This window comes from Streptomyces sp. NPDC037271 (assembly GCF_055603605.1).
Window position 1 is genome coordinate 104712 of sequence record NZ_JBVJVN010000010.1, and the last position, 55022, is coordinate 159733.

General features: G+C 73.6%; 57 protein-coding genes and 1 pseudogene (1 of these 58 only partly in view). 38 read left to right on the top strand and 20 right to left on the bottom strand.

Going from position 1 to position 55022, the window contains the following annotated elements; all coding sequences use genetic code 11:
* Positions 1–155: 155 nt before the first annotated feature.
* Complete coding sequence (locus ACZ7G3_RS19115) at positions 156–389, bottom strand: hypothetical protein (RefSeq protein ID WP_470927147.1); 234 nt, start codon at positions 387–389, stop codon at positions 156–158.
* On the opposite strand from ACZ7G3_RS19115, the pseudogene ACZ7G3_RS19120 reads away from it, so the two are divergent.
* The 20 genes and pseudogenes from ACZ7G3_RS19120 to catB all read left to right on the top strand — a co-directional run.
* Positions 325–582, top strand: a pseudogene (locus ACZ7G3_RS19120) (TetR/AcrR family transcriptional regulator C-terminal ligand-binding domain-containing protein); the annotation flags it as partial. The gene ACZ7G3_RS19115 and the pseudogene ACZ7G3_RS19120 overlap by 65 nt on opposite strands.
* A gap of 276 nt (positions 583–858) precedes the next feature.
* Positions 859–1515: a class I SAM-dependent methyltransferase gene (locus ACZ7G3_RS19125; RefSeq protein ID WP_470927135.1), complete on the top strand. Its 657-nt coding sequence runs from the start codon at positions 859–861 to the stop codon at positions 1513–1515.
* A gap of 82 nt (positions 1516–1597) precedes the next feature.
* On the top strand, positions 1598–1915 hold the full coding sequence (locus tag ACZ7G3_RS19130; RefSeq protein ID WP_426597660.1) for a gas vesicle protein GvpO: 318 nt from the start codon (positions 1598–1600) through the stop codon (positions 1913–1915).
* A 36-nt stretch (positions 1916–1951) separates the two neighbouring features.
* Entirely contained in the window at positions 1952–2470 is a 519-nt protein-coding gene (locus ACZ7G3_RS19135; protein ID WP_470926950.1) for a gas vesicle structural protein GvpA, read from the top strand.
* Entirely contained in the window at positions 2467–3231 is a 765-nt protein-coding gene (locus tag ACZ7G3_RS19140; protein WP_470926952.1) for a GvpL/GvpF family gas vesicle protein, read from the top strand. The genes ACZ7G3_RS19135 and ACZ7G3_RS19140 overlap by 4 nt, the downstream gene beginning before the upstream one ends.
* A gap of 4 nt (positions 3232–3235) precedes the next feature.
* The gene (locus ACZ7G3_RS19145; RefSeq protein ID WP_470926954.1) at positions 3236–3514 is read left to right on the top strand and encodes a gas vesicle protein GvpG; all 279 of its coding nucleotides are present in this window, start codon (positions 3236–3238) and stop codon (positions 3512–3514) included.
* Positions 3511–4038, top strand: a complete 528-nt coding sequence (locus ACZ7G3_RS19150) for a hypothetical protein (RefSeq protein ID WP_470926956.1) — start codon at positions 3511–3513, stop codon at positions 4036–4038. Before ACZ7G3_RS19145 ends, ACZ7G3_RS19150 begins: the two co-directional genes overlap by 4 nt.
* Positions 4035–4937, top strand: coding sequence for an SRPBCC family protein (locus ACZ7G3_RS19155; RefSeq protein WP_470926958.1), 903 nt, complete (start codon positions 4035–4037; stop codon positions 4935–4937). Before ACZ7G3_RS19150 ends, ACZ7G3_RS19155 begins: the two co-directional genes overlap by 4 nt.
* 18 nt (positions 4938–4955) lie before the next feature.
* Positions 4956–5300, top strand: coding sequence for a gas vesicle protein (locus ACZ7G3_RS19160; RefSeq protein ID WP_426597666.1), 345 nt, complete (start codon positions 4956–4958; stop codon positions 5298–5300).
* Positions 5297–6193, top strand: coding sequence for a GvpL/GvpF family gas vesicle protein (locus ACZ7G3_RS19165; protein ID WP_470926960.1), 897 nt, complete (start codon positions 5297–5299; stop codon positions 6191–6193). Before ACZ7G3_RS19160 ends, ACZ7G3_RS19165 begins: the two co-directional genes overlap by 4 nt.
* A 35-nt stretch (positions 6194–6228) precedes the next feature.
* Positions 6229–6438, top strand: coding sequence for a gas vesicle protein (locus ACZ7G3_RS19170; RefSeq protein ID WP_470927137.1), 210 nt, complete (start codon positions 6229–6231; stop codon positions 6436–6438).
* Positions 6435–6728, top strand: a complete 294-nt coding sequence (locus tag ACZ7G3_RS19175; RefSeq protein WP_426522593.1) for a gas vesicle protein K — start codon at positions 6435–6437, stop codon at positions 6726–6728. The genes ACZ7G3_RS19170 and ACZ7G3_RS19175 overlap by 4 nt, the downstream gene beginning before the upstream one ends.
* A 149-nt stretch (positions 6729–6877) precedes the next feature.
* A complete protein-coding gene (locus ACZ7G3_RS19180; RefSeq protein ID WP_470926962.1) occupies positions 6878–7975 on the top strand; it encodes a substrate-binding domain-containing protein in 1098 nt (365 codons plus the stop codon).
* Positions 7976–8109: 134 nt separating this feature from the next.
* Complete coding sequence (locus tag ACZ7G3_RS19185) at positions 8110–9441, top strand: ABC transporter substrate-binding protein (protein ID WP_470926964.1); 1332 nt, start codon at positions 8110–8112, stop codon at positions 9439–9441.
* A 26-nt stretch (positions 9442–9467) separates the two neighbouring features.
* A complete protein-coding gene (locus ACZ7G3_RS19190; protein ID WP_470926966.1) occupies positions 9468–10454 on the top strand; it encodes a carbohydrate ABC transporter permease in 987 nt (328 codons plus the stop codon).
* Positions 10451–11314, top strand: a complete 864-nt coding sequence (locus tag ACZ7G3_RS19195; RefSeq protein ID WP_426597671.1) for a carbohydrate ABC transporter permease — start codon at positions 10451–10453, stop codon at positions 11312–11314. Before ACZ7G3_RS19190 ends, ACZ7G3_RS19195 begins: the two co-directional genes overlap by 4 nt.
* Complete coding sequence (locus ACZ7G3_RS19200; protein WP_470926968.1) at positions 11311–12342, top strand: hydroxyacid dehydrogenase; 1032 nt, start codon at positions 11311–11313, stop codon at positions 12340–12342. The genes ACZ7G3_RS19195 and ACZ7G3_RS19200 overlap by 4 nt, the downstream gene beginning before the upstream one ends.
* Positions 12339–14252: a DUF2264 domain-containing protein gene (locus tag ACZ7G3_RS19205; RefSeq protein WP_470926970.1), complete on the top strand. Its 1914-nt coding sequence runs from the start codon at positions 12339–12341 to the stop codon at positions 14250–14252. Before ACZ7G3_RS19200 ends, ACZ7G3_RS19205 begins: the two co-directional genes overlap by 4 nt.
* A 546-nt stretch (positions 14253–14798) precedes the next feature.
* A complete protein-coding gene (locus ACZ7G3_RS19210) occupies positions 14799–15026 on the top strand; it encodes a hypothetical protein (RefSeq protein ID WP_470926972.1) in 228 nt (75 codons plus the stop codon).
* A gap of 138 nt (positions 15027–15164) precedes the next feature.
* The gene (gene catB, locus ACZ7G3_RS19215) at positions 15165–17444 is read left to right on the top strand and encodes a catalase CatB (protein WP_470926974.1); all 2280 of its coding nucleotides are present in this window, start codon (positions 15165–15167) and stop codon (positions 17442–17444) included.
* A 55-nt stretch (positions 17445–17499) separates the two neighbouring features.
* Here the strand turns inward: catB and ACZ7G3_RS19220 are convergent, their stop codons facing one another.
* Positions 17500–18381, bottom strand: coding sequence for a YegS/Rv2252/BmrU family lipid kinase (locus tag ACZ7G3_RS19220; RefSeq protein WP_470926976.1), 882 nt, complete (start codon positions 18379–18381; stop codon positions 17500–17502).
* A 73-nt stretch (positions 18382–18454) separates the two neighbouring features.
* The gene (locus tag ACZ7G3_RS19225; protein WP_470926978.1) at positions 18455–20053 is read right to left on the bottom strand and encodes an FAD-binding oxidoreductase; all 1599 of its coding nucleotides are present in this window, start codon (positions 20051–20053) and stop codon (positions 18455–18457) included.
* A 78-nt stretch (positions 20054–20131) separates the two neighbouring features.
* On the opposite strand from ACZ7G3_RS19225, the gene ACZ7G3_RS19230 reads away from it, so the two are divergent.
* Positions 20132–20749, top strand: a complete 618-nt coding sequence (locus tag ACZ7G3_RS19230) for a TetR/AcrR family transcriptional regulator (protein WP_470926980.1) — start codon at positions 20132–20134, stop codon at positions 20747–20749.
* Complete coding sequence (locus ACZ7G3_RS19235) at positions 20746–22332, top strand: glycerol-3-phosphate dehydrogenase/oxidase (protein WP_470926982.1); 1587 nt, start codon at positions 20746–20748, stop codon at positions 22330–22332. The genes ACZ7G3_RS19230 and ACZ7G3_RS19235 overlap by 4 nt, the downstream gene beginning before the upstream one ends.
* Positions 22333–22365: 33 nt before the next feature.
* Here ACZ7G3_RS19235 and ACZ7G3_RS19240 read toward each other — a convergent pair whose 3' ends face one another.
* The gene (locus ACZ7G3_RS19240; protein WP_426597680.1) at positions 22366–22644 is read right to left on the bottom strand and encodes a hypothetical protein; all 279 of its coding nucleotides are present in this window, start codon (positions 22642–22644) and stop codon (positions 22366–22368) included.
* 161 nt (positions 22645–22805) lie between these two features.
* Here ACZ7G3_RS19240 and ACZ7G3_RS19245 point away from each other — a divergent pair, with 161 nt between their 5' ends.
* Positions 22806–23171, top strand: a complete 366-nt coding sequence (locus ACZ7G3_RS19245) for an STAS domain-containing protein (RefSeq protein WP_470926984.1) — start codon at positions 22806–22808, stop codon at positions 23169–23171.
* A gap of 6 nt (positions 23172–23177) precedes the next feature.
* Here the strand turns inward: ACZ7G3_RS19245 and ACZ7G3_RS19250 are convergent, their stop codons facing one another.
* Positions 23178–23564 carry an ATP-binding protein gene (locus ACZ7G3_RS19250; protein ID WP_470926986.1) on the bottom strand — a complete coding sequence of 129 codons (387 nt, stop codon included), beginning with the start codon at positions 23562–23564 and terminating at the stop codon, positions 23178–23180.
* A 496-nt stretch (positions 23565–24060) separates the two neighbouring features.
* On the opposite strand from ACZ7G3_RS19250, the gene ACZ7G3_RS19255 reads away from it, so the two are divergent.
* Together ACZ7G3_RS19255 and ACZ7G3_RS19260 are read left to right on the top strand one after the other, a co-directional pair.
* Entirely contained in the window at positions 24061–26619 is a 2559-nt protein-coding gene (locus ACZ7G3_RS19255; protein ID WP_470926988.1) for a SpoIIE family protein phosphatase, read from the top strand.
* A gap of 265 nt (positions 26620–26884) precedes the next feature.
* Positions 26885–29458 carry a SpoIIE family protein phosphatase gene (locus ACZ7G3_RS19260; RefSeq protein WP_470926990.1) on the top strand — a complete coding sequence of 858 codons (2574 nt, stop codon included), beginning with the start codon at positions 26885–26887 and terminating at the stop codon, positions 29456–29458.
* Positions 29459–29661: 203 nt separating this feature from the next.
* Here the strand turns inward: ACZ7G3_RS19260 and ACZ7G3_RS19265 are convergent, their stop codons facing one another.
* The gene (locus ACZ7G3_RS19265; RefSeq protein WP_073728798.1) at positions 29662–29835 is read right to left on the bottom strand and encodes a CsbD family protein; all 174 of its coding nucleotides are present in this window, start codon (positions 29833–29835) and stop codon (positions 29662–29664) included.
* A 153-nt stretch (positions 29836–29988) separates the two neighbouring features.
* On the opposite strand from ACZ7G3_RS19265, the gene ACZ7G3_RS19270 reads away from it, so the two are divergent.
* Entirely contained in the window at positions 29989–30135 is a 147-nt protein-coding gene (locus ACZ7G3_RS19270) for a hypothetical protein (protein WP_426522575.1), read from the top strand.
* Between the two features lie 37 nt (positions 30136–30172).
* Here ACZ7G3_RS19270 and ACZ7G3_RS19275 read toward each other — a convergent pair whose 3' ends face one another.
* Complete coding sequence (locus tag ACZ7G3_RS19275; RefSeq protein ID WP_470926992.1) at positions 30173–31645, bottom strand: MFS transporter; 1473 nt, start codon at positions 31643–31645, stop codon at positions 30173–30175.
* 230 nt (positions 31646–31875) lie between these two features.
* Here ACZ7G3_RS19275 and ACZ7G3_RS19280 point away from each other — a divergent pair, with 230 nt between their 5' ends.
* Positions 31876–33240 (top strand): FAD-dependent oxidoreductase, encoded by a 1365-nt coding sequence (locus tag ACZ7G3_RS19280; RefSeq protein ID WP_470926994.1) that lies wholly within the window; start codon positions 31876–31878, stop codon positions 33238–33240.
* Positions 33241–33376: 136 nt separating this feature from the next.
* Here the strand turns inward: ACZ7G3_RS19280 and ACZ7G3_RS19285 are convergent, their stop codons facing one another.
* The 4 genes from ACZ7G3_RS19285 to ACZ7G3_RS19300 all read right to left on the bottom strand — a co-directional run bounded on the left by ACZ7G3_RS19285 (position 33377) and on the right by ACZ7G3_RS19300 (position 35601).
* Entirely contained in the window at positions 33377–33751 is a 375-nt protein-coding gene (locus ACZ7G3_RS19285; RefSeq protein ID WP_426597687.1) for a roadblock/LC7 domain-containing protein, read from the bottom strand.
* A gap of 97 nt (positions 33752–33848) precedes the next feature.
* Positions 33849–34373, bottom strand: a complete 525-nt coding sequence (locus ACZ7G3_RS19290) for a roadblock/LC7 domain-containing protein (protein ID WP_426597688.1) — start codon at positions 34371–34373, stop codon at positions 33849–33851.
* 38 nt (positions 34374–34411) lie between these two features.
* The gene (locus ACZ7G3_RS19295) at positions 34412–35197 is read right to left on the bottom strand and encodes a hypothetical protein (RefSeq protein ID WP_470926996.1); all 786 of its coding nucleotides are present in this window, start codon (positions 35195–35197) and stop codon (positions 34412–34414) included.
* Positions 35194–35601, bottom strand: a complete 408-nt coding sequence (locus tag ACZ7G3_RS19300) for a hypothetical protein (protein ID WP_426597690.1) — start codon at positions 35599–35601, stop codon at positions 35194–35196. The genes ACZ7G3_RS19295 and ACZ7G3_RS19300 overlap by 4 nt, the downstream gene beginning before the upstream one ends.
* Before the next feature lie 358 nt (positions 35602–35959).
* Here ACZ7G3_RS19300 and ACZ7G3_RS19305 point away from each other — a divergent pair, with 358 nt between their 5' ends.
* Positions 35960–37036 carry a YihY/virulence factor BrkB family protein gene (locus ACZ7G3_RS19305; RefSeq protein ID WP_426597691.1) on the top strand — a complete coding sequence of 359 codons (1077 nt, stop codon included), beginning with the start codon at positions 35960–35962 and terminating at the stop codon, positions 37034–37036.
* A gap of 50 nt (positions 37037–37086) precedes the next feature.
* On the opposite strand, the gene ACZ7G3_RS19310 is transcribed toward ACZ7G3_RS19305, so the two are convergent.
* The gene (locus ACZ7G3_RS19310) at positions 37087–37881 is read right to left on the bottom strand and encodes an SDR family NAD(P)-dependent oxidoreductase (RefSeq protein ID WP_470926998.1); all 795 of its coding nucleotides are present in this window, start codon (positions 37879–37881) and stop codon (positions 37087–37089) included.
* Positions 37882–38073: 192 nt separating this feature from the next.
* On the opposite strand from ACZ7G3_RS19310, the gene ACZ7G3_RS19315 reads away from it, so the two are divergent.
* From ACZ7G3_RS19315 to ACZ7G3_RS19330, 4 genes are all read left to right on the top strand, one after another.
* A complete protein-coding gene (locus ACZ7G3_RS19315; RefSeq protein WP_470927000.1) occupies positions 38074–39225 on the top strand; it encodes a hypothetical protein in 1152 nt (383 codons plus the stop codon).
* An 880-nt stretch (positions 39226–40105) separates the two neighbouring features.
* Complete coding sequence (locus ACZ7G3_RS19320) at positions 40106–40669, top strand: (2Fe-2S)-binding protein (RefSeq protein WP_470927139.1); 564 nt, start codon at positions 40106–40108, stop codon at positions 40667–40669.
* Complete coding sequence (locus ACZ7G3_RS19325; protein WP_470927002.1) at positions 40666–41658, top strand: FAD binding domain-containing protein; 993 nt, start codon at positions 40666–40668, stop codon at positions 41656–41658. Before ACZ7G3_RS19320 ends, ACZ7G3_RS19325 begins: the two co-directional genes overlap by 4 nt.
* A gap of 25 nt (positions 41659–41683) precedes the next feature.
* Positions 41684–43813, top strand: coding sequence for a xanthine dehydrogenase family protein molybdopterin-binding subunit (locus ACZ7G3_RS19330; RefSeq protein WP_470927004.1), 2130 nt, complete (start codon positions 41684–41686; stop codon positions 43811–43813).
* 66 nt (positions 43814–43879) lie between these two features.
* On the opposite strand, the gene ACZ7G3_RS19335 is transcribed toward ACZ7G3_RS19330, so the two are convergent.
* The gene (locus ACZ7G3_RS19335) at positions 43880–45025 is read right to left on the bottom strand and encodes a hypothetical protein (RefSeq protein WP_470927006.1); all 1146 of its coding nucleotides are present in this window, start codon (positions 45023–45025) and stop codon (positions 43880–43882) included.
* Positions 45026–45558: 533 nt separating this feature from the next.
* Here ACZ7G3_RS19335 and ACZ7G3_RS19340 point away from each other — a divergent pair.
* The 3 genes from ACZ7G3_RS19340 (at position 45559) to tgmB (ending at position 47196) form a co-directional block, all read left to right on the top strand.
* Positions 45559–45882 (top strand): YkvA family protein, encoded by a 324-nt coding sequence (locus ACZ7G3_RS19340; RefSeq protein ID WP_426597697.1) that lies wholly within the window; start codon positions 45559–45561, stop codon positions 45880–45882.
* Between the two features lie 119 nt (positions 45883–46001).
* The gene (gene tgmA / locus ACZ7G3_RS19345) at positions 46002–46193 is read left to right on the top strand and encodes a putative ATP-grasp-modified RiPP (RefSeq protein ID WP_426518949.1); all 192 of its coding nucleotides are present in this window, start codon (positions 46002–46004) and stop codon (positions 46191–46193) included.
* A 16-nt stretch (positions 46194–46209) separates the two neighbouring features.
* On the top strand, positions 46210–47196 hold the full coding sequence (gene tgmB / locus ACZ7G3_RS19350) for an ATP-grasp ribosomal peptide maturase (RefSeq protein WP_470927008.1): 987 nt from the start codon (positions 46210–46212) through the stop codon (positions 47194–47196).
* A gap of 27 nt (positions 47197–47223) precedes the next feature.
* On the opposite strand, the gene ACZ7G3_RS19355 is transcribed toward tgmB, so the two are convergent.
* Positions 47224–47439: a hypothetical protein gene (locus ACZ7G3_RS19355; RefSeq protein WP_210958264.1), complete on the bottom strand. Its 216-nt coding sequence runs from the start codon at positions 47437–47439 to the stop codon at positions 47224–47226.
* Positions 47440–47547: 108 nt separating this feature from the next.
* Entirely contained in the window at positions 47548–48033 is a 486-nt protein-coding gene (locus ACZ7G3_RS19360) for a hypothetical protein (RefSeq protein ID WP_470927010.1), read from the bottom strand.
* A 205-nt stretch (positions 48034–48238) separates the two neighbouring features.
* On the opposite strand from ACZ7G3_RS19360, the gene ACZ7G3_RS19365 reads away from it, so the two are divergent.
* Positions 48239–49207, top strand: coding sequence for a GlxA family transcriptional regulator (locus ACZ7G3_RS19365; protein WP_470927012.1), 969 nt, complete (start codon positions 48239–48241; stop codon positions 49205–49207).
* A gap of 66 nt (positions 49208–49273) precedes the next feature.
* Here ACZ7G3_RS19365 and ACZ7G3_RS19370 read toward each other — a convergent pair whose 3' ends face one another.
* The 4 genes from ACZ7G3_RS19370 to ACZ7G3_RS19385 all read right to left on the bottom strand — a co-directional run bounded on the left by ACZ7G3_RS19370 (position 49274) and on the right by ACZ7G3_RS19385 (position 52875).
* Positions 49274–49537 carry a DUF5133 domain-containing protein gene (locus ACZ7G3_RS19370; protein WP_426597701.1) on the bottom strand — a complete coding sequence of 88 codons (264 nt, stop codon included), beginning with the start codon at positions 49535–49537 and terminating at the stop codon, positions 49274–49276.
* Positions 49538–49853: 316 nt separating this feature from the next.
* The gene (locus tag ACZ7G3_RS19375) at positions 49854–51623 is read right to left on the bottom strand and encodes an ABC transporter ATP-binding protein (protein ID WP_470927014.1); all 1770 of its coding nucleotides are present in this window, start codon (positions 51621–51623) and stop codon (positions 49854–49856) included.
* 288 nt (positions 51624–51911) lie between these two features.
* Positions 51912–52460, bottom strand: a complete 549-nt coding sequence (locus ACZ7G3_RS19380; RefSeq protein ID WP_470927016.1) for a hypothetical protein — start codon at positions 52458–52460, stop codon at positions 51912–51914.
* Between the two features lie 28 nt (positions 52461–52488).
* Complete coding sequence (locus tag ACZ7G3_RS19385; RefSeq protein ID WP_470927018.1) at positions 52489–52875, bottom strand: ATP-binding protein; 387 nt, start codon at positions 52873–52875, stop codon at positions 52489–52491.
* A gap of 358 nt (positions 52876–53233) precedes the next feature.
* Here ACZ7G3_RS19385 and ACZ7G3_RS19390 point away from each other — a divergent pair, with 358 nt between their 5' ends.
* Positions 53234–53461, top strand: coding sequence for a DUF397 domain-containing protein (locus tag ACZ7G3_RS19390; RefSeq protein ID WP_426597705.1), 228 nt, complete (start codon positions 53234–53236; stop codon positions 53459–53461).
* A 136-nt stretch (positions 53462–53597) separates the two neighbouring features.
* A complete protein-coding gene (locus ACZ7G3_RS19395; protein WP_426597706.1) occupies positions 53598–54518 on the top strand; it encodes a helix-turn-helix domain-containing protein in 921 nt (306 codons plus the stop codon).
* Positions 54519–54589: 71 nt separating this feature from the next.
* On the opposite strand, the gene ACZ7G3_RS19400 is transcribed toward ACZ7G3_RS19395, so the two are convergent.
* A protein-coding gene (locus ACZ7G3_RS19400) for an SAM-dependent methyltransferase (protein ID WP_426597707.1) crosses the window boundary here: on the bottom strand, positions 54590–55022 show its 3' portion. It continues 386 nt past the right edge of the window; 433 of the gene's 819 nt are visible here — the last part of the coding sequence; its start codon lies beyond the right edge, outside the window; the stop codon is at positions 54590–54592.

The following is a 55022-nucleotide window of genomic DNA, read 5'->3' on the forward strand; positions in this document are numbered from 1 at the left end:
TTTGGGGGAACAGGTTTAACCGGGGAAAGGGGAAGGGGAAGTGTTAAAAACCACCGGCAGCCTCGGTGGGGGGGGGGTTTTGGGGGGGGTTGGGGGGGGGGGGGGGGGGCGTCCCCCCCCCCCCCCCCCGCCGTCACGACGACGTCATGCCGGGGTCACGGCGAACGCCGCCCGGAGCGGATCAGCAGCACGCAGCCGCCGGCGAAGAGGACGCCTCCGGCTGCCGCCGGCCAGAGACCGAGACCGGAGCCCGTCTCGGCGAGTCCGCCCCGCACCGCCTGCGGCTCGGCCGCCGGCCCGGCGTCGGCACCGTCACCGCCGTTCGTGCCCTGTGCCGCCCCGGGCGCGGCCGCGGCGGGACTCGCGTCCTTGGCCCGGCTGCTCGGCACCGCACAGGGCGAGGCGCTGCTGCGGCTGAGCGTCGAGCACGACGACACCCTGGAGGACCGGCGCGGCCCCCACTGGAGCGAACGCCTCGACCGCACCGTGCTGATGGTCCGGCGCGGTGTCGAGCGGCGGGAGCCGGCCGCCGGCACCGATCCCGGGCTGCTGATCGAGGCCGTCAGCGGCCCGCTGTTCGTCCGGGCGCTGCTCAGCCGGGCGCCGCTGGACGACGCGCTCGTGCGGGGGTTGGTGGATCTGGCCCTGGACGGCGCCCGGCCCCGCGGTGGGTGCGCGTCCGGCCCGTCCGGCCTCACGCCCTGCCAGGGCCGCCTGCCGCGCTTCCCGGCCCTCGCGGTGATGCGGCGGCCGGGAGCAGGCGGGTGCTCGTGGGTCGCCCGGAGGGCCCCTTGTCGGCGCCCGTTCCCGGTGGCACGATGCTCGCGGCTCCGGCCCGCCACCACCGAAGGGACCGACGTGACCGACGAGCAGCGACGGCCGCAGGCCGCGGCCGCGTTCGACGCGCTGGGCGCCGAGTACGAGAAGGCGTTCGCCGGATCGCACCCGCACCGGCGCTCGCTGGAATGGCTGCTCGGGCGACTCGCGCCGGGCAGCCGGGTGCTGGACGTGGGCAGCGGTACGGGCCGGCCCACCGCCGAGACCCTGGCGGGCGCCGGGCACGACGTGCTGGGCGTCGACATCTCCCCCGTCATGGTGGATCTGGCGACGCGGCAGGTGCCGGCGGCGACGTTCCGGTGCGCCGACATCCGTGACGTACCGCTCGCCGACGCCTCGTTCGACGCGGTCTGCGTGTACTTCTCACTGCTCCAGCTGGACCGGCGGGAGCAGGCGGACCTGGTCCGGCGCCTGGTGCGGGTGCTGAAGCCGGAGGGCTACCTGGTCCTCGCCACCGTGCCGCTGGACGTCGAGGGCGTCGACGCCACCTTCATGGGACAGCCGGTGCGCGTGACCAGCTTCAGCGCGCAGGACCTCACCACCGTGGCCGAGGAGGCCGGCCTGGAGGTACTGGCGCAGGAGGCGTCGCTGTTCACCCCGGCCCACCCGGACGCGCGGCCGGAGCCGCACCTCTTCCTGCACTGCCGCCGCCGGGCCGCCATCGCGCCGGGCGTCTGACCCACCGACGGGCGGGCTTCACAGCCCCCGGATGGGGTAACTGCGCACGCGCGGACCGGACCCCGCGGCCAGAGTGGGCAGCATGACAGAACCTGGCGGGCGACGGCGCGGCACGACGTCCACGACCACGCGCGAGCGTGCCGTGCGGGGCGCCCGGGACGCCGCCCAGCGCGCCGCGGACGCCCTGTCCGAGCTGATCCGGCATCGCCTGGAGGGGGTCTCCGCGGTGTGCCGCAGCGAGGACGACGGCTGGATCGTCAACGTGGACGTGCTGGAGGTGGCACGCATCCCCGACACCACCAGCCTGCTCGCCACCTACGAGGTCGAGCTGGACCCGGCGGGCGACCTGCTCCAGTACCGCAGGGTCGCCCGCTACCGGCGCGGTGCCCAGGACCAGTGACCGGGCCCCGCGACCCGCATCCGGAAGGACCCCCGCATGATCACCTACGACGACGAGGTCGTCTGCGCGCCCCGCGCCGGAACCCTCTACGACGTCCTGGAACTCATCCTCGACCGCGGCATGGTGATCGACGTCTTCGTGCGCGTCTCCCTGGTCGGCATCGAGATCCTCAAGGTGGACGCCCGCATCGTGGTCGCGAGCGTCGACACGTATCTGCGGTTCGCCGAGGCCTGCAACCGTCTGGACCTGGAGTACGACGCACGCTCCAAGACCGTTCCGGAACTGTTCGGCGGGCCGGTCGCCAAGGCCATGGGCAGGGCGGGTGCCAAGCGGACGGCTCGCTCCCTGACCGACAAGGTGCGGGACATCCTCACCCCCGAGGAGGAGGCGGAAGACGTGGCAGCCCTGCCCCGCGAGCGCGAGCACATCCGCGAGCGCGCGGAACGCGCCCGGGACCCGCAGCGGCCGCGCGGCAGACCGGCCGCACGCACCCGTGACGAGGACGACCGCCCGCGCAGCCGGCCCCGCCGGCGTGTGGAGACGGAGGACGAATGACCGCGCCGGCCACCACCACGACCACCACCGCACCGCTGAAGGCCCTGTACGTCTACGGCATCACCCCCGCCGGTGTCCGCGCCCCCCGCTCCCTGGGGGTCGACGGTGCCCCGGTACGGCTGCTGACCGGGTCCGGCCTGTGCGCGGCGGTGTCGGCCGCGCCCGCGCGGCTGCGGCCCCGGCGCCGCGACCTGCTGGCCCACCAGGCCGTACTGGACGAACTGGCCGCGCAGGGGCCGCTGCTGCCCATGCGGTTCGCGATCCTCAGTCCCCGACCGGACGTCCTGCTCTCCCAGCTGCGGGCCGATTCCGCCCACTTGTCACGGCAGCTCGACGACGTCCGGGGGTGCGTCGAGCTCAACGTCAAGGGAACGGTCGTGCCCGGCCACTTCGCCGAACTGGTACGCCGGGACGAGGGCCTGCGGAACCTGGCCCTGCGGACGCGACGCCGACCGGACTACAAGGCCAACGTCCGCCTCGGTGAGGCGCTCGCCCGCGGTGTCCGCCGCGAGGCACGGCGCGCGGCCCGGGACGTCCTCGACCACCTGACCCCGCTCGCGGTGCGCACGGTGCGGGGTCCGACCGACGACGAGCAGGTGCTGAGCGCTTCCTTTCTGCTGCGCTCCGCCGACGAGCCGCGGTTCCGGCAGGCGGTGGAGGCGCGGGCACGCGAGTGCGGGGACCGGCTGGCCCTCAGCGTGACCGGGCCCCTGCCCTGCTACAGCTTCGTCGACCCGTCTCCCGCACCGGCCGGGCGGTGACGCGGTGGGCATCCTGAGCGGTCTTCTGCTGCTGCCCCTCGCCCCGGTGCGCGGCACGGCGTGGATCGCCGACCACCTGCTCCGGGAGGCGCGGCGCCAGACCCGTGACCCGCGCGTCGTCCAGGCGCGTCTGGCCGCGCTCAACCGGGCCCTGGACGAGGGGGCCATCGACGAGGCCGCTTTCGAGCGGGAGGAGGAGCGTCTGCTCACCCTCCTCGAACGCCCGTCCCGGTCCGCCGGCCGCACGACCACCATGAATCCGGCGCAGAGAAGGCACGTATGAACGACAGCAAGGCGGCCATGGCGGCGGCCGTGGCGGGCGGATACCTCCTGGGCCGCACCAAGAAGGCCGGACTGGCGTTCGTGGTCGGCTCCTACCTCGTGGGCCGGCGCATCGGCCTGACCCCCGGCCGGGTGCTGTCCCAGGGCCTGGCCGGCCTCCAGCGGACCCCGCAGCTCCAGGAACTGACGGACCAGGTGCGCGACGAGCTGCTGACCGCCGGACGTGCGGCCGTCACCGCCGCGGCGAACCGCACGCTCACCGGCCTCGCGGACACGCTCCGCGACCGTACCGACGCGCTCACGGGCGCGGGCCGGTGGGCCGACGGGGCGACGGACGGGGACGGCGCGTACGAGCGCGACCACGACGACGACCACGACCGCGGCCACGGCGGCGTTCCGGACGAGGACGCCTACTTCGGCGACGAGGAACGGGAGGAGGACCGCGAACCCGCTCCCGCACCGCCCCGGCGTACCGTGCGGCGGACCACGGGTTCCGGCGGCAGGCGCGGAGGTGTACGCCGATGACCCCCACTCGGCAGGAGAACGGAACCCCCTCCCCCCTCGGCGATCTCAAGGACGCGCTCGGCGGATACCTCGCCGCCACGGGGCACAGCCTCGTGGGCAAGGCGGGGGAACGGATCGGCGGGCTGACGGAACGACTGACCGAGTCCGCCGGCGACCGCGGTTCCGGGGGCCGCCGCGGCGCGCGGGGCGGGGCGGGCGGCGGCAGTGTCAAGGCGACGCACATCATGGAGACCGTCGACATCGGGGTTCCCCTGCGCACCGTCTACGACCAGTGGACGCGGCTCCAGGACTTCAGCGGCTTCACCAAGGGCGTCCGCAGCGTCAGCGCCGACGACGAGGCGACGACGGACTGGAACGTCAAGGTCGGTCCGTCGAACCGCAGTTGGAGGGCGACCGTGCGGGAGCAGGTCCCCGAGGAACGGATCGTCTGGACCTCCGAGGGCGCCAAGGGCAGTACGAGCGGCGCGGTCACCTTCCACGAACTGGCGCCCCGGCTGACCCGGGTGGTCGTGGTGGTCGAGTACTACCCGGCGGGCTTCTTCGAGAAGACGGGCAACCTCTGGCGCGCCCAGGGGCGCCGGCTGCGGCTGGACCTGAAGCACTTCGCGCGGCACGTGACCTTGAGGGGCGACGAGGAAGTGGAGGGCTGGCGCGGGGAGATCCGCGACGGCGAGGTCGTCAAGAGCCACGAGGAGGCGCTGGAGGAGGAGGAAGCCGACGCCGCCGAGGACGACGGATACGAGTACGAGTACGGGGAGTACGGGGACGGCGAGGAGGAGGACGGCGAGGAGGAGGACGGTGAGGGCGAGGACGGTGAGGACGACGACGAGGGCCAGGAGGACGAGTACGAGTATGAGGACGAGGACGAGGACGATGAACGTGTCCGCCCGGATCGCTGATCCGGTGGGGAGCACGCGATGACGGACGTCGGACTCCGGTACGCGGGCCCGGACACGCAGCCTTGCGCGCCTGCCACCGGCAACCTCGCCGACCTGCTCGAACGGGTCCTCGACAAGGGCATCGTCATCGCCGGCGACATCAAGATCGACCTGCTCGACATCGAACTGCTCACCATCCGGTTGCGGCTGTTCATCGCCTCGGTGGACACCGCGAGGAAGGCGGGCATCGACTGGTGGGAGACGGACCCGGCGCTGTCGTCCCGGGCCGCACGGGACGCGCTCGCCGAGGAGAACGCGCAGCTGCGGGCCCGGCTCGACGCCCTGGAGGGGGCCGGCGAGGAGACGGCGGGAGCCGCCCGGTGAGCGCGGCCACGACCGGGCCGGCGTATGCCGGCATCGTCTGCGCGTTCGCCGTCACCCGCACCCCGCCGGACGCCGCCACGCTGGCCGCGGTGACCGGTCACGAGGAGGGCGGCCCGCTGCGCGTGCTGCGCGCGGGGGGACTGTGTCTGGTCGTGCAGGACGTCCCCGCGGCGTTGTTCGACGCGGAGGCCTTGGTGGAACGCCTCAACCGGCCCGACGACCTGGAACGCTGCGCCCGGGCCCATCACCGGGGCGTCGAGGCCGCGGCCGGGCAGGGGCCCGTCGTGCCGCTGCCGATGGCGACCCTGTACCGCGGCGACCGGAGCGCGGAGCAGGCCGTCGTCTCCCGGGAGGCGGTGCTGGTCGCGCAGCTCGACCGTCTCCGGGGACGTACGGAATGGGCGGTGAAGGTGCACGCCCGCGAGCACGCGAAGGACGCCGCCGCCGGTGCCGGTGCGCCCGCCGCATCCGCTTCCGGGGCCGCTTCCGGGGGGCGTGCCTACCTCAGCCGGGCCAGTGCACGGCGGCGCGACCGGCAGGACGCGCACGGGAGGGCGGCGGCCGAGGCGGAGGCCGTCGACGCGGAGCTGCGGGGGTACGCCGTCGCCGCGACACGGCACCGCCCGCAGAGCGAGCGGTTGACGGGCCGGCGCGCCCCGCAACTGCTCAATGCCGCCTACCTGGTGGAGGACGCGGAGTGCGCCGCCTTCACCCGCGCCCTGGCCGGGCTCACCGCCGGCGGCCGGCGTCCGGCCGTGGAGGTCAGCGCCTCGGGCCCGTGGATCCCGTACTCCTTCGCCCGCTGGGACGAGGATCCGGCCGCCACGGGGGCGGACCGCACCGGACCGGGCCACGCGGAAGAACACCGCACGGAGCAGGAGGTCCGCACGTGACCGTCCCGGACATCCGCACGCCGGGCCCGGCACCCGTGCCCTGGGGCGATCACGAGCCGTACGCGCCGGTCGGGGTGCCCCTGGTCGACCTCCTGGACCGGGTGCTGGCGACCGGCGTCGTCGTCAGCGGGGACCTGGTCCTGGCCATCGCCGACGTGCCGCTGGTGCGGATCTCGCTGCACGCCCTGCTGTCGTCCGTGAACGAGCGGGTGTCCGCCCCCTGGCCGGACAGCGGGCCGCTGTGACGGCGCCCCGGGCGCACGCCCTCGACCTGGACCCCGAGCGGGTCACGAACGATCTGGCCGCCCTGGTCCTGACCGTCGTGGAGCTGCTGCGGCAGCTCATGGAACGCCAGGCCGTGCGCCGCTTCGACGAGGGCACGCTGAGCACGGAGCAGGAGGAACGGCTCGGCACGGCGCTCATGCTGCTCGACGAACGCATGGACGACCTGTGCGCGCAGCACGGCCTGAGCCGCGGTGACCTGAACCTGGACCTGGGACCGCTGGGCCCGCTCCTCGCGGACCCGGAACCGTAGGGGCCCTCGCGCCAGAGCCGTGGGGGCCCTCGCGGACCCGGAAGCGCAGGGGCCGCACACCGGGCCGGAAGGCGGCGCACACTCGGGACGGGCGATCGCTATGATGACGGCGAAACGCTCAAACGAACATTCTCGGGTGGGGAGGCCTGATGCGGGAGCCGGTCGATCTCAGGCGTCAGCGGATTCTGGCGGCGGTCCAGGCGCGCGGTACCGCGCGGGTGCGCGATCTCGCCGACGAGTTGCAGGTCTCCGTGGTGACGGTGCGCCGTGACGTGGAGGAGCTGACGCGGGAGGGGCGGTTGCGGCGGGGCCACGGTGTCGTCCGGTCCACCCTGCCCGCCGAGGAGGCGCCCGCCGACGCGGCCGGGGCGGCCGGGGACCGGGTGGCCGTGGTGGTTCCCGTGCGGCACTCGTACCTCAACGAGGCCATGCACGGTGCCCGCACGGTCCTGGAGGAGGCCGGGCTGCGCATAGCCCTGCACCTCGCGCCGCAGGCGTCCGGCGCCGAACGCCCCCTGGTGGAACGGGCGCTGGCGGACGGGGCGCACGGTCTGCTGATCGCGCCCCGCTGGCGCGGCCGGGCCGACGAGGAGGCCGACCACGAGTGGCTCGCCGCGCTCGGGGTGCCGACGGTGCTGATGGAGCGCCGCCCGTGGCGCGGCAGCGCGCTGCACGCCCTGGACTCGGTCTGCTCGGACCACTGGTACGGCGCGCACCTGGCCGTGGAACACCTGGTGGGGCTCGGTCACCGGCGCATCGTGTTCGCCACGCGCCACGACAGCCCCACCGCGCGCTCATTGCGTGCCGCCTTCGCCGAGATCGCCGAGGCACACCCGATGGTGGAGCGGTGGGCATGGACGCTCGTCGCGCCGGAGGCCGGGGCCGACGGACCGTACGCGGCGGACGAGACGGCCGAGTTGCCCGCGCTGATGCGCAAGGTGGGTGCGACGGCCATGGTGCTGCACGGCGACGTGGACGCGCTGATGGTCGTCCAGCGGCTGGCGGAGGAAGCGGTACGCGTGCCGGAGGACTGCTCGATTGTGGCGTACGACGATGTCGTGGCCGGGCTGGGCTCGCCGCCGCTGACGGCCGTGTCGCCACCGAAGACCGAGGTCGGCCGCATGGCCGCGGAACTGCTGCTCCAGCGGCTGTCCGAGACGCCCGGCAGTCGGCCGGGCCGGCGCGTCGAGCTGCTGCCGCGGCTGATGGTGCGGGGATCGACACATCGCGTGAACGAGGACGAATGACGGTTTGATCGTTTGAGTGTTTCATTTTCTTCTGATCGATCTCTTGACCGTTTGTTTCAGGGCGTCCAGGATTCCCGTGTCCCGAACAGTCGGGTCCGCACCCACGCGGACCCGCAGGAGCCGCGGGAGGCGCCATGCCCGGACGACCCAGCCGTCGGTCCGTGCTCGCCGCGATGACCGCCGTACCCCTGACAGGAGCCGTGAGCGCCTGCAGCGGGGGGAACGGCGCATCGTCGGCCCGCACGGGCTCCACCACGCACATCACCTTCTGGTCCGCGCTGCGCGGCAGCCAGGAGGTGGTCGACGCGTTCAACCGCACCCACCGGAACATCCGGGTGGAGTTCCAGCAGATCCCCTCCGGCGGGCAGGGCGGCTACGCCAAGCTCAGCAACGCCGCCCGGGCCGGCAACGCGCCCGACGTCGCCACCATCGAGTATCCGCAGGTGCCCGGGTACGCCATCGACGGCGTCGCCCTCGACATCACCGACCTGGTCGGCGACGGCCTGCGCCGCAAGCTGCTGCCGCAGGCCCTCGGACTGACCACCTTCGAGGGCCGGGTGTTCAGCGTGCCGCTGGACGTCGAGCCCATGGTCATGCACTACCGCGCCGACCTGTTCGACCACTACGGACTGCGGGTCGCGGGCACCTGGGACGAGTTCGCCGAGCAGGCCGCGACCGTGCACCGCAAGGCGCCCGACCGGCGGCTGGCACTGTTCCCCACCGACGGGATGACGCAGTTCGCCGCGTACGCCTGGCAGGCGGGCGCCCGGTGGTTCGACACCTCGCGCGGCGCCTGGAACGTCTCCCTCGCCGACGCGCCGTCGCGGCGGGTCGCGGACTACTGGCAGCAGCTCATCGACCGGGACGACGTCTTCATGAACGCCGTCGAGAGCAGGCAGTCCGACGCGCAGATCGGCAACGGCCTGGTCCTCACCCGGCTCAGCGGCGCCTGGGACGCCGGCGCGCAGATGAACGCGCGGCCCGGGCAGAAGGGCCAGTGGCGGATCGCGCCGCTGCCGCAGTGGGACACCGGCAGCCCGTCCGCCGGCACCCACGGCGGGTCGACCTTCGCGGTGACCAAGGACAGCCGGCATCCCGAGGCCGCCATGGAGTTCATCGAGTGGCAGGTCTCCCACCCGGACGCCCTGCGCGCCCGCCTCTCCAGCGGCACCAGCAGCCAGTACCCGGCCGCCCCCGGCCTGGTCTCCGTGGGCCGCGACGCCTTCGACCGCTCGTACTACGGCGGGCAGGACGTCTACACCTTGTTCGAACAGGAGGCCGAGAAGATCGGCGAGCAGTGGCTGTGGGGCCCGCGGATGAGCGCGACCCAGAAGGTCATGCAGGACTCCTTCGCCCGCGTCAGCGGCGGCCAGGGCAGCCTCGTCGAGTCCCTGCGGGCCGCCCAGGAGGGCACCATGCCCGACCTCAGGGCCCTCGGCCTGTCCACCACCCAGCACAGCACCTGAGCCGACGAAAGGCAGGTGACACCCCCATGACCACGACCACCCACACCCGGGTGCCGGCCGGCTCCTCGCCCGCCGCCGACCCAGCGCCCTCCGCGTCGGGACTGCGTGCCCGCAGGGCGGCCAAGCGCCGCCAACTGACCGCCGCCGGCGTCCTGATGACGCCGTTCTTCGCCCTGCTGGTCACCGTCTTCCTGATCCCCGTCGGCACGGCCGTCTACCTGAGCTTCTTCAGCGACGACCAGCCCGGCCTCGGTTTCGGTCCCGAGCGCACCGTCTTCGTCGGGCTGCGCTCCTACGCGGCCGTGCTCACCGACCCGACCTTCCTCGGCGGGCTCGGCACGGTCGCGCTGTACTGCCTGATCTACATCCCCCTGATGGTGGCCGGCGCGCTCGCCCTCGCCCTGCTGCTGGACTCCGGCGCGGTCCGGCTGCGGGCCTTCGCCCAGCTCGGGCTGTTCCTGCCGCACGCGGTGCCCGGCATCATCGCGGCCCTGATCTGGCTGTACCTGTACACGCCCGGCATCAGCCCGGTCATCGAACTCTTCGCCCAGGGCGACATCACGATCGACTTCCTCGGCATCCACACGGTCGTCCCGTCCATCGTGAACATCGCGCTGTGGAGCAACCTCGGCTACAACATGGTGGTCTTCTACGCCGCCCTGCAGGCCGTGCCCCGCGAGGTGATCGAGGCGTCCGTCGTCGACGGCGCGGGTCCGGTGCGCACCGCGCTCCAGGTGAAGACGCCGCTGGTGCGCGCCTCGATCGTCATGGTCGCCATCTTCACCCTGATCTGGGCGCTCCAGCTCTTCACCGAGCCGATGCTGCTCAGCCAGTCCTCCCCGATGATCAACTCCCGCTTCTCGCCGAGCATGTACATCTACGACGCGGCATTCACCCGCAACAACTACAGCCTCGCGGCGGCCGCCTCGGTCGTCCTGCTCGTCTGCACCATCGCCCTGTCCTACGCCGTCACCCGCTTCACCAGCCGCGTCGACGCCGAGGAGGCCCGATGAGCGCCACCGACAGCTCCCTGCTCCGCCCGAAGCTGCTGGGCCGGGCGACGGTCAACGTGGTCGTCGCGATCTCCGTCCTGTACACACTGCTGCCGGTGCTGTGGCTGGTGCTCGCCTCCACGAAGACCCGGGACGCGCTCTTCAGCAGCGACCTGCTGTCCCTGAGCGACTTCTCCTTCGTGCAGAACCTCCAGGACCTGTTCGCCATGGACGGCGGGCTGTACGGCCGCTGGTACGTCAACAGCCTGCTGTACGCCGTGCTGGGCGCGGCCGTCGGCGCGCTGGTGAGCGTCGCCTGCGGCTACGCCTTCGACAAGTACCGCTTCCGGCACAAGGAGAAGCTGTTCGGCCTGGTCCTGGCGGCGGTCATGGTGCCGCAGACGGTCCTCGCGCTGCCGCTGTACCTGATGGCGTCCGAAGCCGGCCTGGTCAACACCTTCTGGGCGGTGTTCATCCCGGTGCTGTTCAACCCGTTCGGTGTCTACCTCGGCCGGATCTTCGCGCGGGGCTATGTGCCCGACGAGGTGCTGGAGGCGGCGCGCGTGGACGGGGCGGGCGAGCTGACCACGTACGCCCGGGTGGCGCTCAGGATGCTCGGTCCCGGTCTGGTCACCGTCTTCCTCTTCCAGCTGACCGCGATCTGGAACAACTTCTTCCTGCCCATGGTGATGCTGTCCGACCAGGACCTGTATCCCGTCAGTCTCGGGCTGTACCAGTGGAACAGCGCGGCGTCCGTCTCGCCGGAGTACTACCCCGTGGTGATCATGGGTTCGCTGCTCGCCGTACTGCCGCTCATCCTCGCCTTCGTCCTGCTCCAGCGCTTCTGGCGGAGCGGGCTGACCGCCGGAGCCGTCAAGTGACATCGCACTCCCCCGGTCCCGGTTTCCGGCCCCGTGCCGCCGTGGCCATGTCCCGGGACGCCGCCTCGGCCGTCCTCGACCCGCAGTCCCTCGACGCCTTCCGCCGGGTCTGCGACCTCGCGCCGTTCCCGGTGCTGGACGACCTGTCCACGCCGCGGGCCAGGTCCGCGCTGGCCGACGTCGACCTGCTGATCACCGGCTGGGGCTGCCCGCCGCTGGACGCCCGGGTCCTGCGGGCGGCGCCGCGGCTGCGGGCCGTGGTGCACACGGCGGGCAGCGTCCGCGGGCATGTCACCGACGCGTGCTGGGAGCGGGGGGTCGAGGTCTCCTCGGCCGCCGCGGCCAACGCGCTGCCGGTGGCGGAGTACACGCTCGGCATGATCCTGCTCACCGGCAAGCGGGTCCTGGAGCGGGCCCGCGACTACCGGGTGTCCCGGAAGCGCGGCAACTGGCTGCGCACCCCGCTCGGCATCGGCAACTACCGCCGCACCGTGGGCATCCTGTCCGCCTCGCTGATCGGCCGCCGGGTCGTCGAACTGCTGCGCCCGCACGACGTCGACGTCCTGCTGCACGATCCGTACGTGAGCGACGCGGACGCCGCCGGACTCGGCGTCGAACTCGTGGACCTGCCCGAGCTGTTCGCGCGCTGCGACACCGTCAGCGTGCACACCCCGCTGCTGCCCGCCACCCGCCACCTGGTCGGCCGTTCGCTGATCGACGCGATGCCGGCCGACGCGGTGCTCATCAACACCTCCCGGGGGGCGGTCGTCGAGCAGGAGGCGCTCACCGACGCGGTCCTGGCGGGCCGGATCCGGGCGGTGCTGGACGTCACCGACCCCGAGGTCCTGCCGCCGGACCACCCGCTGTGGGACTGCGACAACGCGCTGATCACCCCGCACCTCGCTGGCTCCGAGGGCAACGAGTGGCGCCGCCTGGCCGACCTCGCCCTCGCCGAGACGACCCGCTGGGCGTCCGGTGCCGGCTTCCTCCATCCCGTACGACGCGAAAGGCTGGCGTTCCTGGCATGAGCATCCCGTTCGAACTGCCCACCGAGGACCGTGCGCTCAGCCCGTACACCGGTTACACCCGGGCGCACTGGGAGGCCGTCGCGGACGGGCTGCTGTGGGCGGCGTGGCGCTGGAGCACACCCGGCTGCGCCCTGCTCGACCTGCCGGGGCGCCCCTCGCGCTCGGGCGTGCGCTCCGACGGACTGGAGGGCTTCGCCCGGACCTTCCTCGCGGCGGCCTTCCGGGTCGCCGGCGCGGACGGCGACGACCCGCACGGCTGGCTGGACCGCTATGCGCGCGGCCTCGACTCGGGCACCCGCACGCCCGGCCGCGAGGACACCGAGTCCTGGCCGCTGATCCTCGACCACGACGTGCAGGGCCAGCCGATGGTCGAGTCCGCGTCGGTGGCGCTCGGGCTGCGGCTGACCGCGCCCTGGCTGTGGAAGAACCTCGACGCCGGGGTGCAGGACCGGGTCGAGGCATGGCTGCGCGGGGCGCTCCGGCACGTGCCCGCGCCGAACAACTGGTACCTGTTCCCGTACACGGTCGCCGGGTTCCTGGAGTCGGTCGGCCGCGGGGACGCCGAGACGGCCGCGGCCCGCGGGCGGGCGCTGGAGCTGATGGAGGGCTGGTACCGGGGCGAGGGCTGGTACGCCGACGGTGACGGACGCGCCTTCGACCACTACAACGGCTGGGCGCTGCACCTGTACCCGGTGCTCGACGGCCACCTGGCCGGCGACACCGGACAGGCCGCCGCCCGGTACGGGGAGCGGCTGCGCACACACCTCGACGGTTTCGCGCTGATGTCCGGCGCGGACGGGGCTCCGCTGCACTACGGCCGCTCGTTGTCGTACCGGTTCGCCGCCTCCGCGGCCGTGGGCCTGGGCGCGGTCACCGGGCACACGCCGCTGACACCGGGCGCCTCGCGGCGGCTGGCGAGCGGCAGTCTGCGCTACTTCGTCGAGCGCGGCGCGGTGACCGACGACGGGCTGCTGAGCCTCGGCTGGCACGGCCCGCACGGGGCCACCCTGCAGTCGTACTCCGGCCCGGCCTCCCCCTACTGGGCTTCCAAGGCGTTCGTGTCGCTCCTCGCCCCCGCCGGCCACCCGCTGTGGACCGCCACGGAGGAGGCCGCGCCGGTGGAGGAGGCCGACCGGGTGCTGGCCCTTTCCGCGCCCGGACTGCTGGTGCAGGCGACGCGCGGCGACGGGATCGTACGGCTGCACAACCACGGCAGCGACCATGTCCGGCCGCACGAGGGCGAGTCGGCCGTCGAGGACGACCCGCACTACGGGCGGCAGGCCTACTCGACCCGGACCGGCCCCACGGCGCCCGGGAACGTCGCCGACAACCACCTGTCGGTGGAGGTGACCGGCCGGCGCAGTGTGCGGCGTCGCGTCCATCCGCTCGGCGCGGGGCAGGGCGACGGCTGGGGCTGGGCGGCGTCCTGGCACCGGCCCGTCTTCGCCGGCGGGCCACCGATGGTGCCGGGGCTGCGGGTGGAGAGCGTGACGGTGGCGCGGGGGCCGTACGAACTGCGGGTGCACCGGGTGCTCGGGGCGCCGGCCGGCGCCCGCCTCACGCACACCGGTTGGGCGACCGGCCCGGAGGAGCCGCTGGTCTCGGCGCTGCACGGCCTGCACGGCTGGCGCCCCGAGCCGGAGACCGTCCGCGCCCCGCAGGGCACCGCCTACGCGCCGTGGGCCGAGCTGCCCCGGCTGTCCGGCGACGCGGGCGGCACCTCCCTGCACGTCTGCCTGGCCGCGCTCACCGGTGAACCGGGCCCCGGCCCGCTCGCGGAGGCCGTCACGGAGGTCGTGGCCGGTGACACCGGTGTCGAGGTGGTCTGGGCGGACGGCGGTGGGCGGACGCGGGTCTCGTTCGAACCGGTGGGGGTGACGCACACGGTGAGCGGGCGCGGGTCTCTTTGACGGGGTGGCCGGTCGCGGTCCGCCGGGGCGACCGGACCGTACCGAGGTGAAGGGCCCCTGGTAACGGGCCCACTCGTCAGGCATGTCCACCGCTCCACCGCCGAGCAGCGCACCGTCGTGGCGGTCCCCGCCGGGTGCCGTCGGATGTCCAACCGAACCGCTTCTCCGCTCGGTTGGGCAGGGAGCGGGGGATGTGCGCCTCGGTGGCGTGAAGGCCGGGTGTGGTGTGACCGAGGGCTGTTCAGCGGGGCACGGGGGGGGCGCGCGTGCTGGTGTCCGGGGCGCCGCGGTAAGCAGCACGCCGTCTTGGCCTCGGGTAGGCACAGACGTGCGGGGACGTGCCCGGTGCGGGGACGTGCTCGTCGCGAGGTGCTCTTCCTACCCGCCGGGCCCGGCTCAAGGCGTACTGTCCCGGCGCGAGCCGTGGCCTCCGGGTGCCGGCCCCCGCACGCCCCGGCCGGGTCCTCCCCCGTGCGCACGTCTCCGGTGGCGCGCCGCCCCCGGCCCGGTGACGCTGGTACGGCACCGGTGAGAAGGAGTTCCCCCATGCGCAAGTCGTCGTGGGCCGTGACCGCGGCCCTGGCCGTGCCGGTACCGTGCGCCGCTTCGGCCGAGGCCGCCGTACCCCACGCCGGGCCTCTTCCGGGCGACGTGACGGCGACCGGGTGCGTCCAGGGCGGCGGAGCGACCGCCGCGTCGGCGGGCAGGGAGGAGACGGGCTCTTTCACGGCTGGTTGCCGGGGCGGCGCCCACGACGGGGAGAGCGTCACCTGAGCCGGCCCCTCCGTTCCCTCGCGCCCATGCCTTGAGTCCCGATCGCTGGGTACGCGGTCACGGCCCACCACCACGACAGTCGGTACTCGAACACGACCGGCCGCGTGCAGCGGCCCGCCCAGAACGGAGAGAAGGCTGATGAGCGAGGCCAACCCCCTCAAGCGGGTAGCCCACAAGGTCACCGAGAGCCTGCAGGGCGACGGTGGCGGACCGGCGGACGGGATTCCCGGCAAGCCCGGCCCCGAGTCGCCCTCCGTCGCGGAACCCACCGAGCCCCGGGAGCCGTTGCCGCCGAAGCCGGACCAGAGCGGTCCGGACACCGTGTCGCCGACCGGTCAGCCCACGGGAGCCGACCAGGCCCGGGTGGCGCAGTCCGGGAGCTACCTGACGAACGCCCAGGGCACCCGGCTGTACGACACGGACCACTCGCTGAAGGCCGGGCCGCGCGGACCCGTACTGCTGCAGGACCATCACCTGCGCGAGAAGGTCATGCACTTCGACCACGAGCGCATCCCGGAGCGCGTGGTGCACGCCCGGGGCGCGGGCGCGCACGGGGTCTTCCAGAGCTACGGCACGGCGGCCTCGGTGACGAAGGCCGGGTTCCTCGCGGCGGACGTGGAGACGCCGGTGTTCACGCGGTTCTCCACGGTGGTCGGCTCGCGGGGGTCGTCGGACACGGTGCGGGACACCCGCGGCTTCGCGACGAAGTTCTACACCAGCGAGGGCGTCTTCGACCTGGTCGGCAACAACATCCCGGTCTTCTTCATCCAGGACGCCATCAAGTTCCCGGACGTCGTGCACGCCGCGAAGCCGCATCCCGACCGGGAGATCCCGCAGGCGCAGAGCGCGCACGACACCTTCTGGGACTTCGTCTCGCTGCACACCGAGGCGACCCACCACACCATCTTCTTCATGGGCGACCGCGGCATCCCGCGCTCCTACCGGATGATGGAGGGCTTCGGTGTCCACACCTTCCGGCTGGTGAACGCCGAAGGCGCCACGACGCTGGTGAAGTTCCACTGGAAGCCCAAGCTGGGCGTGCACTCCCTGGTGTGGGACGAGGCACAGATGATCAACGGCATCGACCCGGACTTCCACCGCCGGGACCTCGCCGACGCCATCGAGGCGGGCGCGTACCCCCAGTGGGAGCTGGGCATCCAGACCTTCCCGGACAACCCGGAGCAGACCTTCGAGGGCATCGACCTGCTGGACCCGACGAACCTCGTGCCCGAGGAACTCGCCCCGGTGCAGCCGGTCGGCCTGCTGACCCTGAACCGGAACCCGTCGAACTTCTTCGCCGAGACCGAGCAGATCGCCTTCCACGTCGGCCACCTCGTCCCGGGCATCGACGTCACCGACGACCCGCTGCTCGCCGGGCGGCTGTTCTCCTACCTGGACACCCAGATCACGCGTCTCGGCGGCCCCAACTTCCCGCAGTTGCCGATCAACCGCCCCCAGGCGCCGGTCAACGACATGCTGCGCGACGGCATGCACCAGACCGCCGTGCACCGGGGCGTGGCCCCCTACCGGCCCAACTCCCTGGACGGCGGCTGCCCGTTCACGGCCGGGGCGGACATGAGTGCCTTCGTCGAGGCGCCGGTCCGGGTCCCGGAGGCGGTCAAGGTGCGGGAGGCTCCGGAGTCGTTCGCGGACCACTTCAGCCAGCCGCGGCGGTTCTGGCTGAGCATGAGTCCGGTGGAGCGCGAGCACATCATCGGCGCCTACACCTTCGAGCTCGGCAAGTGCTACGAACAGGCCGTCAGGGAACGGACGCTCCAGGTGCTGGCCAACATCGACCCGGAGCTGTGCGCGGGCGTCGCCGAGGGCCTCGGCCTGCCCGCACCGCGACCGACCGTGCCGCTGGCCGACGTCGAGCCCAGCCCGGCGCTGTCCCAGCTCGGCCGGACCTGGCCCCTCGACGGCCGGGTCGTCGGCATCGTCACCGGCGGGGCGGATCTGGAGGGTGTGACGGCCGTACGGGAGGCGGTGCTGAACGCCGGGATGGTGCCGCTGGTCGTGGCGCCGACCGGCGGCACCATCGGCTCGGGCGACGCGGCGCTGACCGTCCAGCGCAGCTACGTCACCGCGCGGTCCGTCGAGTTCGACGCCGTCCTGGTGGCGGGGACGCCCGACATGGGCGGCGACGCCTACACTCCGCGGGACTACAAGGCCACTCCCCCGCCCGCGCGGCCGGGGACGATCGACCCGCGGGTGAGCCTCATGGTGTCGGAGGCGTACCGGCACGGCAAGGCGATCGGTGTCTGGGCGGGCGGCGAGGCCGCGCTCGAGGCGTCGGGCGTGCCCACCGACGCTCCCGGTGTGGTCGTCGCGGCGTCCGGCACCGCGGCCCTGGAGCAGGTGACGGAGCTGATGGGCGCCCACCGGGTGTGGGAACGCTTCACCACTCCCCGGGGCTGATCCGCGCGCCCCGTCGGGCCGGTCGCCGAAGCCGGCGGCCGGCCCGGCGACGCGTTCAGCACAGGACGCGCAGCGCCCCGGGCAGCACTCTCGCCGTGACGGGGACGACGGCCTCGACCTCGCCGTCGGCGCCGTAGGGTATGGCCCGGTCGGCCTCGATGCGTACTTCCCGGCCCCGCAGGACGCGCACCTGGGGCCGGTGGACGTGGGCGCCCGACCCCAGCTCGTTCATCAGCGCGAAGAACAGCCGCCGGGGCGCGTCGTGGATCATCACGACCTCCAGCAGGCCGTCGTCCACCCGGGCGGCGGGGGCGATGAGGCGGTTGGAGCCGTAGTAGCCGGAGTTGGCGGCCACGGCGGTGTAGCCGGTGAACGCGTGCTCCTCGCCGTCGACGGTGACGCGGTAGCGCGTCGCGCGCCAGGTGGTGATGGCGCGCAGCGCGCCGGCGTAGTAGGAGGCGGTGCCGCGCAGCAGGCGCGCGTTGTTGGCGTGGTGGTTGGCGAGCGCGTCGACCCCGGCATAGACGCTCCCGAGTACGACGGTGCGGTCGTGGACCGCCGAGGTGACCTCGATGGTGTCCACGGGGCGGGGCTCGCCCCGCAGCAGCAGTCCGGCGAGGACGGCGGGGTCGGTGGGCAGGGCCAGGGCGCGGGCGAAGTCGTTGCCGCGGCCGGCCGGGACGAGGCCGAGCAGGGCGCCGGTGCCGCTGAGGGCGCCGCCGATTCCGCCGGCCATGCCGTCGCCGCCGACGGCGAGCACGACCCGGCCCCGCGCTCCGGCCCGCCGGGCGATGTCCCGGGCGTGCGCGAGGCTGCGGCTGTACTCGGTCTCCAGTTCGGCCCCCGCCTCCCGCAGCAGCCGGGCCACCCCGAGCAGCGCGGCGGCCGAGGTGGCGCCGCCGGCGGTGGGGTTGACGACTGCGGTGAACTGTCGCATCGGTGTGCCTCCGGGGCTGACGGGTGATGCCGGACTGTTGTCTCACGGGGTCGGAGCGCGCTGGGCCGCGGGGTCAGTCCTCGGGCAGCAGGACGCCCGGGCTGAGCAGTCCGGCGGGGTCCAGGCTCCGCTTGACCGCGCGCAGGGCCTCGACGCCGAGGGGGCCCGCCTCCCGGACGTACCAGTCGCGGTGGTCGGTGCCGACGCCGTGGTGGTGGGTGATGGTGCCGCCCGCGGCGAGGATCGCCTCGTTGGCGGCGTGCTTGGCCCGGGTCCAGTGCGCGACGGCGTCGTGGCCCTGGGCCGAGACGACGGTGAAGTAGAGGGAGGCGCCGTTCTCGTAGACGTGCGAGATGTGGCACATGACCAGCGGCAGGGTGCCGGCCCCGGTCAGGGTGCCGGTGAGCGCGTCGCGGACGGCCGCGTACAGGGCGGGGATCCGGGACCAGTAGGTCGCGGTCTCCAGGGTTTCGGCGAGCGCCCCGGCGTCGAGCAGCGCGTCGCGCAGGTACGGCGCCGAGTAGCGGCCGCGGGCCCAGCGCTCCCCGGGTTCCTCGCCGGCGAACGTGCCGCCGCCCTCGCGCAGTACGGCGGCGGCGCCCTCGCGGCGGTACGCGGTGTCCCGCGCGGTGCCCTCGAAGCCGACGACCGCCAGGCATCCGGCGTCCTGCCGCTCCGGGGAGGCGCCGACGGCGTCGGGCTGGGCGAGGCCGATCAGGGTCTCGGTCTCGTCGGACAGCCGCAGCACCGTCGGACGCGGGCCGTCCTGGGCGAGCCGGCGCAGCGCCGCGGCGCCCTCGGCGAAGGAGGCGAAGCGCCAGCCCTCGTAGCGGCGGACCTCCGGCACGGGCCGCACGCGCACGGTGACCGACGTGATGACACCGAAGGCGCCCTCGGAGCCCAGCACGAGCTGGCGCAGGTCGGGGCCGGCCGCCGAACGGGGGGCGCGGCCCGTGTCGAGGGTGCCCCGGGGGGTGGCGAGGGTGAGGCCGAGGACCATCTCGTCGAAGCGTCCGTAGCCGGCGGAGGCCTGTCCGCTGGAGCGGGTCGCGGCGAAGCCGCCGATGGTGGCCCACTCGTAGGACTGGGGGAAGTGGCCGAGGGTGTGGCCGTGCCCGGCGAGGAGCGCCTCGGCCTCGGGGGCGCGCAGGCCGGGTTGCAGGGTGGCGGTGCGGGAGACCTCGTCGAGGTCGAGCAGGCGGTTCATGCGGCGCAGGTCGAGGGCGACGAAGGTGCCGTCGCGCCCGGGGGCGAGACCGCCGACGACGGAGGTGCCGCCGCCGAAGGGGACGAGGGCGAGACCGTGCTCGGCGCAGGCCTCCAGTACGGCGAGCACCTCGTCGTGGCCGTCCGGGAGGACGACGGCGGCCGGGGTGTCCGCGGTGTCGCCGGTCCGCATCCGCAGCAGGTCGGGGGTGGACTTGCCGCGGGTGTGGCGTATCCGGGTCTCCGCGTCCGTACGCACGCCGTCCGCGCGGTCGCCGACGGCGGCCTCCAGTGCGCGGCGGGCGGCCGCGTCCAGCGGCGATTCGGGTACGTCGATCTCCTCCAGCGGGACGGAGGCGGCGTGGCGCGGCTCGACGCCGAGCAGCTCGCGCAGCAGCCCGGTCACCGTGTCGGGCAGCGGCGTCGCACGGGCCGGGTCGCCCCAGCCGTTCCACAGCATGTCCATGGCCTGTCGTCCTCGCGGTCGGTCGGGGGATGCCGTCGGGTGGTGTCCGCACGGCCTCGGGGCGTTACACTGTTACACATGACGCCTAACCGTCACAATGACTCGGGCCGACCGAACACCTCCGACAAGGACGCGGTGCTGGACGCCGTGCGCGACTGCGTACTGGCGGTCGGGGTCCGCCGGACGACGATGACCGACGTCGCCCGCCGGGCCGGCGTCTCCCGGATGACGCTGTACCGGCGCTGGCCGGACGTGCGGTCCCTGGTCGGCGATCTGATGACCCGGGAGTGGATCGCGGTGGCCACCGGCGCCGTCCCCGAGCCCGGGCCGGGGGTGGCCACGCGCCCGCGCATCGTCGAGGGACTGGTCACCGGGGTGGAGGCGTTCCGCGCCCATCCGCTCTTCCGCAAGATCGTCGACGTCGATCCCGAGCTGCTCCTGCCCTACGTCCTCGACCGGCGCGGGGCCAGCCAGGAGGCCCTGCTGGGACTGCTGGCCGACTCGCTCGCCGAGGGCCACGCCGACGGGTCGGTGCGCCCGGCCCACACGGGGCGGCAGGCACGCTCCGTGCTGCTGATCGTCCAGTCCTTCGCACTGTCGCTGCGGACCATGACCGAGGAGGACGACGCCGAACTGTCCCCTGCGGCCTTCCTCGCGGAGCTGCGCACCGTCCTGGAGAGGACCCTCACGCCATGAGCCCGACCGGCAGCACCCCCGCCGCCGGGGCCTCCCTGTCCGCCGCACGGCGCTCGCGCGAGCTGACCGGGGCCGTCGGCGGCCCCGTCGTGGACGTCCTGGTCGTCGGTCTCGGCGCGACCGGCGCCGGCGCGGCCCTGGACGCCGCGGCCCGCGGTCTGAGCGTCGTCGCCGTGGACGCCCACGACCTGGCCTTCGGCACCTCCCGCTGGAGCTCCAAGCTCATCCACGGCGGCCTGCGCTACCTCGCCTCCGCCCAGCTCGACGTCGCCCACGAGAGCGCGGTGGAGCGCGGCGTGCTGATGGAGCGCACCGCTCCCCACCTGGTGCGCGCCCAGCCCTTCGTACTGCCGCTGACGCCCATGGTCTCCCGTGGCCGGGCCGGGCTGGCGTGGGCCGGGTTCCGGGCCGGTGACGCCCTGCGTCTGGCGGCGCGCACCGCCCGGGCCACGCTGCCCGCGCCGCGCCGGCTGTCCGCCGTGGAGACCCGCCACCTCGCGCCGGCGCTGCGCTCCGACCGGCTGCGCGGCGGGCTGCTGTCCTGGGACGGCCGGCTCACCGACGACGCCCGTCTGGTGACCGCGCTCGCCCGGACCGCCGCCGCGCGCGGTGCCCGGATACTGACCCGGGTGAGGGCCCTGGAGCTGACCTCGTCCGGCGCCCGGATACGCGACGAGCTCACCGGCGAGGAGGGCGTGATCCGCGCCCGCGCGGTGATCAACGCCTCTGGAGTGTGGGCCGGCGACCTGGTCGACGGCATCCGGGTCCGCCCCTCCCGCGGCACCCACCTGGTCCTGCGCTCCGACCTGCTCGGCCCGCTGCCCGCCGGCCTGCACGTGCCGGTCCCCGGGGAGACCAACCGCTTCGTCCTCGTCCTGCCCCAGGGCGACGGCCGCGTCTACGTCGGCCTGACCGACGAGCCCGTGGACGGGGACGTACCGGACGTGCCCGAGGTACCCGAGACGGACGTCGGCTTCCTGCTGGACGTGCTCGGTTCGGTACTGGAGGCGCCGGTCCACCGCGAGGACGTGGCGGGCGCGTTCGCGGGCCTGCGTCCCCTGCTGGACACCACGTCCGCGGACCGGCCCGGCAGCGGGCCCCGCACGGCGGACGTCTCACGCCGGCACGCCGTGCTCACCTCGTCCGAGGGCGTGATCACCGTGGTCGGCGGCAAGCTCACCACGTACCGGCGGATGGCCGAGGACGCCGTGGACGCCGCCGTCGCGGCCCGCCGCCTCGGCGCCGGACCGTCCCCCACCGCCGCGCTGCCGCTGGTCGGCGCCGCCGCACCGCACGCGCTGGCCGCGCTGCGGGCGCCGCGCCGCCTGGTGCGGCGTTACGGCACCGAGGCACCGGCCGTCCAGGCCCTCGCCGACCGCGACCCCCGGCTCGGCGAGCGCGTCCTGCCGGGCCACCCCGTCACCGGAGCAGAGCTGCTCTGGGCGCTGCGTCACGAGGGGGCCCTCGACGAGGGCGACCTGCTCGACCGCCGCACCCGCATCGGGCTGGTGCCCGAGGACCGGGCGGCGGCGCTGCGGGCCGTACGCGATCTCGTCGGCGAGGTCCCCGCCCGGCGGGGCTGAACGGACCGGTCCGTCCGGTCCAGCCCTGCCCGGTCAGGTGCCCTGTCCGGCGTCCTGGACGGCCTTGCGGACCTTCGCCTCCAACTTGTGCCGGGACTGACCCCCCTCCTTGACATACTCCGTCATCGCGGTCTGCGCGTCCCGGTCCAGGTCGCGCCAGGCCCGTACGGCGGTCTCGTACGTGTGCGACTGCCGTGCGGTCCACTGATGCTGCGTGGGAGGCCCGTACGAGTCCCGCAGCTCCTCGACCCGGTGCTGTGCCAGGTCCGCCGCGCGACGCTTGTGCACGAGCTCCTCGAATGTGTGAGCCACCACATATCGACCGTAGTCAGAGGAGCGCCGTCGCGCGCGTCGAGCCCTTCACGACCGGTCCGGGCCGCCCCGGTCCGCACAAGTGGCCCATGCGGGCCCCGAAGAGCCTTAGCATCAAGCCACCGGTGCGGGCCGGACATGTGCGAGAAGTGAGGCTGAGCGTGGCGGACATAGAGGGCGCGGCGGTACCGGAGCGGCTGCTGATCACCCGGACCACCACGGGCGAAGGCGTCGGCGTCGTCATCCTCGCCGGGGAGGTCGATCTCGACGGCAGCAGTCAGCTCCACGACGTCCTGCTGTCCTGCGTGCGGACGGCGCCGGGCACGGTCGTCGATCTCGGCGAGGTGGCCTTCCTGGACTCCAGCGGCATCAACGTGCTCATCTCCGCGCACCGGGCCGCCGAGTCCCGCGGCGCCTGGTTCCGGCTCGCCGCGCCCCAGCACGCCGTCGAGCGCGTGCTGCGGCTCGTGGGGGTCGACGCGCTCATCGACTGCTACCCGACCCTCGAGCAGGCCCTGGCCGCCTGAGGGAGGTCAGCGCAGCGGCAGGCGCGCGTACACCGTCTTCCCCGTCGCCCGGGGCTTGGTGATGACCTCGTCGCACAGGCGCGTCACGATCTCCAGGCCGTGCCGGCCGACCCGCAGGGGGTCGCGGGGCAGGAACGTGGGGAAGCCGTCCCCCGTGTCCGACACCGCGATCTCCACGCCGTCCTCCAGCAGGGTCAGTTCCAGGCGGCAGGGGCCGGGCGCGTGGCGGAGCGCGTTCGTCACCAACTCGCTGGCGACCAGGCGGGCGGCGTCCAGGAAGGTGTCGGCCAGGCCCACGCCCCGCTCGCGGAGCCGCGTGACGAAGCCGTGCACGACGTCCCGGGAGGCCGGGATCATCGCCGATCCGCCCCTGAACTCCGCCACCGTGGACACGACCGAGGTGTCCGCGGCATCGGATCTGTGCGCCGGAGTCATACAGAGCCTCACCGTCCGGTCCGGGGCCGAGTAGCCGAGTGGGGGTGCGCTGGTCCCCGGCCCTTCACGATACGCACCGGAGCAGTTTTCACGATCCCTTTGCCCCAACTTCCGCCGGACGCGCCGTTTTTCGGACAGGCCCGGGCCGAGTGCGCCGGAAAGGGCACCGTCCCGGTCGGCGACGGGCACGGCCGAGGTTTGCGAGACAGGCCTCGACCACGCGGGAGTAGCTGTCGGCCTGTGCCGTGGCGGAGCCCTCGATGTCGAGTTCGGTGATCTGCACGTCGACGCCGGGGCCGGCGGAGGAGGTCACGGACTCCCGGCCTCGGGGGCAACGCCCGTCGCGGTCACCCGTGCGGCCCGACCGCGTGCGCGTCCCCGGTGGAGTGGCGCATCCTTGCTGTGTCGCCCGCGTGACGGCGCACGGACGAGGTGGGGCCGAGAGGTGGGGCCGATGAGCGCAGGCGCCGAGGACACGGATCGCACGCCCGGGCGGCTGACGGTGCTCCTGATCGACGCCTGTGCCCGGGCCATCGGCGTGGCCGGCGGCCACGCGGGCGGCATCTACCTGCGCTCGCGCACCCCCGGCCTGCTGCGGCTGGCCGTGCTCGCCGGACTGCCCGGGCCGCTGTTCCGGCCCTGGTGGCGGCTGCACTCCGACAGTCCGTTCCCGGCCGCCGACGCCTACCGGCGGGGCGTGCGGGTGGTGCTGCCCAACGCGGCGGAGACGATGCGCCGCTACCCGCAGTTCGCGGCCGGCCTGCCGTTCCCGTTCGGGTCCCTGTACGTGCCCGTCGCCGGTACGACGCGGACGTACGGCGTCCTGACCGTCCTGCGCCCCGGCGCGTCGGACACCGCCGAGGTGGTGGAGGGCCTGGACCGGATGGAGCGGCCGGCCCGGCAGCTCGGTGCGGCCCTGGAGCGGCTGGACGAGGAGCCCGAGGCCCCGCCGGTCGTCTGGGACGGCGAGCCGTTGTGCCTGCGGCCGCCCCCGTCCGTACGCCACGCCCAGCGCGCCGGAAGTTTCGCCTGGGATCCGGCCACCGGTGACGTCACCGTCGACGAGCCGCTGCGCGCCCTGCTCGGCACGGCGGGGGCCGCCGCCGGATCCGCCACCACCACACTCGACACGCTCACCCGCGCCCTGGCCCCCGACGACGGGCACCGGGTCGCCGCGGCGCTGCGGCAGACCGCTGCCGGCCGGCCTCCGCCGCTCCCCCTGTACGTGCGCGCCTCGGACGGTGCGCTGCGTCTGGTGGAGCTGTGGAGACCACCTGCCGCGCCGCCCGTCGGCGGCCCGGTGCGCGGCGCCGTACGCGATCCGTCGTCCGGCACCGTGGCCGACGCCGCGGCCGACCTGCTGCCGGACGGGGTGTTCTGCGTGGACCGGCTGGGCACGATCGTCTACGCCAATCCGCGCGCCGCCCGGCTGCTGGGCCGGCCACGGGCCCGGCTGGTCGGCCACTCCCTGTGGGAGGCCGTGCCCTGGCTGGACCAGACGGCCTACGAGGACCATCTGCGCGGCGCCCTGCTCTCCCCCGAACCGGTCCACTTCCATGTCCGGCGCCCGCCCGACGACAGCCGCCGGACCACTCCGCAGCCCTACGAGGGAGACTGGCTCGCCGTCTCCGTGCATCCCGGGCCGGACTTACTGACGGGCACGCTCCGCCCGGCCAACCGGGTGGCCGACGCGTCCGCCGGCCTCACACCCGAGCACGGGGGACCGGAGGCGCCCGGCACGGACGGACCCGCGCCGGACGCCATCGCCGCCACGGCGCCCGGGTACCGCCCCATCGTGCTGGCCGTTGCCCTGACCGAGGCGGTCACCGCCCGCCAGGTGTCCGCCGTGGTCGTGCGGGAGGTGCTGCCGGCGTTCGGCGGCCGTCGGCTCGCCATCTACCTCCTCCAGGACCGCCATCTGCATCTGGCGTGGGAGACGGGCTTCCCACCGGGTTTCCTCACGCGCTTCGAGGGGGTGGCGCTGGACGCCCGGCTGCCCGGGGTCGAGACGCTGACCAGCGGCCGGCCGCTCTTCTTCGACTCGATGCAGGCGCTGGCCGCCGCGTACCCGGGCATTCCCCTGGACGCCACGGAGGGCGCCCGCGCCTTCCTGCCGCTGATCGCCTCCGGGCGCCCGGTCGGCTCCTGCATCCTCGGCTTCGACCGTTCCCGCGGGTTCGGCACCGAGGAGCGCGCGGTGCTCACGGCCCTCGCCGGGGTGATCGCCCACGCCATGGAGAAGGCCCGGCGCTTCGAGACCGAGACCGCCCTCGCCCGCGGACTCCAGCGGGCACTGCTGCCCCGGCGGCTGCCGGCGCACCCCCTGCTGGAGACCGCGGGGCGCTATGTGCCGGGGACCCAGGGCATGGACGTGGGCGGGGACTGGTACGACGTCGTCGCCTCGGGGGACGGCATGGCCCTGGTCATCGGTGATGTGCAGGGGCACGGCGTGCAGGCGGCGGCCACGATGGGACAACTGCGCAGCGCCGTGCGCGCCTTCGCCCTCGGTGACCGTTCGCCCGACGAGGTGCTGAGCGGCGTCAACCACCTGCTGACCGACCTGGACCCGGGGCTGTTCGCGAGCTGCTGCTACGTCCGCCTCGACCCGGCCACCGGACGGGCCTGCGCGGCCCGCGCGGGGCACCTGCCGCCGCTTCTGCGCCACCCGGACGGACGTACCGAGGCACTGGACCTGCCCGGCGGCGTGGTACTCGGCGTGGACCCGGGCGTCCGGTACCCGCTGACGGAGTTCCCGGTCGAGCCCGGTGCCGTCCTCGCCCTCTACACGGACGGGCTGGTGGAGCGGCCCGGCACCGACATCGAGGACGGGATCACCGCGCTGCGGCTGGCCCTGGCCAGGGCCGGGGCGCGCGCCGAACGGCCGCCCGGGAGCCCCTCGCTCGCGGGCCTCGCCGACCGGATCGTCGTCACCGCCCGCCGCACCACGGACCGCCCCGACGACATCGCCCTGCTGCTCGCCACCCGCCGCCCCCGGCGAGGGAGCCCTCCGTGAGGGGCCGCGGGCCCGGAGCGGGCGGGCCGCTCCGGCACCGGGGTGCCCCTCGCCTCCGCGGGCCCGGCAGTGTAGACATGGGCACATGGTCCGACTGATGGGTCGATCGGGAGAGCGGTCACCCCGTCGTCCCAGCGGCCCGCCGGCCCGGCACCCGCGAGACGCGGACCGGTCGCGGCGGGGGACGGACACGGGAGGGCGGCGGCGTGCCGCGGCAGTGCGCTCGGCGCTGTCCAGGCGCAGTGTCGCCGGCCAGGTCTTCGTCATGAACGTGGTCATCGTGCTGCTGCTCGTGGTGGCCGCCGCGATCGCGCTGGTGCTCCAGGTACGGCACGACAGCACGGTGGAGGCCCGCAACCGGTCCGTCGCCGTGGCCGCGACGTTCGCCGAGTCCCCGGGCATCCGGGAGGCGCTGCGCGGCCCCGACCCCACGGCGGTGCTCCAGTCCCGGGCCGAGGCGGTGCGCAGGGCCACGGGTGTGGACTTCGTCACCGTCACGAACACCGACGGCATCCGCTACACCCATCCCAAGCCCGACCGCATCGGCAAGGAGTTCGTGGGGAACATCGCCCCCGCGCTGGCCGGGGAGACGGTGACCGAGGAGATCGAGGGGACGCTCGGCCCGCTGGTCCAGGCCGTGGTGCCCGTCGAGGCGCCCGACGGCACGGTCGTGGGCGTGGTCTCGGCGGGCATCACGACGGAGAACGTGGGCGGCGCCGCCGAACGGCAGTTGCCGCTGGTGCTGATCGTGGCGGGCGTCGGGCTGGCCCTGGCGACGGCGGGCACCGCGTTCGTCAGCCGGCGGCTGCTGCGGCAGACGCACGGTCTGGGACCGCACGAGATGACCCGGATGTACGAACACCACGACGCGGTGCTGCACAGCGTCCGGGAGGGCGTGCTCATCATCGGCGGAGAGGGCGGGCTGCTGCTCGCCAACGACGAGGCACAGCGTCTGCTGGACCTGCCCGCGAATGCCGAGGGACGGCAGGTCACCGACCTCGGGCTCCCGGTCGACACGGCGGAGCTGCTCGTCTCCGGACGGGTCGCCACGGACGAGGTGCATCTGGTCAAGGACCGCTTGCTGGCGGTCAACCAGCGGCCCACCGACGTACGGGGCGGCCCGGCCGGCAGTGTCGTCACCCTCCGCGACTCCACGGAGCTGCGGGCCCTGTCCGGCCGGGCCGAGACCGCCCGGGAACGCCTGGACATCCTGTACGCCGCCGGCGTGGGCATCGGCACCAGCCTGGACGTCACCCGTACCGCCGAGGAGCTGGCGGAGCTGGCCGTGCCCCGGTTCGCGGACTACGTCAGCGTCGACCTGTTCGACACCGTGCTGGCCGGCGGCCAGCCGGGAGGCGTGACCCCGCTGCGCCGCTCCGCGCTCAGCGGTATCCGCAAGGAGGTCCCGCTCTACCCGGTGGGCCGGCAGATCCGTTTCGTGGCCTCCTCCCCGCAGGGCCGGTCCCTGCACACCGGCCGGCCCGTCCTGGAACCCCGCCTCGGCGAGGCCCCGGGCTGGCAGGCCCAGGACCGCGAACGCTCCGCGCGGGTGGTGGAGTACGGCGTCCACTCCCTGATCACCGTGCCGCTGCGGGCGGGCACCCTGGTGCTCGGCGTGGTCAGCTTCTGGCGTTCGGAGAAGCCCGAACCGTTCGACGAGGACGAGCTGGCCCTCGCCGAGGAACTGGTCGCGCGCGCCGCGGTCTCCATCGACAACGCGCGCCGCTACACCCGCGAGCACAGCATGGCGGTGACCCTCCAGCGCAGTCTGCTGCCCCGCAGGATGCCCGACCAGAACGCCCTGGACGTCGCCTACCGGTACCTGCCCGCGCAGGCGGGGGTCGGCGGGGACTGGTTCGACGTGCTGCCGCTGTCGGGGGCGCGGGTGGCGCTCGTGGTCGGCGACGTCGTCGGCCACGGGCTGCACGCCGCCGCCACCATGGGACGGCTGCGGACGGCGGTGCACAACTTCGCCGCCCTCGACCTGCCGCCCGACGAGCTGCTGGGCCTGCTGGACGAACTGGTCGGCCGCATCGACCAGGACGAGGCGGCCGAAGACGGCAGCGCCCCGGTCACCGGCGCGACCTGCCTCTACGCGATCTACGACCCGGTCTCCGGCTCCTGCGTGATGGCCCGGGCGGGCCACCCGCCGCCGGCGCTGATCCGGCCCGACGGCAGCGTGGAGTTCCCCGAGGTGCCCGTCGGCCCCCCGCTGGGCCTGGGCGGCCTCCCGTTCGAGACGACCGAGCTGCGCCTGGCGGAGGGCAGCCGGCTGGTGCTGTACACCGACGGGCTCGTCGAGGACCGGGAGCACGACATCGACGTCGGCCTCGAGCACCTGCGCCGGGCGCTGGAGACGGCCGGCGAGTCGCCCGAGGAGACCTGCCGGACCGTGCTCGACGCCCGGCTCCCGGACCGGCCGGGCGACGACATCGCCCTGCTCGTCGCCCGCACCCACGCGCTCGGTCCCGACCGGGTCGCCGAGTGGCAGGTGCCGAACGACCCGGCGGCGGTCGGCGAGGTGCGCTCCCGGGTCACCGGGCGGCTGGCTGAGTGGGGACTGGACGAGCTGGCGTTCACGACGGAACTGATCCTGAGCGAGCTGGTCACCAACGCGATCCGGTACGGCGGCGAGAGCGTCCATGTCCGGGTGCTGCGCGACCGCAGTTTGATCTGCGAGGTGTTCGACAGCAGCAGCACCTCACCCCACCTGCGCTACGCGGCCATGACGGACGAGGGCGGGCGCGGGCTGTTCCTCGTCGCCCAGCTCGCCGAGCGCTGGGGCACCCGTTACACACCGGCCGGCAAGGTCATCTGGGCGGAGCAGCCGGTGCCCTGACGGACACGGGCGTCGCCCACCCTCGGGGATTCCGCCCCCGGCACCCCTCCCCCGGCGCGCCCCGCAGGCACCTCTCGCCGTACCGGCCGCGTCGGCCGACCCCACGCCCGTCAGGGCGGGCCCACCACGGGCGCGGAACGGGCCGCGGAACCGGCCTTCGCCGGATTCCGCGGCCCGTTGCGTGCCGCACGTCGGTTCCGGTGTCAGTGCCGGAACGTGTCCTTGCCCTTCTCCTTGGCCTGCCGGGCGTCGCCCTTGGACTGCTCGGCGCGGCCCTCGGCCGTCATCCTCTCGTTGCCGACGGCCCGGCCGGCCGCTTCCTTGGCCTTCCCCTTGGCCTGCTCCATCTTGGCCTTGGACTTCTGATTGCCGGCCACAGCTGCTCACCTCACGGCGTTCGCTTCCGATGTCTCGCGTCACGGGTCGCCCGCCACGAGGCGGTCAAACCCGGGTGCGGCCGCCGGGGTGAGCGGAGGGCCGCGGGGTAGGAGGACGGGCAAGCGGATCCATCGTCGACTCGGAGGCACGTCATGGCCGGAATGCTGGACCGGATCAAGCGCTTCGCGCGCAGCCCGCAGGGCCGCCGGGCGGCGGAGCAGGTGCGCCGGGCCGCCTCGGACCCCCGCCGCCGCGCGCAGGCCCAGGAGATGCTGCGGAGGTTCGGCAAGCGCCGGTGAGCGCGCCGGGCCGGTTCGCCGTCGCGGCGGGACCGTCTCAGCACTGCCCGGCGTGGGTGTGGCTGTGGGACGTCTCCGGCGGGCAGCGCGCGGCGCGGTCGGCGCGGCGGTCCCGCCGCCAGTCGAGGACCGCGACGGCCAGCGCGCACAGCATGGCGGCGACCCCGGAGCCGACCGACAGGGCGACGGCCTCGTGGTAGTCGTCGTGGGTGGCGTTCAGGGTCAGGTAGAACAGCCCGGGCAGCGCGGCGGTGCCCACGGCGCCGCCGAGGCGCTGCCCCGTCTGCAGGGCGCCCCCGGCCGCGCCCGCCATCCGCACCGGGACGTCCCGCAGCGTCATCGTGATGTTCGGGGAGATCACACAGCCACTGCCGAGGCCGCCGACCAGCAGTGCCGGGGCCGCGAGCCAGGCGGCCCGGTCGGAGGGGGCCAGCCAGAGCACCAGCGCGGTCGCGCCGAGTCCCAGCATGACGGCGACGAGTCCCCAGACGGTCAGGGCCCGTCCCAGCCGGTCGACCAGGCGGCCCGCCACGGCCGCCGCGGTGGCGGAGCCCACGGCGAACGGGGTCACCGCCAGGCCGGACATGAGGGGTGAGAAGCCCAGCCCGTTCTGGAAGAAGAGGGCGAACACCAGCCACACACCGCTGAATCCGACGAAGTACAGGGCGGCGAGGCCCGCGCCGGTGGCGTAGCCCCGGGTCTCGGTGAGCAGCCCGGGGTCCAGCAGCGGTTGTCCGTCGCGGCGGGCGACGCGGCGCTCCCACCGTACGAAGGCGAACAGGACGAGCAGCCCCGCCGGGAACAGCCACCACACCCGGCCCACTCCGCCTCCCTCGGCGAGGACCAGCGGCAGCATCAGGGCGAGGATCCCGGTGCCGAGGAGCACCACTCCCACCGGGTCCAGGTGTCCCCGGCCACCGGGGGCGACCCGGGGGAGCAGGCGGAGGCCGAGCAGGAGCGCGAGAGCGCCGATCGGGACGTTGACGTAGAAGATCCACCGCCAGCCCTCGGGGCCGGCCAGCGCCAGGATCAGCCCGCCGACGACCGGGCCCACCGCGCTGGACACCCCCACGGTGGCGCCGAACAGCCCGAACGCGCGCCCGCGTTCCGCGCCGCGGAACATCTGCTGGATGAGTGCCGAGTTCTGCGGCGCGAGGCTGCCCGCGGCGACTCCCTGGGCCAGTCGGGCGACCACCAGCAGTTCGATGCCCGGTGCCGCCCCCGCCGCGGCGCTGAAGACCACGAAGGCCGCCAGCGCGGCGAGGAAGACGCGGCGCCTGCCGAACGTGTCACCGATCCGGCCGGCCGTCACCAGCGTCAGGGCGAAGGCGAGGGCGTATCCGGACACGACCCATTGCACGGAGGCCGCCGAAGCGTGCAGTCCCCGCTGCATGGAGGGCAGGGCGACGGCGACGATCGTCACGTCCAGCAGGGTCATGAACCCGGCGACCAGAGTCACCCAGAGGGCCCGCCACCGGTTCGGATCCGGGTGGTCGTCCGGACGGTGCACGGAGACTCCCCTCGTGAGGCGGACGCGGGGCGCGATCGTCGCGCCTCACGCCTGCGTCACCCGTACGGAGTGGTTCAAACCCGGACACAAAGCCGGCCGCAAAGGCGAACCATGGGAACCCATAAGCCGCCCTTATGGCGTCATAGACCGGACCCGCGTACCGACTTAGGCTTGCCTTAGCTTAGGCTTCCCCACGAGTCGATCTATCACCGCTCGAAGGGAACCTGAACATGCCCCGCCCTCTGCGGGTAGCCGTCGTCGGATCGGGCCCGGCCGGGATCTACGCCGCCGACGCCCTGCTCAAGTCCGAGGTGGCCACCGAACCCGGTGTGTCCATAGACATCTTCGAGCGCATGCCCGCCCCGTTCGGACTGATCCGTTACGGCGTCGCCCCCGACCACCCGCGGATCAAGGGCATCATCACGGCCCTGCACCAGGTGCTCGACAAGCCGCAGATCCGCCTCTTCGGCAATGTGGACTACGGAACCGACGTCAGCCTGGACGATCTGCGCACCTTCTACGACGGTGTGATCTTCGCCACGGGCGCCACGGCGGACCGTGCGCTGTCCGTTCCCGGTATCGACCTCGACGGCTCGTACGGCGCGGCCGACTTCGTGTCGTGGTACGACGGCCACCCGGACGTGCCGCGCACCTGGCCGCTGGAGGCGGAGAAGGTCGCCGTCCTCGGTGTCGGCAACGTCGCCCTCGACGTGGCCCGCATCCTGGCCAAGACGGCGGACGAGCTGCTGCCCACCGAGATCCCGCCGAACGTGTACGAAGGCCTCAAGGCCAACAAGGCGCTGGAGGTCCACGTCTTCGGCCGCCGCGGCCCGGCGCAGGCGAAGTTCAGCCCGATGGAGCTGCGGGAGCTGGACCACTCCCCCAACATCGAGGTGATCGTCGACCCCGAGGACATCGACTACGACGACGGCTCGATCGCGACCCGGCGCGGCAACAAGCAGGCCGACATGGTCGCCAAGACCCTGGAGAACTGGGCGATCCGCGACGTCGGCGACCGGCCGCACAAGCTGTTCCTGCACTTCTTCGAGTCGCCCTCCGAGATCCTGGGCGAGGACGGGAAGGTCGTCGGCCTGCGCACCGAGCGCACCGAGCTGGACGGCACCGGCAACGTCAAGGGCACCGGCGAGTTCAAGGACTGGGACGTCCAGGCGGTCTACCGGGCCGTCGGCTACCTGTCCGACCAGCTGCCCAAGCTGCCCTGGGACATCGACTCGGGCACGGTCCCGGACCAGGGCGGCCGGGTCGTCCAGGAGTCCGGCGAGCACCTGCAGTCGACGTACGTCACCGGCTGGATCCGGCGCGGTCCGGTCGGTCTGATCGGCCACACCAAGGGCGACGCCAACGAGACGGTGTCCAACCTGCTGGACGACTTCGCGAACGACAGGCTGCAGACGCCCGCGTCGCCCGCTCCGGAGGCCGTGGACGCCTTCCTCGCCGAGCGGAACGTCCGCTTCACCACCTGGGACGGCTGGTACAAGCTCGACGCCGCGGAGAAGGCGCTGGGTGAGCCGCAGGGGCGTGAGCGCGTGAAGCTCGTCGAGCGCGAGGACATGCTCCGCGAGAGCGGCGCCTGATCCGTGCCGCGGTGACCGGGCGCGGGCCCGGCGGGGAGGTGTCCCGCCGGGCCCGCGCCCGGTTCTGCGCTTCGGCGAGGATCAGGTTTTCAGGCGGTTCGCCGGGGGGTCAGACCTCCAGGCGGTTCACCGGGGATCAGACCTCCAGTTCGCTCTCGATCCGGCGCAGTTGGTGGCGGGCCATCGCCAGGTTGGCGCGGCTCGCGTCGAGCACCAGGTAGAGGAACAGGCCGTTGCCGCCACGGCCCTTGAGCAGGCGGATCATGTGGTATTGCGTGTTCAGGGTGATCAGGATGTCCTCGATCTCGTCCTTCAGACCGAGGTGCTCCATCGTGCGCAGCTTGGACCGCACGACGTCGGTGTTGCCGGCGGCGGCGACCTCCAGGTTGAAGTCCTTGCCGCCGCCCAGCGTGCCGAGGGCCATCCCGCTGGTGTAGTCGACCAGCGCGGCGGCGGTGGCTCCGTCGATGGAGCCGAGGCATTCCTTGAGCGAGGTCTCCAGGTTGGCCATGCGTGACTTCCTTTCCGGACGTGATCGGTGCGTGATTGGTGCGTGATTGGTGCGTGATCGGTGACGATCAGTGGTGATCTCGGTGGTGATGGGTTGTTCAGGTCGACCGGTGATGGCCACCGGTCTGCGGAGTCGGCTGGTGCGCGGGCCGTTGCGGGGTGCGCACCGGCAGGGTGCCGATGGGGCGGGCCGGGTCCGCGGGGAGTGTCGCGGCGTGTTCGTCGGCCGGGGCACGACCGCGGTCGTGGCCGATGTGCGCGACGACCAGCTCCCCTATCCGGGCGCCGCTGCGCCGGCCCTCCAGGTGCAGCCGGCCCACGTTGACCCGGCCCTCGGCGAGCAGGGTGAGCACGGCGGACGGCCCGGCCGCGTAGGTGGCGACGTAGCCGTCGGCCCCGCGCAGCAGCAGCTCTCGGAAGCCGCCCCGCGCGGTGGCGTCGGCCATGCGCTGCGCGACGCCGAGGGCGGCGGCGGTGAGCGCGGCGAGGCCCTCGGGTTCGGTGCCCGGGGCGTCGTGGGCCAGGACGAGCCCGTCGACGCTGGCCGCGAGCGATCCGGTCAACTGGGGTACGCGGTTGCGCAGTCGGTGCAGTTCGTCCAGGACGTCGCTCTCGACGGCCATGAGCAGTCTCCTTTCGGCACGCTGGCGACGCGCGCGGATCACAGGGCCTCCAAGGCGTCTCGAAGCCGTCGCAGCAGAGCCGTGTCCGGGTCGTCCCACACGACACCGTGCGGCTGCGGGGCCTGCGCGAGGGGCGCGGGAGCGGGCGGCGCGGCGGTGACGAGGCCGTCGGCGGCCAGGCGGCGCAGTTCGACGAGGGTGTGGTACGTGCGGCAGGCGAGCACCGAGGCGATCTGGGCGGCGGTGCGGACGCCGTCGACCTGTGTCAGGGTCCGGCTGCGCCGCACCGGCAGGTCGGCGGCGCCGGCGTCGGTCACCCGGGTGAGGGGGACGGTGTCGATGTCGGGGTCCGGCCATATGCGGTCCAGCAGGGCGCGTCGGCGTCCGGACTCGCGGACGACGACGTCCACCGGTACGGACCGCACCGTGCCGAGCCAGTGGACCGCGCCGGGCCGGAAGCGGTGCGCGCGCGTGTCGTGGGCGAGGACGAAGTACGCGGCGTCGAAGAGCGCGCCCAGGTGGCAGACCTCCAGTGCCCCCGCGGCGAGCCGGCCACTGTCCACGAGCCGGTGTCCGACCCGGGCCTGTGTTCCGCCTCGGTCGACGGCTTCCCACCAGCCGTCGGGCGCTACGGCGCCGCTGCGGGTGAGCAGTGCCCCGAGGTCCGGGGTGAAGGCGGACTCCACGTGCACGACACGGCCCGCCGACAGGTAGACGATGCCCCGCTCGCCCGACAGGGCACCCGTGGCGCCCTCGGCCGCGAGTACGCCGAGCGCCGCCGACGTCGTTCCGTGCGCGGTCCAGGTGGTGGTCACGCCGGTCATCCGAGCACCAGGCGATCGGCCATCTCGGCCAGCCGGATGCGGGCCAGGGCGAGGTTTCCGTCGTTGCGGTCCAGCCACAGGTGGAGGAAGACGGTGCTGTCGAACGGGGTGCTGACGAACCTGAGCAGGTGGTAGGCGTCGGCGGTCGTGGCGATCATGTCCTCGACCGGCGGTTCCTTCTCCGGCGCGACGACGGTGGCGGGATCACCGGTCGCCGTCAGGGAGCCGCTCTCCGCGACGTGCCGGGCCAGTTCCGCGGTCTCCGCCGCCGTGGCCTCCCAGTCACCGCCCGGCGCCTCGCCCACGGCGCCCAGGGCCAGACCGCTGATCCAGTCGACCAGCGACGCACCCTGCGCGCCGGGCAGTCGCATGGCTTCCAGCAGACTCTCGTCGATCCCGGGCACGCCGGATCCCCTCCCCTGCACGGCTGTGTACCGCGAACGTGACGCCGAGACTACGGAAAGTGCACGCATCCAGTGAGTCCTTTGGCATTTTCCAGAGGAACGTGCCCGCGCTGCGGCATACTGCGGTGTTTCGGCCGTGCGAGGAGTCCTGGGAGTCCGACGGGCGAGGAGCGGCGCGCGGACGGGCCGCCCCGATGCGGACGACGGGCGGGCGGGACCTGTCCGCGCGGACCGTGCCGGGCAGGGCCCGCCGCCCCGGGCCAGGAGTGAGCGGCCGCCGCCCCGGGGGGAGCGCCGCACACCCGGCACGCGTCGCGCACGGGTGCGTGGGCGTGCCGAGACGGGCAACCCGGGGTCCATGGCCCGACTGCATCTCCCCCATCGCGGGAAGCACACGAAGGACGACGCACCGGACGGGACGGCGCCGGACAGGGCGACGCCCGAGGACTACGGTCCGGCCCCCTCCACCGAGCGTGCGGCTCCCGGCTCCCCCACCGAGCTGCCGAAGCGCTCGTGGTCCGCGCTGCTGCGGCGCGTGCTCGCCGAGTTCAAGGACGACGAGCTGACCGACCGCGCCGCCGCGCTGACCTACTACGGGATCCTGTCGCTGTTCCCGGCGCTGCTGGTGCTGGTCTCGCTGCTCGGGATCGCCGGGCAGTCCGCCACCCAGGAGATCCTGGACAACATCCAGAGGCTCGCACCCGGATCCGCGCGGGACGTCATCTCCGACGCGGTGAAACAGTTGCAGGCCAAGGCCGGTCTGGGCTCCGTACTGGCACTGGTCGGTCTGGTCGGCGCCGTCTGGTCGGCGTCCGGCTACGTGGCGGCGTTCATCCGCGCGGCGAACGCGGTCTACGACGTACCCGAGGGACGCCCGGTCTGGAAGGTGCTGCCGCTGCGGGTGGCGCTGACCGTGGTGCTGCTCGTGCTCGCCGTGGTCAGCGCGCTCATCGTCGTGTTCACCGGCAGCCTGGCGCAGCAGGTGGGCACCGCGCTGGGCGTCGGTGACACCGCGATGACGGTGTGGTCGATCGCCAAGTGGCCGGTGCTGGTCGTCCTCGTCACGTTCATGATCGCGATCCTGTACTGGGCCACCCCGAACGCCCGGGTCAGGGGCTTCAAATGGATTTCGCCCGGCAGTGTGCTCGCCCTGCTGATCTGGCTGGCCGCGTCCGCCGGGTTCGCCTTCTACGTCGCCAACTTCGGCTCGTACAACAAGACGTACGGCACCCTGGCCGGTGTCATCATCTTCCTGGTGTGGCTGTGGGTGACGAACCTGGCCATTCTGCTCGGCCTGGAGTTCGACGCCGAGCTGGCCCGGCAGCGGGTGATCGACGGCGGGCATCCGCCCGAGGACGAGCCGTACGTGGAGCCGCGCGACACCCGGGCCTGGGACGAGGCGGACCGGCGGCGCGCGGTATCACCGGACGAGTGACCCCCCGGCGCCGCCGCCGGGTGACGCGTCCGGTCCGGGCCGTCGGCCCGCTACGGGAGGATCGAGTCGACGTATCCCCCGTCGACGCGGACGGCCGCGCCGGTCGTGGCGGACGCCTGGGGCGAGCTCAGGTAGACCACCAGGTTGGCGATCTCCTCCGGCTCGATCAGCCGCTGGAGCAGCGACTGCGGACGGTGCTCGCGCATGAAGGCGCGCTGCGCCTCGTCCCACGGGAGGTCGCGGTCGACCAGCTGGTACACGAAGTCCTCGACCCCCTCGGTGTGCGTGGGTCCGGCGATGACGCAGTTCACCGTGACGGCGCTGCCCGCCGCCTCCTTGGCGAAGCCGCGGCCGACCGCGAGCAGCGCCGTCTTGGACACCCCGTAGTGGATCATCTCGGCCGGGACGGCCACGGCCGAGTCACTCGCGATGTACAGCACCCGGCCCCAGCCCCGTTCCCTCATCCGGGGGAGATGGGCGCGCGTCAGCCTGACGCCCGCGAGGACGTTGATCTCGAAGTAGCGGCGCCACTCGTCGTCGCTGATCTCCAGCGCGGGCACCGCACCGAAGACGCCGAGGTTGTTCACCAGGATGTCGACGTCGGGCAGCGCCTCCAGGGCCCGCTCGGCGCCCTCCTCGGTGCCCAGGTCGGCCGCGACCGGCACGAACACGCCGTCCGGCACCTCGGCCCGCAGTTTCCCGACGCTCTCCTCCAGGCGGGCGGCGTCGCGTCCGTTGACGCCCACCGTGGCGCCGGCCCGGGCCAGCCCGGCGGCGATCGCCGCTCCGATGCCCTGCGAGGAGCCCGTCACCAACGCGGTTCGTCCGCCGAGGTCGAGGTTCATGGAGTCGCTCCTTCTCGTGCCGTACCGTCGGTTCGCCGTGCTTGTGCCCACCCTCGCCCAGGGCGCATCCGGGATCCCGCCGACCGCACCGCGACCGCACCGCGACCCGCCCGGTCGGCGGACCCCGGGTGCTCTCCGCTGACCTGCGGCGACGATACTTGCTTGTGTCCGTCTCCTGCTTCCCGAGGACCCATGCCGACCTCCGCCACCGTCCACCCCACGACTCCGCCCACGGTGTGGCCCGCTCGCGGCCGCCACGTCGGATCCGCGGCGGAGGACACCGTCCGGCACACCCTGCAGCGGCTGAAGGACAGCCGCTGCATCGACGACTTCCTGGAACTGCCCGAGGAGCGGCCGGACGACAAGGGCGCCGGCGTCCGGATCTTCGAGGCGCGCTGGAAGGCCGGGGGCGCCGTCACCGTACGGGCCCGGCTGCTCCTGGAGCCGGGCTCGGCCGGTGGTCAGGAGTGGACCCTCCTCGCGGAGGCCGAGGAGGCCTGGGACACGGCCTGGCCCTCCCCCGCCACGATGTTCTGGCCCGACGACCCGGACGTCACCTGGGACCGCGACACCGCCACCGGGCTGCGGCTGCGGGGCATCAACACCCTGCCGGACGACGACAAGGCCGTACGCCGGCTGCTCAAGGCGGCCGGGCGCAGCCCGTGGAACATCCACGTCGTCGTGCACGAGGCGATGACCCCCGACCACCGCGGCCGGGTACCGCTCGCCGATCGGCTGCCGCCCGGCCTGCGGCACCTCGTGATCGAGCACCGCGCCGCGCCGCAGCAGTTGCGGGTGGTCAACTGGGCACTGGAGGACTTCGGCGTCCAGGTGCCGCGCGGCGGCGCCGTGGTCCTGCCCGGCACCCCGGCCCCGTCCGGCTACGACGCCCAGGACTTCTCCGTCCGCACCGTCTTCCTGGACGGCTCCGAGCCCACCGGCCTGATCGCGGCGGTGACGTCCTTCGCGGCGCTGAGCCGGCCGCTGCCGGACGGCGCGGAGGACACCCTCACCGCGCTGCGGGAGGACTGGCGGCTGCTGACCCTGGCGGAGGAACTGGAGCGCGAGCGCAGGCTGGTGGCCATGTACGCCGAGGCGCTGGAGGCCATGACACAGTCCCGGGACCTGTACCGGGAGGCCGCGGAACGCGCGGCCGAGGCCCTGGCCGCGTACCGGGAGTCCGCCGGGTCCGCCCCGGCCGGGCCGCCGCCGTCCGCGGCGCCTGCGACGTCCCCGCTGCGGCAGCTGACCCGCACGCTGGAACGGTTCAAGGTCTCCGGCAGGGCACCCCGCACCGCGTCGGGCAAGGACACCTCCCGACCGGCGGCCGAGCCCGGCGACTGAGACCCGCCGGATCGCTGTCCGGGAGGCCGGCCGGCTGGGCACGGTCCGGGGCCGACCGACCGACCTGAGCATGGTCCAGGGCCGGCCAACTGACCTGAGAGCGGTCCGGATCCGACCGACTGCCTGAGCACGGCCCGGATCCGACCGACTGCCTGAGCACGGCCCGGATCCGACCGACCGGCCTGAGCACGGCCCGGATCCGACCGACTGCCTGAGCACGGCCCGGATCCGACCGACCGGCCTGGGCCCCGCGGTCCGTGAAGCAGCCGACCCGGTACCCGCGGCCCACCGTCCAGCCGACCCGATACCCACAGCCCGCCGACCAGCCGACCTGACCCCGCAGCCCACGAGCCGACCGGCCTGCATCCTCACGGCCGACGCACCAACCGCCTTGGGCGCCGGTCAGATCCAGCCGGGGCGCGGTTCCGCCGGGCCCGGCTGCCGGTACGGAGGCGCCGCGCGCACGTGCCGCGGCTTCCGGCAGCCGAGGGAGCCGTGCCTGGACTCGGCGGCCGTCCCTGGAACGGCCGTCCCTGCCGCGGCAAGCGCGCCGCCGCGCCGAGGGCGTACGCAGCCGCGACCCGACCACCGGCGGCCCGATGACGACGTCGGCGTCGAGGCGCCTGTCCGCCGTCCCGGCCGGAGGGGGCGCGCGCTGCCCGCACGTCGTGCGCGGCGCGTACGAGACCCCGTCGCCGTGGTCCGGCGGGTGACGAGCCGGCCCGGTGTACGTCCCCGGATCACGTGGTCCCGGTCCCGCCCACCGGCCGGTCCGGCGGTGGCCCGCAGCCGACTGAGGGCACCCTCACGTGTCAGCGGGCGCGACGTGGATACGCGGACGGAACAGCAGCACGGACCGTCCCGGAAGGTCACCGACGCCATGGTCAGCCAGCACGAGGGCGCCGCCCCCTCTTCACCACCGGAGTCGTCCCGTTCACAGACCACACTCCACGTCAACGGAAAACCGCACACCCTCACCGTCGACCACCGCCGGGTCCTGCTGGACCTCCTGAGAGAGGATCTCGGGCTCGCGGGCGCCAAGAAGGGCTGCGACCACGGGCAGTGCGGCGCCTGTACGGTCCTGGTGGACGGGCGGCGCGTCAACAGCTGCCTGCTGTTCGCCGTCGCCCTGGACGGCTGCGAGATCACCACCGTCGAGGGTCTCGCCGGGGACGGCGAGGAACTGCATCCGGTGCAGCGGGCGTTCCTGGAGCGCGACGCCTTCCAGTGCGGGTACTGCACCCCGGGCCAGATCTGCTCCGCGGTCGGCGTGCTCGCCGAGGCCGCGGCCGGGCACCCGTCCCACGTCACCGACCCCCGGACGCCCTCCGGCGAGTCCGTCGCGCTGGACCGGGAGGAGATCCGGGAGCGGCTGAGCGGCAACCTGTGCCGGTGCGGTGCGTATCCGCGCATCGCCGACGCGGTCGAGGACGTGATCCCGTGAAGCCCTTCGCCTACGTACGGGCCGGCAGCGTCGAGGAGGCCACCGACGCGTTCGCCGCCCACCCCGGCGCCCGCTACCTCGGCGGCGGCACCAACCTCGTCGACCTGATGAAGCTCGGCGTGGAGACGCCCGCCGCCCTCGTCGACGTCACCCGGTTGCCGCTGGACGCGGTGGAGGAGCTGCCCGACGGCGCGCTGCGCGTCGGCGCCACGGTCCGCAACAGCGACCTCGCGGCCCACCCCGCCGTCCGCGACCGCTACCCCGCTCTCTCCCAGGCTCTGCTGGCGGGCGCCTCGGGACAGTTGCGCAACTCCGCCACCACGGGCGGCAACCTGCTGCAACGCACCCGCTGCCCCTACTTCCAGGATCTCTCCAAGCCCTGCAACAAGCGGGAGCCCGGCACCGGCTGCGGGGCGCTGGAGGGCGTCCACCGCGACCACGCCGTGCTCGGTCACTCCGAGCAGTGCATCGCCACCCACCCCTCGGACATGGCGGTGGCGCTCGCCGCCCTGGACGCGCGCGTGGAGCTGCACGGCCCCGAGGGCACCCGGAGCGTGACCGCCGCCGACTTCCACCGGCTGCCCGGGCAGCATCCGGAGCGGGACACGGAGATCCACCCCGGCGAGCTGATCACCGGCGTGCTCCTGCCGTCCGCCACGGCCGGACTGCCGTCGGCGTACCGGAAGGCCCGCGACCGGGCGTCGTACGCGTTCGCCCTGGCGTCCGTCGCCGCCGTCCTGCACCTGAAGGACGGGGTGGTGGACCGCGCCGGGATCGCGTTCGGCGCGCTGGCGCACCGGCCCTGGCGGGCGCGGCGGGCCGAGGACGCGCTGGTGGGCGCGGCGCCCACGACGGCGGCGTTCGAGCACGCCGTCGACCTGGAACTGGCCGCCGCCGAGCCGCTGCGGGACAACGCCTACAAGGTGCCGCTGGCCCGCCGGCTGGCCCTGGACGTACTGGGCCGGCTCGCCCCGCCGGCCACGACCTGACCCCGGCGTCCACGAGGAGGACTCCATGACCGGCACCGAGACCGTCCTGGGCGCTCCAGTCGAGCGCCGGGAAGGACGGGAGAAGGTCACCGGCACCGCCCGGTACGCCGCCGAGTTCGACGCCCCCGGGCGCGCCCAGGCCTGGCCCGTCCCGGCGGCGGTCGCGCGGGGCCGGGTGACCGGCGTCGACACCGCTCCCGCGCTGGCCCTTCCGGGCGTACTGGCGGTGCTCACGCACGAGAACGCGCCCCGGCTCGGGGACCCGGACGACCCCACCCTGGCCCTGCTGCAGAGCCCGCACGTCCCGCACCGGGGCTGGTTCGTGGGCCTGGTGGTGGCCGAGACACTGGAGGCGGCGCGGGCCGGTGCCGCCGCCGTCCGTGTCACGTACGAGGCGGAGAGCCACGACGTGACGCTCACCGCCCCGCATCCGGAGGCGTACGTCCCGGAGTCCGCCAACGGGGGGTTCCCGGCCGTCAGCGGACACGGCGACCCCGACGGTGCCTTCGCCTCCTCGCCGACGCGCGTCGACGTCGAGTACCGGATACCACCCCTGCACAATCACCCGATGGAACCGCACACCAGCACGGCGTGGTGGGAAGGGGACCGGCTGACGGTGCACTCCTCCAGCCAGGGCACCAGCGCCGTACGCACGGAACTCGCCAGGCTGTTCGGGCTTCCCGAGGACCGGATCACGGTCCGGTCGGAACACGTGGGCGGCGGTTTCGGCTCGAAGGGCACACCCCGACCCGACGTGGTACTGGCCGTGATGGCGGCGCGGGAGACCGGCCGTCCGGTCACCGTCGCGCTGCCGCGCCGCTACCTGCCCGCCGTCATCGGCCACCGCGCGCCGACCCTGCACCGGCTGCGCCTGGGCGCCGACGCCGGCGGACGGCTCACCTCCGTCGTCCACGAGGTGACGACGCACACCTCCCGCGTGAAGGAGTTCGTGGAACAGGCGGCGGTCCCGGCGCGCGTCATGTACGCCACCCCCGCCCTGCGCACGCTCCACCGCGTCACGCCGCTGGACGTGCCCACACCGTCCTGGATGCGCGCCCCCGGCGAGTGCCCCGGCATGTACGCGCTCGAGTCCGCGGTGGACGAACTGGCCGTCGAACTCGGCATGGACCCGGTGGAACTGCGGATCCGCAACGAGCCGGACACCGAGCCCGACAGCGGCAAGCCCTTCAGCAGCAGGCATCTGGTGGAGTGTCTGCGCGAGGGTGCCCGCCGCTTCGGGTGGGAGGACCGCGATCCGCGCCCCGGGGCCGGCGGCGCCGGTCCCCCGCTGGTCGGCACCGGCGTGGCCGCGGCCACGTATCCGGTCATGGTCTCGCCCTGCGCCGCCTCGGCGCGGGCCCTGCCCGACGGCGGCTTCCTGGTGCGCGTCAACGCCACCGACATCGGTACGGGCGCCCGGACGGTCTGCTCCCAGATCGCGGCCGACGCCCTCGGCGTCCCGCTGGACCGGGTCCGTATCGACGTCGCCGACAGCGACATCGGTTTCGCGCCCATGGCCGGCGGCTCCTCCGGCACCGCCTCCTGGGGGTGGGCCGTCCACGAGGCGTGCGTCCGGCTGACCGGCCGGCTGGCCGAGCACTCGGGGCCGCTGCCCGACGGGGGGATCGCGGCCGACGTGGACACCTCCGGTGCCGCCGACGCCGAGAGCCCCTTCGCACGCCACGCGTTCGGCGCGCACTTCGCCGAGGTCACCGTGGACACGGTCACCGGTGAGGTACGGGTGACGCGGCTGCTGGGCGTCTTCGCGGCGGGGCGCATCCTCAACGCCCGTACGGCCCGCTCGCAGTTCATCGGGGGCATGACGATGGGCCTGGGCATGGCGCTGACCGAGGACAGCACGGTGGACCCGGCGTTCGGCGACTTCGCCGAGTCCGACCTGGCCTCGTACCACGTGCCCGCGCACGCCGACGTGGCGTCCGTGGAGGCGCACTGGGTCGACGAGGACGACACCCACCTCAACCCCATGGGCAGCAAGGGGATCGGCGAGATCGGCATCGTCGGCTCGGCGGCGGCCGTCGGCAACGCCGTCCACCACGCCACCGGCATCCGCTTCCGGGAACTGCCGCTCACTCCGGACCGGGTGCTCACCGGTCTGCTCGAACACGGGCATCCCGCGGGCATGCTGGGGACGTGAGCGCGGCACGTGGCCGGCGCCGGATGTCCGGTGCCGGCCACGTGGCGTGCGAAGGACGCCCGGCGGTCAGTCCACGGCGCCGCTCGCTCCGGCCGCCGGGTGGGCCGGCCAGCGCTTGGCGGGCGCCTGCGAGGCCACTCGTACGCGCAGGGCCATGAGCGCGATCAGCGACGTCAGCACGGCGACCGCGACGGCGATCCAGGTGGGCGCCAACGTGAGGTCCATGGCCCGGGACACGCGCGCCGACGGTGTCGCGCTGCCGTAGAGCTTGGCAACGGCCAGCGCCGCCGGTCCCACCACCGCCGCGGCGAGCAGCGGTACGGCGGGCCGCACGGTCAGCAGCAGGGCCAGCGTCAGGCAGAGCGCCGACAGGCAGAGGGCGGCCCCGTAGACGCGGACGGAGGCGCCGCTCTGGTGCAGCGGGAAGTAGGCCACGCCGCACCCGGCCAGGACCGCGACGGTGAGCCAGGCCGGCCAGGCCGCGCCCCGGGCGGACCGGCGCGCCGTACGGTCGTGGTCACGCGGGGGGTGATCCTCGTCCAGGACCTGTCCCCGGCCCGGTGTCCTGCGGGCCGGGCGCGGTGTCCTTCGACGTCCGCGGCCGCGGTTGGCCACGGCGAACGCGCCGGCCAGTCCCGCCGGTCGGGTGTCAGGCTCGGGTCCGTCGTCCTCGCCGATCCCGTCCAGGGCCGCCCGCAGCTGCCGGGCGCCGGGACTGTCCGGGCGTACCCGTCCGTCCTCGGCCAGCCGGCCGATCAGCTCGACCAGTTCCTCGACGGGCCGGCCGGTGGCGGCGGCCCGTACGGCCTCGTGCCCGCAGTGCGGTTCCAGGGGAGTGCGGTGCAGCAGTTCCATCAGCCGGGTCACCTCCTCCACCGAGCGGCACTCCGCCGCGGCCCGGATCGCCTCGTCCGCGCTGTTCGAGTGACGCGGCGGCCGGGTCAGCAGGCCGACCAGCCGGGTGACGTCCTCCACGGACCGGTTCACGCCGACCGCGCGGAGCGTGTCGATCGTGGCCTGCGCGTGCTGCGGGGACTGCTCCAGCATCGTGATCAGGTCGACGATCTCTTCCAGGGGCCGGTCGGCCACGGCGGCACGGACCAGGTCGCCGACGGGATCGCCGTACTCCCGCACGGCTTCGTCGGGGGCGGCGGGTTCCTGGCCGGAGGGGTCCTGGGCGAAGGGCTCCTGGGCGGAGGGCTCCTGAACCAAAGGTTCCTGCCCGAAAGGCTCCTGTGGGACGGGCGCGGGTTCCTGCGGTGCGGGGGGCTGTGCTGCGGGGGCCTGTGCTGCGGGGGCCGCCGTGGGGGCCTGGGGGACGGGTTCCTGAGGGGCGGGTTCTCGGTGGGCGGGTTGCTGAGGGGCGGGCGCACGGGCGGCCGAGGAGTGAACGGCCGGAGCCTCGGCGTCGGCCGACGCGCCCGGCGGGTGCACCGGGTGCGTGCCGGTGGCCGTGGTCGTCTCCCCGTTGGGCAGGTCCACGGCGGATATGGCGTACTCGGGCGAACGGGGTGATGAAGAGCCGGTAGTCATGATTTCTCCGTGTGGGTGGGGGTGCGGCCGCCCTGCGTCCCCGACATGCGACTCGCGCTCTGTGCTGACCATTACTAAGCACGTCCACCGCACCGTGCCACTGGAGTGGGCCACAGGGATGAGAGACCCGCCCTCCTGGTCTTGTCGCCGCGCCGAACGGGCATCCGAGAGAAGAGAACAGGCGCGTACCGCGCGTCCTAAGGAGGGGCGGGGTGGATACGACGACAGTGGTGATCACCGCGGCGGTGTTGCTCGCGGCGGTCGTCCTCGCGACGGCGGTCGGCGTTCTGGTGCGGCTGGTCCGCACCCGGCGGGACCTCCAACGAGCCGGTCTGCCCACGGGTCCCCGGTGGGTCTTCTGGGGCGCCGTCCTCTATCTGGTGCTGCCGGCGGACCTGGTGCCCGATCCGGTCTACCTGGACGACGTCGGTGTACTGCTCCTCGCTCTGCGCTCGGCGCGCGGCTCTCTCGGCCGGCGCCGGGGCGCCGCGGACGGGCGGAAGGGCACCGGCCCGCCCCATGACTACGCTGCGTAAGGAAACCATTCACCCGTTCGATTCGTATAAGTCTCTGGAAGCCGAAGGAAGTCGGCGGACCAGGCGACGGGGCACAAGGACCTTCGCCTGATCGGCGCAGCACCGACCAGGGAGAGACGATGCAACCGTTCGCGCTCAACTACGCACGGCCGGCAGTGGAGTTGGAAGCCACGGCTCCCTACGTCTACGACTCCGGGCTGCAGTTGAACGTGCTCCTGGACGGGCGGGTGGCCGCCTGTGACCACGCGCTACTGAGAGAACTGGGGACAACGACCTCCACCGCGGGATCGAAGACTCACTTCGACGACTGAACACGGGCCGTCGACAATGACTGTGTTGATCCTCACCTGTGAAGAAGACGTCACCGCGGACATGGTGGTCGTGCACCTGAACGCGTCGGGCGTGCCGGTGGTCCGCCTGGACCCCGCCGACCTGACCGACACCGTCGCGCTCTCCGGCGAGTTCGTGCACGGCGCCTTCCGGGGCCATCTGTCCTCGGGGGGCCGCCTGGTGAGCATCGGCGGGCTGCGGTCCGTCTGGGTACGCAGGCCGGGCGGCGCGGCCACGCGTGCCGCCGAGCCCTCCGCCTGGCTGACCGAGGAGTCCGGGCAGGCGCTCTACGGCATGCTCCGCGGCTGCGGCGCGCGCTGGATGAACCAGCCCGACGCGGCGCACCGGGCCCGGTACAAGCCCTGGCAGCTGCGTCTCGCGCAGCAGTGCGGGCTGCCCGTGCCGGCCACGCTGATCACGACGTTTCCGCGGGCGGCACGGGAGTTCGCGGAGCGTTACCCGGATCTGGTGGTCAAGCCCGTCTCGGGCGCGCACCCGCAGGACCCGCCCCGGGCGGTACCGACCAGCAGGGTCTCCCCGGAGGCCGACTTCTCCGCCGTCGCCCACGGCCCGACGCTGCTGCAGCGCCGGGTCGCCAAGCGCGCCGACATCCGTCTCACCGTCGTCGGCGACGAGTTGCTGGCCGCGCGCAAGACGACCCTCGCGGGTCCGGACGCCGACGACGTGGACGTCCGCTTCGCGTCGTCCCCCGAACCATGGCGGCCCGCCGAGGTGCCGTACCGCGTCGCAGAGGCCGTCCGCGCCTACGTCCGAGCGGCGGGACTGGCCTACGGCGCCCTCGACTTCGCCGAGGACGGCGACGGCACCTGGTGGTTCCTGGAGTGCAACCAGTCGGGGCAGTTCGGCTTCGTCGAGGTGGACACGGGTCAGCCGATCGCCCGCACCATCGCCGAGTGGCTGGCCCGGCCCGGCGCCGAGGACCCGGTGGTCGGGGGCGACCCGGGCACCACGGCCGTCGGGTGAGGCCGGGACCGCGCCCGGCCGTCGCCCTCAGTGCGGACGCGGGCCGGGCAGCAGGGCGGTGCGCTGCCAGCCGGCGCCCGGGGAGGGCTGCCGTTCGGCGCCGGGCAGGTGGCCGGGTGAGCGCAACGGGCGCATGACAACCTCCAGCTCCCTGCTCACGCGCTCGGCGTCCCGGCGCACCTGCTCGGGAACGTCACCGCGTTCGGCGACGAGTCGGTCGTAGATGGGGGAATCCTGGAACACCCGTCAACGTGCCTTTCGTGTCGTCCGCCCCCGTACGGAGGCGCGACTGAGCAGTCTAGGCGTCCGCCCACCCGGTCGTGTCCATTCGGTCCAGGAGGTGACGGCCGCTCACGCGCCGGTCGTGGAGCCGGGCCGGACGATCATGAGGACCGTGACCGTGGCCCACAGCAGGTTGAACAGGCCGGTGAACATGGCGAGCCGGGCCGTACGGGCGCGCTCGACGGGCTGCCGGTCGGTCAGCTGCTCCAGGAGCTCCTCCTGGCGGGGCAGCACGAGAGCGACCAGGATGCCGGCGGCGGCCGCGGTCAGGACGATGGACGTGATGAGCCACGCGTCCCCCAGGACACCCATCGCCGCCGCGGTGGCGAAGCCGAGCACCGGCACCGCGATGCCGAGGCCGGCGTAGACCCGGCAGATGCGGTGCAGCAGCCGGACGGTGCCCACGTCCCCCGCGCCGGTGCCGCCCCCGGCCCCCTCGGGCAGCGCCACCACCGCCCGTCGGGCGGCCGGCGGGAACATGCTGGCCGCGACGGTGACGGGCCCGACGGCGATGATGGCGGCCAGGACGTGGAGGGACAGCAGGATCTTGGTCATCGGTCGGGGCTCCGGAAGGCAAGTGACGGGCGATGCGGTGGGAGCCACGTTAGGAAGCGGCCGGATGATCGCACAGCGGCTGAAACGACAGATTCCAACGGATTCTCGCCAACGCCCTCACCAGGAGGTGCCCCGCGCAACGAGGCGGAACAGGGGCTGTGCCGGGGGTTCTGTGCCCGGCGGGAACCGGCCTATCGTGGCGGCCATGCACTCGGTGGTGATCCTGGTCCTCGACGACGTGGTGCCGTTCGACATGGCGGCGCCCATGCAGACGTTCGACTGGACGCGGCTGCCCGACGGGCGCAGCCCGTACCGGGTCCGCCTGTGCGCGGAGTCGCCCGAGGTGCGCACGGACGGGCTCGCCCTCCGTATCGACCGGGGTCTGGAGGCACTGGAGTCCGCCGACACGATCATCGTGCCGGGCCGCTCCGAGGAGCACGGCCCGCCCTCGGACCGTGTTCTCGCGGCGCTGCGGCGGGCGGCCGGTGCCGGCACGCGGATCGCCTCGGTGTGCGTGGGCGCCTTCGTCCTCGCGGAGGCCGGGCTGCTGGACGGGCTGCGGGCCACCACCCACTGGATCGCCGCGGCGGAACTGGCCCGCCGCTACCCGCGCGTCGAGGTGCAGCCGGACGTGCTCTACGTCGACAACGGGCAGATCCTCACCTCGGCGGGGGCCGCCGCCGGCCTGGACATGTGCCTGCACATGATCCGCCGGGACCTGGGGTCGGCCGTCGCCGCGCATGCCGCCCGGATGTGCGTCGTACCGCTGGAACGGGAGGGCGGGCAGGCCCAGTTCATCGTGCACGAGCGTCCGCCCGTGCCGCGGGGCTCGGACCTGGAACCGCTGCTGGAGTGGATCGAGGACAACCTGGCCGAGGAGGTCACCCTCGGGGCGATGGCGGCGCGCTCGGGCATGAGCGAGCGCACCCTCAGCCGCCGGTTCCGCGAACAGACGGGCACCACGCCGCTGCAGTGGCTGCTGCGGGCCCGGGTGCGGCGCGCGCAGTACCTGCTGGAGAACGGCGACCACCCGATCGAACGGATCGCGCGGCAGGCGGGGTTCGGCTCCCCCACCGCCTTCCGGGAGCGGTTCCGCCGGGTGGTCGGCACCACTCCGAACGCCTACCGCGCGGCGTTCCACGGGAAGCCGGCCACCCCGGCGGGCCGCGCGTAGGGCCCGCCTTGCGGATCGGCCCGGAGCCGTCGGTCCGATCCTCGAGGCGGGCCCGGGTACGCGGTGTCACACGGCCAGCGACAAGCCGCTCTCCCCGTCCGGTTCCGCCGCGCGGACGGCGCCCGGCGTCCGCCCTTTGGCGAGCAGCAGCGCGTCCGCCTTGGCCACCGCGTCGTGGATGCCGGTCGTCGCCATCATCACGCACAGCGTGTAGCTGACGTCCGCCAGCTCGCGCGCCGCCGCCGGCCTCTCCCCCTCCGCCTGAGCGATCCGCAGTGACGCGTACCGCGTCAGCAACTTCCTGACGACCTTCGGGTCCGGTTCGAGCACGAAGCGCCCCTCTCTCGAGTTTCGCTGCGTATGCCCGAACCCGCCCGCAGCATTCACACCGTGCGCACCCTTGCTCGCAATTGACGAAATTTCGTCGCTTCCTGTCCGGTCGGGAGGCCTCCCCTGCACGAGGAGGAGGCCGGCCCGACCGGCGGACCTCACCACCGGGCTGTCGACACGGCACCGGCCGGGGCCGGATGTCCGAGGCGCGGACCGCCGGACCGCGGGGCCGCCGGGACACCGGTCCGCCGGGACGCGGGTCCGCCGGGACGCGGGTCCGCCGGGACGCGGGTCCGCCGGGACGCCGAAGCGCCCGTCAGGCGACCTGGCCGCTGTGCAGTGCCGTGTACGCCCCTCCCCGGCCCAGGAGTTCCTCGTGGGTGCCGGTCTCCTCGATCCGGCCGTCACCCATCACCACGATCCGGTCCGCGCCCCGCACGGTGGACAGCCGGTGCGCCACGACGAACGTGGTGCGTCCGCGCAGCAGCCGGGCCAGCGCCTGCTGGACGAGCGCCTCCGAGCGGGTGTCCAGCGCCGAGGTGGCCTCGTCCAGGATGAGCACCTTGGGGTCCCGTATCAGGGCCCGGGCGATGGCCAGGCGCTGTCTCTGGCCCCCGGAGAGCCGTGCGCCGTGCTCTCCGACCAGGGTGTCGAGGCCCTGCGGCAGCCGGTCCACGAACTCCAGCGCGTTGGCGTCGCGCAGTGCGGCCCGTACCGTCTCCTCGTCCGCGTCGTCCATGCCGTAGGCGACGTTCTCCCGGATCGTGCCGTCGAACAGGATCGACTCCTGCGGCACCACCGAGACGAAGCGCCGGTACGTGCGCAGGTCGAGGGTGTTCATGTCGGTGCCGTCGAGCAGCAGCCGGCCCGAGGTCGGCCGCAGGAAGCCGATGACCAGGTTGAGCACGGTGGACTTGCCCGCCCCGGACGCGCCCACCAGCGCGATGGTCTCGCCGGGCCGGACCGCGAGCGTGAAGTCGCTGACCGCGGGCCGCCCGTCGTTCTCGTAGACGTGCCCGACGCCCTCGAAGGTGACGGCTCCGCGCAGCGAGGTGAGCTCTGCCTTGCCCTCGTTGTCCTCCAGCTCGGGAGCCTGCAGCACCTCGCCGACCGAACGGACGGACTCCAGCCCCTTGGTGATGACCGGGGCCAGCCCTGCCAACGTTGTCGTGGAGTTGGTGAGGGTGGTCAGGAAGGCGCTGAGCATGACGACGTCACCCGCCGTGACTCCCCACACGTCGTAGTACGAGATCAGCGCGGCGCCCGCGAGGACCAGCACGCCGACCACGTTGAGCACGACCCAGGACAGCGAGCCGAAGCGGCCGTTGACCAGGTCCAGGCGGTTGCCGGAGGTCAGCAGGCGGTCCAGGGTGCCGTCCATGCGGCGCAACGCCTTGCCCTCCAGGCCGTGGGCGCGGGTGACGGGGATGAGCCGGGTCATCTCCGTGACCCGGGAGGAGAGCGCCTCGACCTCGTGGCGGAAGTGTTCGTTGTGGGTGCGCAGCCGGGCGCGGAGCCGGGCCACGAGGAGGGAGGCGGCGGGGACGACGACGAGGAAGACGGGCAGGAACTCCGGTGTGCGCACGGCGATGATGACGAGGCCGCCGGTGAGCACGGTGAACGCGCCGAGCCCCGTCTCGGCGGTCTGCTGGACCATCTGCTCCACCGTCTCCACGTCCCGCACGACCTTGGCCTGCAGGACGCCGGCGCTGACGCGCGAGTGGTAGCCGATGGAGAGCTGCTGCATGCGGGTGCACAGCGCGGAGCGCAGAGCGGTGCCCATGCGGCGCACGCTGCCGTACAGGAGGCGGACGTACAGCAGGTGCAGCGGGTAGTTGACCACCAGGATGAACATGATGATCCCGGTGCTGGTCCACAGGTTGCCGATCGGACCGTGCTGGACGACGGTGTCGATGATGGACGCGGTGATGAGGGGCAGCAGCCAGACGGGGCTGTGCTTGACGGTGAAGACGGCGACCGCCCCGGCCAGGCGGCGGCGGTCGGCGCGGAACAGGTAGACGAGCGTGCGTATGGGGTGTTCGCCCCGGTAGCGGTGGTCGAGCGGTTTTTCGGGCGGCGACGCCATCGACGTGGTCCTCCTGGTGACCGAGTGGGGCAAGCGCTTTCTTCCCGCGCTTTCCTACCTCTTCGGCAAGGAGTACGCCACACCGTCCCGCAGGCCGGTACGTCGCGGTACGTCAATGTGTCGGTACGTGGCAGAACGTCGATGCGTCAAGCCGGTACGTCGCACGGCGTCGATGCGGCGCTACGTCGGCACGTCGCGGTACGCCGGAAGGAGACCCGCGCCTTCTCCCCCGTGGAGGGCGCGGGTCTCGGTCTCCGAGTGCGGATCTCGATCCGCCGCCGTGCCGGATTAGTCTCCGAGTGTGCGGGCCAGTTCGGTCGTGGCCCGCGTGATCTCGTTGTCGTCCTCGGCCAGCAGCCGATCCAGCTCACCGCGGCGGTCACGGACGGCCTGCCGTGCCGCGCGCTCCCATGCCACGGGGTTCTCCCGGTGGTTGAGCAGTTTGGGGTAGACGGTGGCGGTGGTCTCCCACTGCCGGGCGTCCGCGATGTTCTTGAGCAGCTGGATGATCTGTGCCCGGCAGCTCACCTGGGGCCGCTGCGCCAGTTCCCACAGGAAGGGAACGGTGGCGGCGGTCGCCTGTTCCACGACGAAGCCGTACTGGCAGATGCGTTTCCGCAGATCGCCGAGGGCTGCGCCGGCGGTTTCCGCGTCACCCAGGGCGACCTTGCGCAGCAGCCGGGGAATGGCCGCGGCCGAGCCGCTGGAGTCCTGGATCTCGCTCCAGGGCACGCCGTCCAGCCCCGCCAGGGGCGCGGCGGGCCGGGACGAGCCGGGCGGCTGTGTATGACGGTCGGTGCGCTGGGTGCTCGGCTCGGGTGTCGGAGCGCTGCGCATGGTGTGGGGCCCTTCCGCGGCAGTCGGGTCAGGTGAGGGGACGGGTCGGCGACTTGCCCCGGAGGATCCTGGGCGCCGGAGCCCCCGGGGTCGGGCCCCGTGTCTCCGCGAGGGCGTCGACGCGGTGCGGGCCGCGTCCGTGCTCCTGGGGCGCGGAACCGCCGGACGGGGTGAACACGGACGCGTTGCCGCCGTGATCGGAGACGGCCGGCGCCTGACGGCCGGAGTCCGGAGCGAGTCCGGGCCCGGCTTCGAGCGTGCCGGGCGTCGCCTCCGGGCCGGCGTTCGCCCCGGCGTCGGGAGCGAGCCGGGTGAACACGAGGTCGGCGTACCGGCCGAAGGACCGGCCGCCCCGAGTGCCCCGCGGGCGGACCCGGGCGGACACCTCGCCCCCGCACACGATACGAGGGACCACCGAAGCGAGTCCGTCGCCCGGCGCGCAGCGCTCCCCACGCGAGGCGGGGAACCGCCCCCCGTCCCGGTCGGCGGCCGATCGCGCCGCACACGGAAGCCTCGCGAACCGGCTCGCCACGCCTGCCTCCGACGCGGGTTCGCCGGGCGGCCGGAGTGTTGGATGCGCAGGTAACGGCACGGCATCTCCCTGATGCGACGTCAGAACGGGCCGCCAACCAGGGGGTTGACGCCACGGCTATTATCCACGCTGACAGCGCTCGCGTGCAATTGCACGAGAAATTGCGCGAAAGAAATCGGACGGGAGCGCGCGGGGACCGACAGAACCCGACCCGACTCCCCCGCACAACAAGGAGACCGCGGTGCCACCAGTGCGCAACGGAGTGCAGGCCAGCTCGCTGAACGCCTGTTGGACGAAGAGCCGGCACAGCAACGCCGAGGGCAACTGCGTAGAGGTCGCCCTCGTGGACGGAGGCATAGCGATGCGCAACTCCCGTGATCCCGACGGTCCTGCGCTCGTCTACACCTCCGCCGAGGTGGCCGCCTTCCTCGCCGGGGCGAAGGAGGGCGAGTTCGACCACCTGCTGTGAGGCGGGAGTGGTCACCGAGGAGCGTCGGCCGTCGCGGCCCGAGGCCAACCGCCCGTCTTTCAGCGGCATATGCAGCGGCCGCCGAGGCGATGAGATAGTGTGGTTTCTCAAGTCTGCCGCTCTGCTGGGAGCCAGGATGTCCGCCGAATCGCATCGCCTCTCCCGTCTCGAGCCCTATCTGGACCGGGCCGAGCCGGCTCCGACTCTGCTGAAGATGCTCATCGGTGTTCAGCTGGCGGGCTTCCGTGAGGATGCCGGGCTCTCCCAGGAGCAGGCGGCACGCGAGCTCGGGTTCAGCGCGGCGAAGCTCTCCCGCATCGAGTCGGGAAAGGGCCGCAGGCCCCCGACGGAGACCGACGTCCGCGCGCTGCTGGAGCGGTACGGCACCGACGCCTACGAGGCCTCGGTACTGGTCAAACTGCTGCGGCGCGCCGGTGAACCGGGCTGGTGGCAGCGGTACGACAAACGTCTGATGCCCGAGTGGTTCGACCGTCTGGTCGGCCTGCAGGAGGCCGCGGCGACCATCCGGACCTTCGAGATCCAGTACGTCCCCGGCCTGCTCCAGACGGCGGCCTACACCCGGGCCGTGGTCCAGCGGGGCCTGCCGAACGCGTCGGCGGGTGAGGTCCAGCGTCGGGTCGAACTGCGCATGCGCCGCGCCGAGTTGCTGCGCCGCGGCGATGCCCCGCAGGTTTGGGCGATCATCGACGAGTCCGTACTCCTGCGTGTGCTGAGCAGCCGCGAGGTCATGCGGGAACAGCTCACGCACCTCGTCGAGATGGCCGGACAACCCCATGTGACGCTGCAGATCGTGCCGCTGGACGTGACGAACGCGTCGGCACCCGCGATACCCGTCACCTATCTGCGCTTCGGGGGCATCGATCTGCCCGACGTGGTCTATCTGGAGCACATCAAGAGCGCCAACTTCCTCGAGGACCGCGACGAGACCGAGGAGTACCGGGTCGCGCTGGACCGCCTGGCCGACGAAGCGCTGACGCCGCGCGAGTCACTGGAGCTGCTGCGCGAGACGATGGAGCAGCGCTACCCCGCGAAGTAGCCAAGCGACGTCGGCGGAGCGGGGCCGCGCGCCTCGCGCATGCCCCGGTGCACGCGTCGGCGTGTACTCCACTAGCGGAGGCGGCCCAGACCGCCGAACTCGATCCACTCGTCGGTGAGCTGGCGTGGCACCACCTCACTGTCCGGACGCCAGGTGGAGACCTCCACCAGGCCGGGATCCATGATGTCCATGCCTTCGAAGAGGGCCTCGACGTCCTTCGGCTCGCGCACCCGGCCCCAGCTTCCCCGCGTCACCTGGTTCATGAAGTCCGTGACGTACTTCCGCACCTCGGCGTCCTCGCTGACCAGCTGGCACATCACCGCGTAGCTCCCGGGCACCAGCCGCTCGGTCACACGGCGGACGACCGCCTCCGGACCGTCGGTGTCGCTGTCCGGGATGCAGTGGAAGACCGAGTTGAACAGCACGGCCACCGGCTGCGAGAAGTCGATCAGGCGCCGGGTGTCCGGGTGGGAGAGGATCTCCTCCGTCGCACGCATGTCGGCG

What these genes read in the sequence shown, in the direction of transcription:
- ACZ7G3_RS19130 (WP_426597660.1), top strand. Translation starts at nt 1,598, where the DNA reads ATGACAGAACCTGGCGGGCGACGGCGCGGCACGACGTCCACGACCACG.
- ACZ7G3_RS19135 (WP_470926950.1), top strand. Translation starts at nt 1,952, where the DNA reads ATGATCACCTACGACGACGAGGTCGTCTGCGCGCCCCGCGCCGGAACC.
- ACZ7G3_RS19140 (WP_470926952.1), top strand. Translation starts at nt 2,467, where the DNA reads ATGACCGCGCCGGCCACCACCACGACCACCACCGCACCGCTGAAGGCC.
- ACZ7G3_RS19150 (WP_470926956.1), top strand. Translation starts at nt 3,511, where the DNA reads ATGAACGACAGCAAGGCGGCCATGGCGGCGGCCGTGGCGGGCGGATAC.
- ACZ7G3_RS19155 (WP_470926958.1), top strand. Translation starts at nt 4,035, where the DNA reads ATGACCCCCACTCGGCAGGAGAACGGAACCCCCTCCCCCCTCGGCGAT.
- ACZ7G3_RS19160 (WP_426597666.1), top strand. Translation starts at nt 4,956, where the DNA reads ATGACGGACGTCGGACTCCGGTACGCGGGCCCGGACACGCAGCCTTGC.
- ACZ7G3_RS19180 (WP_470926962.1), top strand. Translation starts at nt 6,878, where the DNA reads ATGCGGGAGCCGGTCGATCTCAGGCGTCAGCGGATTCTGGCGGCGGTC.
- ACZ7G3_RS19185 (WP_470926964.1), top strand. Translation starts at nt 8,110, where the DNA reads ATGCCCGGACGACCCAGCCGTCGGTCCGTGCTCGCCGCGATGACCGCC.
- ACZ7G3_RS19190 (WP_470926966.1), top strand. Translation starts at nt 9,468, where the DNA reads ATGACCACGACCACCCACACCCGGGTGCCGGCCGGCTCCTCGCCCGCC.
- ACZ7G3_RS19195 (WP_426597671.1), top strand. Translation starts at nt 10,451, where the DNA reads ATGAGCGCCACCGACAGCTCCCTGCTCCGCCCGAAGCTGCTGGGCCGG.
- ACZ7G3_RS19205 (WP_470926970.1), top strand. Translation starts at nt 12,339, where the DNA reads ATGAGCATCCCGTTCGAACTGCCCACCGAGGACCGTGCGCTCAGCCCG.
- ACZ7G3_RS19210 (WP_470926972.1), top strand. Translation starts at nt 14,799, where the DNA reads ATGCGCAAGTCGTCGTGGGCCGTGACCGCGGCCCTGGCCGTGCCGGTA.
- catB (WP_470926974.1), top strand. Translation starts at nt 15,165, where the DNA reads ATGAGCGAGGCCAACCCCCTCAAGCGGGTAGCCCACAAGGTCACCGAG.
- ACZ7G3_RS19220 (WP_470926976.1), bottom strand. Translation starts at nt 18,381, where the DNA reads ATGCGACAGTTCACCGCAGTCGTCAACCCCACCGCCGGCGGCGCCACC.
- ACZ7G3_RS19225 (WP_470926978.1), bottom strand. Translation starts at nt 20,053, where the DNA reads ATGGACATGCTGTGGAACGGCTGGGGCGACCCGGCCCGTGCGACGCCG.
- ACZ7G3_RS19230 (WP_470926980.1), top strand. Translation starts at nt 20,132, where the DNA reads ATGACGCCTAACCGTCACAATGACTCGGGCCGACCGAACACCTCCGAC.
- ACZ7G3_RS19235 (WP_470926982.1), top strand. Translation starts at nt 20,746, where the DNA reads ATGAGCCCGACCGGCAGCACCCCCGCCGCCGGGGCCTCCCTGTCCGCC.
- ACZ7G3_RS19255 (WP_470926988.1), top strand. Translation starts at nt 24,061, where the DNA reads ATGAGCGCAGGCGCCGAGGACACGGATCGCACGCCCGGGCGGCTGACG.
- ACZ7G3_RS19260 (WP_470926990.1), top strand. Translation starts at nt 26,885, where the DNA reads ATGAACGTGGTCATCGTGCTGCTGCTCGTGGTGGCCGCCGCGATCGCG.
- ACZ7G3_RS19270 (WP_426522575.1), top strand. Translation starts at nt 29,989, where the DNA reads ATGGCCGGAATGCTGGACCGGATCAAGCGCTTCGCGCGCAGCCCGCAG.
- ACZ7G3_RS19280 (WP_470926994.1), top strand. Translation starts at nt 31,876, where the DNA reads ATGCCCCGCCCTCTGCGGGTAGCCGTCGTCGGATCGGGCCCGGCCGGG.
- ACZ7G3_RS19285 (WP_426597687.1), bottom strand. Translation starts at nt 33,751, where the DNA reads ATGGCCAACCTGGAGACCTCGCTCAAGGAATGCCTCGGCTCCATCGAC.
- ACZ7G3_RS19290 (WP_426597688.1), bottom strand. Translation starts at nt 34,373, where the DNA reads ATGGCCGTCGAGAGCGACGTCCTGGACGAACTGCACCGACTGCGCAAC.
- ACZ7G3_RS19295 (WP_470926996.1), bottom strand. Translation starts at nt 35,197, where the DNA reads ATGACCGGCGTGACCACCACCTGGACCGCGCACGGAACGACGTCGGCG.
- ACZ7G3_RS19305 (WP_426597691.1), top strand. Translation starts at nt 35,960, where the DNA reads ATGGCCCGACTGCATCTCCCCCATCGCGGGAAGCACACGAAGGACGAC.
- ACZ7G3_RS19310 (WP_470926998.1), bottom strand. Translation starts at nt 37,881, where the DNA reads ATGAACCTCGACCTCGGCGGACGAACCGCGTTGGTGACGGGCTCCTCG.
- ACZ7G3_RS19315 (WP_470927000.1), top strand. Translation starts at nt 38,074, where the DNA reads ATGCCGACCTCCGCCACCGTCCACCCCACGACTCCGCCCACGGTGTGG.
- ACZ7G3_RS19320 (WP_470927139.1), top strand. Translation starts at nt 40,106, where the DNA reads ATGGTCAGCCAGCACGAGGGCGCCGCCCCCTCTTCACCACCGGAGTCG.
- ACZ7G3_RS19330 (WP_470927004.1), top strand. Translation starts at nt 41,684, where the DNA reads ATGACCGGCACCGAGACCGTCCTGGGCGCTCCAGTCGAGCGCCGGGAA.
- tgmA (WP_426518949.1), top strand. Translation starts at nt 46,002, where the DNA reads ATGCAACCGTTCGCGCTCAACTACGCACGGCCGGCAGTGGAGTTGGAA.
- tgmB (WP_470927008.1), top strand. Translation starts at nt 46,210, where the DNA reads ATGACTGTGTTGATCCTCACCTGTGAAGAAGACGTCACCGCGGACATG.
- ACZ7G3_RS19360 (WP_470927010.1), bottom strand. Translation starts at nt 48,033, where the DNA reads ATGACCAAGATCCTGCTGTCCCTCCACGTCCTGGCCGCCATCATCGCC.
- ACZ7G3_RS19365 (WP_470927012.1), top strand. Translation starts at nt 48,239, where the DNA reads ATGCACTCGGTGGTGATCCTGGTCCTCGACGACGTGGTGCCGTTCGAC.
- ACZ7G3_RS19375 (WP_470927014.1), bottom strand. Translation starts at nt 51,623, where the DNA reads ATGGCGTCGCCGCCCGAAAAACCGCTCGACCACCGCTACCGGGGCGAA.
- ACZ7G3_RS19380 (WP_470927016.1), bottom strand. Translation starts at nt 52,460, where the DNA reads ATGCGCAGCGCTCCGACACCCGAGCCGAGCACCCAGCGCACCGACCGT.
- ACZ7G3_RS19395 (WP_426597706.1), top strand. Translation starts at nt 53,598, where the DNA reads ATGTCCGCCGAATCGCATCGCCTCTCCCGTCTCGAGCCCTATCTGGAC.